We start from the raw sequence: 46,027 nt of genomic DNA, 5'->3' as shown, positions 1-46,027 counted from the left end.
CCAGAACCAGCGCAGCCGCTTCTCCATCTCCGGGGCGTAGCACTGGACCCAGCGATAGATCGTCGTATGGTCGACCGAAATGCCGCGTTCCGCCAGCATTTCCTCAAGGTCGCGATAGCTGATCGGATAGCGACAATACCAGCGCACCGCCCACAGGATCACATCACCCTGGAAATGGCGCCACTTGAAATCCGTCATCGTTCCGTCCGTCCAATCTCCGCCAAGCATGCTCAAGCTTCACGATTTTTGCAACAGAGCCATGAATGGTAAGTTTCCGTTGCACACCATGATTAACAGCCTGCCGACGATAAAGGCTGGGCATATCGCGCGGGCGCAGCTCCTTCGCCTTGCCAGCGCCGTGCCTGCCCGATACGGTTCTGCAACAACTCTGCTTTCGGGTCGCGCACAACCCGCCGTTGTGTCCGAAAGTGCGAAAGCCCGGCCCTGTGTCGGGCTTTCTTATATTCGTGCTAGACCACGCTCCAACAAATAGTTCTGGTTCTCATAGACGCCTACGTCTATGCCGGATCTGACAGAGGAAGCGGGATGGCATTGGAACCTATCAGGGTATTGGAGTTCGCGGACGCCGATCGCGCGGACGTGCAACGGCGCGTGGTCGATGCCGTGCAAGCTGCGCCCGAACGGTTCCTGACGGACTATGCGGCCCGACCCGGCACTTTCGGGGGGCGCTACGTCTGTGCGGACGCCATGAAAGAGCTGCTTCCCGAATATACCGCCTCAAGAGAGGCCCGCGGCCGATACAACGCGCCCGTCCACAATGCCGCGGCCGTTCTGGCGGCCGAACAATACCGGCGCGTAGTGGCCGATAGCTCCGATCCGGCCCGCAACCTGGTGCTGTTCGTAACCGGGATGCCGGGGGCCGGGAAAACCTCTGAAATCCAGTATGCGGCGCTGCATGAAGGAAACCGGCTCGGCCGTGACGTGCGCGCGATCTTTGAGGGCCAGCTTGTCGATCCGCAAGCGAGCATCGCCAAGGTCGAACAGGCATTGAGCGCCGGATGCAGGGTCGGGGTAATAGCGGTGCTGCCTCGGCCAGAGGAGGCGCTTGCGCACACGTTCCAACGCTTTGAGGAGCTGGGCCGGGGTGCGAGCGCGGCCGTGATGGTGCGTATTCAGGAGGGCACGCCTGACGGCCTAGAGGCCCTTCTAGGTCGCTTTGGCGATCAGATTTCGGTTGCGGTCCATGACGTGCGCGATCGTGCGAATGTTCATCGCCTAGAAGGCATGGACGGTGTAAATATCTGGCGGAAGGAATTGGAAAATGGACCTGTCCAAGAAAGGCTTGAAAGAGAGTTCGACCGGCTCAACCAACTCGGCCGCGTCAGCGCAGATTGCGCCCTCCAATTCAAAGGACAGTCTCCCCACGGGCAACTTTACGCGATTGGAGGCCCTGATGTTGGTGGGAGCCTCGCACATGGCGACGGACGAAAAGCTACGCCGGAAAGTGGCCGAACGTCTCTCCTGAACGCGGCACGGGGAAGCTCGCTCGCCGGACTCTCCGACGCCCTCAAGACAGGCCAGAGCGAAAGCGACGGCAAAACCAAATCCAACGAAATCGGCCACGGCCTGCCTAAGCCGCCGTCGCCTCGGCGTTCCAGATGAACGCCCCCAGCCCTAACCTTCCGCTTGGTGTTAGCCGGGGAGCGTTGCGAGGGGCTGGCCCCTTGCTGTGGGGGTCGATCGGGACGCTGGGCGGCCCGATCGCAGGGGGACGCTTCCCCCGCCTGCCCCTTCTTTTCCAGTAGGTGCCATGACCGGCTATCTCGGCTCGAAACAGGTTTCGGGCGCATATCAGGCTGTGATTGCCAATATGCCGCCGCACGATACCTACATTGAGACGCATCTAGGCTCCGGCATCGTCCTCCGGCGCAAGCCTCCCGCTGCCCGCTCGATCGGCCTCGAAATTGATCCGGCTACCTTTGAGTGCTTCGGCTCGATCGCGGCAGAGGAATCGAGCGCGTTCGATGGCGCGGCCGTCGAAACCTACAACGTCGATTGCCTCGCCTTCCTGCGCGATTTCGACTTTTCGGCCGCTGGGCGCGTGCTGATCTATGCTGATCCGCCCTATGTCCTCGCCACGCGCTCCCATCCGGGCACGCGCTACCGCTATGACTATACGGAAGCGGACCATAGGGAACTGCTGGCCGTCCTCGATGCGCTGCCCGCCTCGGTGATGATTTCAGGCTATCCCTCGTCCCTGTATAGCGAACTGCTGCCCGCGCCGCGCTGGCGCGTCCTGTCCTATCAGGCCATGACGCGAGGCGGGCCGCGCACCGAATGTCTATGGATGAACTATGCGCCCGACGCGGCGCATTGGGCCACCCATGCCGGGGTGGATTTCACCGATCGCCAGAGGATCAAGCGCAAGGCGGCACGTTGGAAACGCATGTTTAGCGAGCTGCCTGCGGGCGAGCGAATTGCGATCCTCGCCGCGCTGCTGGAAGTGGACTCATAGCAGGCCAGCGCCGCACTCGTTGCCGTTGTGAAATGATTAACCAAAGCATCCTAGATCAGCCCTGCGACCCGAAGAACCTTTCTCGATCATTTAGGTTCTTTCACTGGACCCGGCTGCATTAGCTGTCGGGTCCATCTTTCTGCGCCGCCAGCTCGTCCACCAACATTTAACCAAGGCGGGCAAGGGTCCGATTACCGCTCCTGTGTCAAAAGAGGCGATGAACGGCGATAACAACAGGCCCTTTTCGCGCGGCGATTTGTCGGCGCTTCTGCTGCTGCTGTTCACGCTCGCCATGATGGCCTATAACTATCGGCATCCAGAGTGGGCGAGCCAAGGCGGCATATGGGCCTACATTGTTCCCCGCCACGGGACAGCATCATAGGCGTGCGCGCCTATCCGATGACTGAACGGACAAAGCGGACGATCGGCGGCCCAACGCCCGCGAGGAAGGCAAGCCCGGTAAGCGCCAGCAATCCCCAAAACTCGATGTGGATAAGCAAGTCGCTGCCGGAATCGTCGTTCGGATCGGGCCAGTCCTTCATGGCACCGGATGATTACGGCTCCGGCTCGATGCTGCAACCTCCTAAGCCAGCAAGGGGCTTCACCGGCCAGCATCATAGACGGGAACGTCTATGCCACCGGCGACATAGACGCGGGCGGCTATGCTGCAGCGCATAGACAGCGGCGACTATGCTTCAGCGGCCAACATTTCCGAGACAGGGCAACCGATCGCGTCCGCGAGCTGCGCCATAACATCCAAGGTCGGATTGGCCTTCCCGTTCTCGATAAACGAAATGTAGGAGGCCGTGACGCCGGTTTGCTCATGCAGCATCGCTTGCGACATTTTGAGGGCCTGCCTCCGCGCCCTCAACCGCTTCCCGAATAATTTGCTCAACGGGTGCGCCATATCGTCCAAACGTAGGTATATTGCCATTCTGGAACCTGCTTCGGAGTCGGGTGATGATGGACTTGAACGACGAACAATATCACCGCCTCCAACATGCTATAGCCCTCACGCGCGAAAGCCTCGCTATCGCGGCGGAGCTGGGCGACGATCTATCAGCCTTTCAACTGAAACACGCGCTCCATTCGCTGCATTACATTAGCGAGCTAGAGGCCGAAGGCCATGACGATCGGGAGCCTGTCACCCTGACCGTGGATGAAGCGGAGGCCCCGCGAACTGCGAGAACAATGCGAGACACGGACCTGAGCGATGAACAATATCGCGGCCTCCTCCACGCTATAGACCTCGCGCGGGAAAGCCTCGTTATCGCGGTGGAGATGGACGACGACATAACCGCCTTCCATCTCAAAACCGCGCTCCGTTCCCTCGACTATTCTAGGAAGCTGGTTTCCGCTTGATCTAGCGTCGAACGCTGCGGCGCTGGGCCGGTCGATCGTCTCCGATAACCGGCCCGGAACGCTTCCTTTCGCGTTCGTCGTCCAGCTCGATCCGGGGAGCCTCCCGCTCCTGCTGACGCGGGTTCTCGATCGCCGCCCTGATCTGGCGCACCACGCCTTCACGGCCCAAGCGGCTGTTCTGCTGCAAGTCGTTGAAGTCGGTGAAGCGTGCCGGGTCGGCCTGCTGCTCGCCGGGAGCGAAGGTCGGGAAGACCGGAACGCCGTTCACGGCCTGCGCCGCTTGGGTCGCCTTCTCCTTGCCGGGATTGTAGCCGAATTTCTCCAAGACGCGCTGATCGTCCTCGCCCATGATGAAAATCGGCTTGTCGGGGTAACGCTCGCGCAACGCGGCTGCGACGGCGGGAAGGTTGCCGGAATCGAACGCCGCGACGGTCGCATGGTCCACCACGCTAGAGACGGTCGCCATCGTCGCGTAGCCTTCGCCAATCATAATGCGCGGGGCCTTGTCGAGCGCGGCTAGTGCGGCCTGCGGCGTCACGCCCCCGTTGACCACATGGAAACAGCTTTCCTTGTGGCTCTCCTTCGCAAAACGCTTCGTGCCGTCTTCCTGAATATATTGCGTCGTCCAGTGCTTGCCGCTGGTGTCGATCGCCGGAAGGTGGATTGTATTATCGCTGGCGCTGGCGAGCGCGCCGATCGTCGGCGCAATGCCCTTCCTCTCCATGTAGGGCGTTGCCTGCTCGATCTGACGGCATTGCGCGGCGCGCTGCTGCACGCGCTCGGCCGTCGCGTCATATGTCGCCGTCCGTTCCCGATCGCGCTCCTCGCGCTTGGTGGCCGCCTCGGCGTTCAAGCGGGCCTTCTCCTCCTCGCTCAAGGTGTAGCCGGTGCTTTTCCAGCGCATATCCAGCCCTGAACGGTTGTTCTTGATATAGCCTGCGGGGTGGCCATCGGTGAACGCGACGTAGAAGCCCGCCGCCTCGCCTTTGCCGTCCCCCGCTGCGGGAACGCGGTGGGTCTTCCCGTCCATCATCGGGTGCCCTGCGGGAACCTCAAGGCCAAGGGATTTCATGGCGTCGGCAAACTCGACCTCCGGGCTTTTCGCCTCCTGCTGGCGCGGCTGATTGTCTATTTTCCAGCGCGCCAGCTTCTCCGGGTCTGCGCCCTCCGGCGCATACCAGCTCTTGCGCGCGGCATCCCATTTCGCGCCGTTGGCTTTGGCAAGGGTTCGTTCGCCATAAGGCACCGCCAGATATTCGCGCGTCTGTCGCGGGGTTTCCTTCATCGTATGCCCTTCCTGCGGCTGCTCCGGGGCCGTGGGGCGCTGCGCGCGCTCGCCGGGGAGCGATTGGCCTATATCTTCTGCGGGTGCCTCTACGGCGCTTGAAAGCCATTTCTGGAACGGCTCGACATTAGCGCCTGCCGGGACATACCATGATTTTTCGGCCTTATCCCACTTTGCGCCCAAGGCTTTCGCCTCGTCCTTCTCCCGATAGGGGACCGCAAGATATGTGCGGGTGGAAGGCGCTGGCGCGGCGTCCCGGTGGTCAGTCGCGTCAATGTCCAAGGATGGCGAATTGACCGCATAAAGCGGGGCCAAGCCCTGCCGCTCGCGGCGCTCATCGGCATATTGCTCCGCCTTCAAATTGATAAGGCGGGCAATCTCCTCCGGGTTCTGGTCGCGGCCATCAAAATCGCTGATCTGGTTCGGCCCAAGGGACAAGGCGATATAGCGGCGGCGCTCGCTATCGGCGGAATAGCCCGCCATAAGGTTTCGCTCGCCGTTCGGGGTTATCATCGTGCCGATCGGCCCGACGCCCTCAAATTGCCGTCGAACGGTGTGCATCGGCCCGCCACTATCAACCGGCTCCCAACCGTGCTTGTCGATCAGCGCGTGCAAAGTGCGGTCGGAATAGTGCTGCTGCGGGTCCGGTATAGAATCGCCTATGGCGGCAACGGCCCCGGCTGCGGCGGCCCATCTGTCGCCGCTATGGTCTGTCAGCCGCTCGACCGTAAACCCGGAATCATTAAGCGCCGCTGCAAGCGCCGGTCTGGCGAAGGCGGCCTTGATACGATCGTCCAGCTCCATGTTGAGGTCATCGGATATTACTAGGTCCGCTTCCTCGTTCCCATCGAAATGGGGGCCGTTCTGCCACTCCTCATAGGCTTGAACCGTCTCGGCCACGGCCGCGACCGCAAGCCGATCGCCCTCATCAAGATCATTCTGGCGCTGCTCCGGTGCCTGCTGGAAGTCTGGCGGCAAAGTCACGCGGAACCTATCAAAATCCTCGCGCGTAGCAGGCCGGATTTGATCTAGCGGACTGGCATAGAATGGCCCGTTAATCGGGTTGCGCCCGTCTATATTGCTGGCGAGGACGCCAAGCATCGTCATGCCCGGCTGCTGATAGCAAAGCGTATTCTCATTGCTGACGAAATATCGCGTATGGTCCTGCGCCTGCTCGACCTGCTGAATCAGCTTTTGTTCCAGCGCCAGAACATAGGTGTGAATCTTCTCGGCGTCCGATGCGGCGCGGACAATCTCAAGCGGGTCTTCCTCAAGGACTTTGATCCATGATCCGACATAGGCCGCGTGCTGCTCCGGGTCGTGGCCGATCTGCAATTCCTGCCCGGTTATGAGGCTCGCAATCTCGGCTCGCAATTCTTCGCGGGCATAGCCTTCCGAACCGAACGGGTGCGCCAAATCCCGGTCAAGGCGGTTGGGGTGGCCGGTCCAGTGCCCCAGCTCGTGCAGCGCCGTGGCGTAGAAGCGATCCGCGCTCGGAAACTGGCTGCGCAACGGCAAGGTGATGCTGTCGGTCGAAGGCCGGTAAAAGGCGCGGTCGCCCGCTTCTTCGGTGATTTTCGCGCCCGACGCCTGCAAGATGGCCTCGGCCCGGTCCACCGGATTCCACTCATGCGTAGTGGTGGCGATAGGTGGAAGCCCGTCGATCTGCTCGGCGTTGAACACCACGGCATAAAATGCGCGGGGCCGCTCAAGCTCGACCTTCTCTTTCCTCTGGCGGCCCTCGGCGTCCAGCACGGGCTTACCGCTCTCGTCCCGAACTACCCGTTCCTCCTCGAACTGCCAGTATTGGACAAGGGAGCCTTTCTCGCCCTTCCGCACCTGTGCGCCTTGGGCGGCGGCCTGCTTGTAGGTCAGCCAGCGATTATCAACCCGGCCCTCGGACATGAGATTGAGGACATTGACGCCGCGATAGCGTTTCCCGGTCGTTGGATTGAACGGCAATCCGCTGCTGCCGGTTGTCTCCCAAGGCTTCTGCCAAGGGGCGGTGCCCTGCTTCAACTGCTCTATCAGCTTGTCGGCAACCCGCTGGTGAAAGGGCTTCTTCTCCTCGGCCATGTCCTCGCCCTCCCCTAGATCAATTCGCGTTGCGCGCTGCCGCGATCAATTCGCCGCGTTCCGTGGCGATCGGTGCCGCGTCACCATCAAGCCCTTCCTCGGCCTCGCGCGCGTCGGCCTCGCTCATGGCGTCCTCGACAAAGGCCCCTGCCCGCTCTGCTTCCTCCGGGTCGAACTCGACAACCGCGCCGGGAATCTCGGCGTCGGCAAGTTTGCGCGCCACCAGCTCGTCAAGGGTGGGCGCGTCCTGCGCCTTGGGCTGATCCGTCATGCTCGTTCTCCTTTGCTGAAATCGGGCTGTCCCTTGTTGTCGAAATAGGTCTGCTTGCAGCCGGGATAGGCGCTGCAACTCCACCAGAAGGCCCCCTTCTTTTTCGCGGAAGGACGCCGCACTAGGCCAGCGCCGCACGCTTGGCATTTGTGCTGCTGCGACGGCACGGGCGCGGGAGCCTTCGCCAGCTCCGGCTTGCCCGCCTTGTCGTTGGCGGTGAATTTGCAGCCGTCGGCATAGCCGGTGCAGGACCAAAAATAGCCCTTGCTCCCTTTGATCCGGCGCAGCGGCTTGGAACATGACGGGCAAGGCGGCGCGTCGATCGCTATGGCAAGGCCCTGCTCTTTCACCCGTGCGACCTCGCGGCCGACATAATCGGCCAGTCCGCGAACGAATGTCATGGTATCGCTCTTGCCCTCGGCAATCGCGCGCTGCTGTTCGTGCCAAATGGCGGTCATGTCAGGGAACTTCGCCTGATCGGGCAAGGCGTCATAGAAGGCACGCGCCTGCGGGGAACTGACGATATTCTTGCCCTTCTCGACCAAAAACCCGCGATCGAAAAGCGTGGCTATGATGCTGTCGCGGGTCGCCGGGGTTCCAATTCCGCCATGCTCACCCGCCTTCCCCTTGTCCTTCTCGATCAGGAGTTTCCTAAGCCGCTCGTCCCGAACATATTTCGCCACCCGCGTTAGGTCGGTCAAAAGCGTGGCCATCGTATAGAGCGGCTTGGGCTTGGTTTCCTGCTGGTCGGCGCTGGCCGAAAGGCATTGCCCGGCCATGCCCGACGCGATCGAACGCAAGTCGGCCGAAAGGGTGTCCTCGTCCTCGGCAATATCCTCATTGCCTACATCGTTCTTATAGAGGACCGTCCAACCCGGCTTGGTCACAACCTTGCCCCGCGCGGAAAAGGCGTGGCCCGCAACCTCTATCTCGATTTCGGTCTGGTCATATTGGTTCGCGGGCCAGAACTGCGCGACATAGGCGCGCGCGATCAGCATATAGATACGCTGCTCCGGCTCTGTCAGCGCGGCAAAGTCGGCCGTGGCTTCGGTCGGAATGATGGCGTGATGCGCGGAAACCTTCTGCGAGTTGAAGGCCCGGCTTTTTATCGACGGGTCCGCGCGCTGCGCGATCGCTGCCAGCATCGGGACCGTCGCGGCGACGGCCGCCAGCACGCCGGGGGCGTCGGCGTGCTGCTCATCGCTCAAATATTCGCTGTCGCTGCGGTTGTAGGTGATAAGGCGATGCTTCTCCCGCAACGCCTGCGTAATGTCCTTCACCTGATTGGGCTTGTAGCCGAATTTCCGCGCGGCATCGGTTTGCAGCTTCAAGAGATTGTAGGGCAGCGGCGGCGCTGCCTCTTTCGCGGTGGTTTTGGCGCTGGCGATGCGAGCCGGTTGCCCCTGCACCGCCCCGGCTACGGCCGTCGCGAAATTGCGGTCGATCAAGCGGCGCTGCTCATCAACAGGGTCGCCCTCCCCGATCTGGTAACGCGCGGGGAAGGTCTGCCCGGCGAAACTGAACTGCCCCGATACCGTGTAGTAATGGCTCTTGGTGTGGGCCTCAAAATCGCGGTCGCGGCGGACGACAAGGCCCAAGATTGGGGTCTGCACGCGACCGACACTAAGAACGCCCTGAAACCCCCGCGCCTGCGCCGCGAGGGTATAGGCGCGGGTCATGTTCACGCCATAGAGCAAATCGCCCACGCTGCGCGCCTCGGCCGACGCGGATAACCCGGCATATTCGCGGTTATCCCGCATGGAGGCCAAGGCCCGCTGCACAACCTTTAGATTGTTGTCATTGATTAGCAGGCGTTGGACCGGCAACCGGCTTCCGGCCCATTGCAGAATCTCGTCAACGATAAGCTGGCCCTCATCGTCGGGGTCGCCCGCGTGAATGACGCTCCGCGCCGATTTGAGGAGTTTGCCGATCGTGCAGAGCTGGGCGCTCGTCTTGGCAACGGGCCGCTTTTCCCACGGGATGAAGCTGATCGGCAGCGCCGCCATGTTCCACGGGTCTTGCGGGTCCACTAGCTCAAGCATGTGGCCAATCGCCCACGTCACATAATGACGGCCGCAATCTATGAAGCCGTCTTGTCGCGCCCCTCCTCCAAGGCCCTCGGCAATGGCCCGCGCGAGTTCGGGCTTTTCGGCAATGACGATGATCTCTCCGCTCATGCCATCACCACGTCACTACGGGTTTGATGGAGGCGGTCACTTGCCGCGCGCTGATCGGCCCGAAATAGCGGCCGTCGAAAGAGGCCGCGCTGTCGCCAAGGACAAGGATTTCCCCATCGCCTAGCGTCCAAGCGGCATTGAGCCGGGGCAAGGCCCGCCCTGCCCCATCGGCAAGCTGCGGGGCGCTGTCGGGGACAAGGCGGCCGTTGATCCGCACGCCCTGCCCGCCAATCTCAACGCGGTCGCCTTTAGCGGCTAAAATCCGCTTCATCATTTCATAGCTTCCGCTGGGGCAGTCGCCGGGTTCGATGTAGCGCCTACGCAACGCCTCCAAAAAGGGCGGCGCTGCGGGCGGACAGAACGCCACAAGATCGCCCTTTTGCGCGGTCCCGCCCGTCGCCCGATAGACGCCTACCGGGATGCTCGGCGTAGCGTTGAAGCGAAGGCCCGCCGCCTTCGCGCCAAGCATGGCGATCATGGCCCCCGCCACGCCACAAACCGCATAGCGGCTGACCTTGGCGAAGCTCGGCCGCTTCATAGTTTGATCCTCCGGCCCCCTTCGGGCGGCTTCGGCGCGTGATTGCCCCTGATCGTGTCGCTCCGATCCGGCGCGGGAATCTTGGCGCGGGCACTAAAGGTCGGGTCTTGGAAATAGAGGGGCTGACGGCCATAGATCATGGGATAGCCTGCGACATAAATCAGCATGTCGCCCGCTTCGGAAATATCTCCGTCCGGGGTCTTCTTCGGCCCCGGCATCCTCATACACTCATCAGGCGTCAAAAGCGGGCGCTGGGTTTCCTGCACGGTCTTGGACACGGTGCCACCAAAGAAACCCCCGCCCCCGCGTCCGGTGCTTTTGGTGATTTGCTCTTTAAGAACGGTGGTCTGCCCGGTGAGTTTGGAAAGATGCTCGGCCGTCTCAACACGGTTGGGCGGATAGGCGTTCTGGATATGAGCGTTGGAGGTTATCAGCTCATCCGGCCCATAGCCGGTTTCCCGGCTCCTAAGCTGGTTGGTGTCCTGACAAATGAGATAGAATTTCAGGCCGTAGCCTGCGGCGAACGCCAAGGACTCCTGAATGATTCCAAGTTTCCCAAGGCTGGGAAACTCATCAATCATAAACAGGGCGCGGTGCTTGTAGCTCTGAACTACCCGGCCCTCCTCGAACTCCTGCTTGGGCGCAAGGATACGCACCATCATGTTGAGCATGACGCGGACAAGCGGGCGGAGCCGGTCCTTATCGGTGGGCTGGGTGATGATGTAGAGGCTAACCGGCCTCTCGCTGTTCATCAGGTCACGAATGAGGAAATCGGAAGTCGCGGTATTGGAGGCCACAACCGGGTCTTGATATAATTCTAGATAGCTCTGCGCGGTCGATAGAACCGATCCGCCCTCATCATCGGGGCGATTGAGCTGGGCGCGCGCGGCTTTGCCGACAACGGGATGATTTTTGCCGCCCGGCAAATGGCCGAACGTAAGCATTTCCTCCCAAACCTCCTGCGCGGGCCGAACCGGATCGGCCAATACGGCATCCACTTCGGCCAAGGTCGCCGCGTTGCCGCCATGCTTGGCTTTGTAGATGACATGCAGGATCACGCCTACCAGAAGCGCCCGCGAGGTCTTTTGCCAATGGCTTTCGACCCCCTTCCCGTCCGGGTCCACTATCAGCGTAGCGAGATTCTGAACGTCTGCGACTTCGTTGTCAGTCCCTACCCTGATTTCGTCCAGCGGGTTCCAGTGGGCGGAGCCGCGGGAGCTGGCCGGTTCAAATCGCATGACGATCTGGTTGGCGTGCTGCTTCCTCCAACCGGCGGTCAACGCCCATAGCTCGCCCTTCAAATCGGTGATGACGGCGCTATGCGGCCACGAAAGCAGCGTCGGGATGACAAGGCCCACGCCCTTCCCCGATCGGGTCGGGGCATAGGTTAGGCAATGCTCCGGGCCGGAATGGCGTAGATAGACCGTCTTCCCGTTCTTCTCCTGATATGCGCCAATATAGACCCCATCATTTTCAACGAGGCTGGCCGCGCGAATGTCCTCCATGTCGGCCCAGCGGGCCGATCCATGCAGATAGGCATTGCCCTTCCCGGCGTTCGATTTCGCCAGTTTGACAGCAGCGGTTATCAGGACGCCCACGCCGAAAACCACGGTGCCCACGCCCACGGCTTGCCCGAAGGCGGGTTTCAGCGCCGGAACCTCGCTCCATTTGCTGAACCATTGCAGGAAACGCCACGGGGCATAGATATGGCCCGCGTTCGGCCCCAAGGTAGCCTGATAGGCCATCTGGTGCGCGAACATCTGCGTTGCGCTCCATAAGCCTCCAAGGGCGGAACCGGCCACAAGGGCCGCCAGCAACGGGCGATTATCGCCCTTGCTTCCGCGCTCCCGCACTTGCGGCCCGATGGCTGTATTGCGCTTCTTTGCCATGCTTTGCCCTTCTCGCGGCCGTTACCGGCCGCGCCCCTTGCTTTTGACGGTGCCGTTGCTGGCAATCTCGATCGGCTCGCCAATCGCCAGCTTGCCCGCGCGGGCGGCGCTGCGCGCGTCCACGGGCAGCACAAGCATGTCAGCGCCATCTCTTAGGAGTATCAATTTCTGCCCTTCGATTTGTCGCGTCCCGGCGTAAATCAGCGGCCCATGATCGCCAGTGAACAGCCGATGCGCCGGTATATCCATTCCAATGTGACGCTTCGCATTGCGTTCCGCAATGTATTTATCCGCTGCGCTGGCCTGATCGTCGCTCACTCGCGGCCGATCGTCGTCCCGTCGCACAAGACGATCTGGCCGGGGCTTTTTGGTCGTCCACGTCTGAATGAACATCACGCGGCAATAGCAAGCGACCTCGCTCGGCGTGCTGAACCACACCGAGTTGGGACAGGTCGCGCAAACTACCTCGGCTTTCGGGCGGCGGCTCTCGTCCAACGCGGCCAATGTTGGGCTTAACGGCGCGCTCGCTGGGGGCCTCGGCTCCTCCGGCGCTAGAATGTCCATTTCTGGCGGGCTGTGCGGGGCCAGCTCGAATGGCGGCGCTGCTGGCTCCTCCGCTTGCAAGGCCGGTTCCGGCGTCGGTTCCTCCGGCGCTGACGGCTCCGGGTCGGAATGTCCCGTTTCGACCTGGTGCTGTGGTGCTGGCGTCTCGTCCAGCGTCATTGACGGCGTTTCGCCCAGCAACGCCAGCGCCGCCTCTATCTCCTCGTCCAACGATTTGTCTGTCACGCGCGCGCTCCTCTTGCCTGATATTTTGACGCCGGGCCTCTAGATCGGGGTCCGCAAATGTGATGGGCATGGCCGATCGGGCGGCGGCTTCCACCACAAGGGCCTTGAATTGATCGCTGCCGCTGATCGCCAGCCTGTCGCCATAGCGTTCGTGCGCAAGCCGCAAGGCGGCAACAACGCCCTCGATCTGCGCCCCGCGCGATACATGCAGGCGCTGGCCATCATCGCGCACCGCTGCATTGGCGGTGCGATAGATGATCGTCCCGCGTTTCGTGATGTGGTCTTGCCGGATCGCTGCGGGGTGTGCTGCGCTCGGCATCGCCGCAATGTGCAGCGCATCCTTGGGAGCGGTGCGCCGTCCCTCCCGCGCGCGCAGGGCCTCAAGGGCGGTGCGGTCGCCCGCCTTGGCCTGCTCCTGTAGCCAGTCATTCCACCCGCGCCGGGAATTACGAGACGCGATGCGCTCCCGTTCCCGCCCGTGGGCGGCAACAATCTTCGCAATCGCGGCCTTGGTGGACCGGGCCGCCAGTGCGTAATTGAGGCGCTTAACAGCCGGGCCGCCACCTAGCAGCTTTATCGCCGCCCGCTTCGTCCTCCCGATGCGCTTCACCTGTTCAATGGCCGCGCGGCGCTTGGCTGCGGCCTCGGCCAGCTCGACCTTTCGGCGCGTGGCGCGCGTGCCCTGCTGGGCGCGGTAGGCAGCAAATAGGCCGCTGGTGTCGATACGGGAGGGCACGGGGCGCTTTTCATAGGTCTGTCGGGCTTTCGGTGCCCCCTCCCCTCCCCGCGCGCTCTGGAAGGCTCCCAAGCGTTTCTCTAACGCCCCTTTTGACAGCTCGCGCGCGATGGAACTGGCCTTTACGGTCGTTCCGTCCATCGCAGCGAATATCAGGCCGTTGCCGCGCGCCTGCACGGACAGGCCGAAGTCGGCCGCGATCTGGTGCAACTCGGTCCAGCTCGCGGCGGCCTTCAAGGGTTCGGCGCAATTCCGCTGCGCCCAGCCTATCAGGCTCTCCGTGCCCGCGATCTGCTCCATGTCCTTCGCGCGGTTTTCCCCGCCGCGCTGGTGGGCGTTGTGGTTGACGCGCTCCAAACCGTGACGGACCTCTAGCAGCTCGCATAGCTCGGCAAGCGTCCGATAATCCCGCAAGGGCGTATGGATCGTGTGGCGGGTCGGATGAATCTTGTTGATCGCCAGATGAATATGCGTGTGGTCGGTGTCGTGATGAACGGCGCTGATCCGCTGATGCTCGGCAAAGCCCAGCCCCGCGCAAATCGTCTCCTCAATATCGCGCAAGGCTTCCGCGCTCGGACTCTCGCCGGGAGGAAACGAAATTATGAGGTGATATGTCTTGTCCGAAGCCGCCCGCTGATTGGCCGATTGGACAAGCATAACGTCCTGTGCGGCATCTTCTGGCGTCTCGCCTCGGCAGTTGGTGACAGTCACCACGCCCACGCGCTCATCACGCCCCTGCGCGCTGGTGATGTATCGCACCAACCCGCCGAAATCGCTCTTTGCGGTCGCCTTCATGGGGACGTGTTTTGCAATCATCCGCGCGGCCCTTTTTTAGCCGCTAAAATCTTGCCGGGACCGCAAGACCTTTCGGATGATCCCGGCCAGCTCCTCCTGATTGGCCTCAATCTTGGACAGCACGCCCCGAATGACGACCGGCATCCGTTCGGGGGCCATTTCCTCCAACTTGGCGTCGTCGGTAAGCCATAGCTTCAACAGGCCGCCAAGACGGCCAAGGTCGCCATTGACGCGCACCAACTCACGCCCCTGTTCTATGTCGATTATGGGGCGCGGCTGATGCCCCAACCCAAGCACACGCAAATAGGCCGACGCGCTCAACCCGCTGGCCTGTGCGGCGGCTTCAATCGTCGCCTTGTCCTCGGCGCTGCACCATATCTTGATGTGGTGCCGCTCGCGCTTCGCCTTGGGTCTGTCGTTCAAATCACCTTCCCTTCGCTGCGGTAGCGGCGGCCTCGCAGAGCAAGAATCCCGTTGAGCGCCCCCGGCGCGAATAAGGGGAGTGATGGGGGTGTCCGCGCTTGCGTGGATGCCTCCATCACCTATCTTGCCCCGTCTTCGACGTTTAGACGCCAAATAGAAACTGTTGCTGGAACGATCATATATCGTTCACCCCCGAAAATATCTAGCGCCACACGGCCTAATCTGGCAGAAAAATACGATATAGCGGGAGTTCATCGGTTCGTGGCCGGTTTATGAACGCATTATAGCCGATTATGCGCCGAAAAATATCGTAGGTGGAAATGACAGACAGCGGGAAATCCTTCACGGAGCGATTGCGCGAACGGGCGGCCTCACGGGAGCCGGGGGGCAAAAACCGGAACCTCGCGCAATTCCTCGCCGCTCGATCGGACATAGATGCAGCCCTTGCGGAAGGATGGCCGGTGCGCGGCATATGGGAGCTGCTGACGGAGGAAGGCCGCATTAGCTTCGGCTATGCGTGGTTCGCCAAATACGTTCGCCGGTATCGCGCGCCAGCTACCGGGGAACCGCCCAAGGCATCGCCAGCGCCCCCCTCCCCTTCCCGATCAGCAACGGCCTCGGCCGAAGCTGATCCGCCGCCCCGGCCCAAACCGGCGCGCTTCAATCACCCGGCCACTCCGAACAAAGAGGATTTGGTATGAGCAACGTCCACATAGTTTTGCAGGGCAAGGGAGGTGTGGGCAAGTCGCTCGCCGCCTCGATGCTGGCCCAATATCTGACCAAGCGAGGCGAAAGCCCGCTCTGCATTGATACCGATCCGATCAACGCCACCCTTGCCGGGTTTCAGTCCCTCAACGTGTCCAAGGTCGAGCTGCTGGAAAACGGCGACATAAACCCGCGCAAATTCGACGCCATGATGGAAATGATCGCCGGTTCCAAGGAATCGGTGGTCATTGACAGCGGCGCGAGCAGCTACAGCGCCCTATCCTCCTATATGTTCGACAACGGTGCGCCTGACGTGATTGCCGATCTGGGCCATAAGCTCGTCCTGCATACCATTATCGTAGGCGGGCAATCGCTGATCGACACGCTTCAAGGCTTCGCCTCGGTAGCCGAAGCCTTCCCCGATCCGGCTGCAATCGTCGTGTGGCTCAACCCCTATCATGGGCCTGTCGAGGCAGAGGGTAAGAGTTTTGAACAGCTCAAAGCCTACCGGGAGCTAAAGGATCGGGTCGCCGCGATCGTCACCCTCCCCGATCTGAGAAAGGAAACCTTCGGGGCGGACGTTCGGGACATGCTGGCCGCGCGCAAGACTTTTGAGGAAACGCTTGCCGATGGCGACATAGCCCTGATGCAGCGTCACCGCCTCGGCCGCGTTCGTGATGCGGTCTTTGCTGAACTCGACAAGGCTAAGGTCGTGTAATGGCCGATCACGAAAAAATCGCGGCGCTGATCGCGGAAATCTCGCGCCAGCACGGGGTCACGCTGTCCGCCGATGATCCCTTGATGATCCTGCAAACCATCAACGCGATGTTGCTGGGCGAAAGCGCCGATGCGCAGGAGGAGCAACTAAAGGCGTTCAAAAGCGAGCTGGAAGACATGAGCAATCGTTGGTCGATTGCTATCACCGACAAGGCGGAATCGGTGCTGAACGCCGCGCTGGATGCCTCGGAAGCCGCCATGAATGAACGTATGGAGGCCGCAGCGAAGGCTATCATCAAGGAAGTCGGAGAACATATCGGGACGGGGCTACAAAAGCCCCTGAACGATGGCCGGGCCGTCGCTAACCGCAATCTCCTAGCGTCGGGCCTGACGCTGATCGCGGCGCTGGTAGTGTTGGCCGCTGCCCTGTTCCATCATTGACGCCAGCGAAGGCCCCTCCCCCCCGTGGGTCGCGCTATCCCCCGTCTCTCGCCAATCCGCGCGCGAGCGTGCGGCCTGACGGTTTCCGATCGTCCGCCCCGCGCTCGACCGTCTTTTCCCTGATCTGCTCTTTCTCCCGCTCCGCGCGCATGTGCAGCTCATGCAACCGGCGCGCCTGCATCAGCTCCTCGAAATCATCGACAAGTTTCGGCTCTCGATATTCGAGTTTGGCCGCCGCGATCGTCTCCACGCGCGGGCCGTGAACGGCCATACCGTCGCGGATTTCGCGCACGGCTTCTAGCCTTACCGCGATCCGCTGCACGGCCGCTTGCGCATTGGCAATCCGGGCCTGCCATGCTTGGCGCTTGCCGGGCAGGGACAGGAAGCCGGGGGGCTGCTGCTGGATTTGCTGCAAGCGGGCGGTTTGCTGCTCCATCATGCTTTCTAGGCGGTCCTCGATCTGGTTCGCCTGCTCAACCTTCTCCTCAATGACCGTCTGTAGCTGGGCGTTATAGGTTTCCTCGGTTGGCGCGGTGGCGATAGCTGCCGTTTCCTGACTATCCAGCGTGCGCGCCTCGTCTAGCAGCCGGTCGGCATCGGCCTGTGGGTCGCCCGTTCCCTCGTCCAGTGAGAACTTGTCCGGGTCTGCAATCGGCGTGTCCTGCATGGCCGTTCCTTTAGCGGCTAAAATTTCGAGCTTGCACTATATCCGATTTTCCAGCCTCCCGCGCCACAAAAAAGGCCCCGCTTGCGCGGGGCCATCAACTCGATGCTATGCGTCACTCAACGCATGTCGGGGGGAGGGTGCGGATTTGCCATCCACCAGTTCGGTTGCCCCCACGGCCCGTCTAACCATTCCCCATTTGTCAATTCGCCGCGAGTCCATATCCAATCGCAGCCCTCGCTATATGGCCGCCATGTGTCGCCGGTCGTCCATGCGAGAAGGATTTCAACACCAGATGGGGCTGTCTCGATAGGTTGCCAATCGTCGGTAGCCATAGATACCTCCAAATATTACCCCTCAAGAAGCGCGAGAAGCTGCACTTTCCCAAGATCGACCTCGGTTTCCTCGCCGCTGTCTTCATACTTGATCCACGCCACGCCATCGCGCGAGGGCCGCTTATTCAGGATCAGACGGGCAGGGCGCTTGCTATGGGAAACCTGCACAATGGCCTTTTTCAGCTTTAGCGGGTCTTCCTCTTTCGGTTCCTTCTCCTCCTCGGCCCCGGCGTCGTCACCAGCTCCGCCGTTGCCCTCATCGTCGCCCGCCTCCTCCTCGGCCTCGCCGCTCAAGCCGGACTCAAGGAACTCCTTCAAGAGCCGCACCGATCCGCGCGTAATCTCCTGATCGGCATCGGCCAGCCAGCGCGCCACGCCCTCGCTATGCTTCTTGTGGAGGCCCACAAGGTCATAGATCAACGTCACGTCCTTGCAACGCCCGCTCTGGAACGCCTTGGCGATCGGCTCCGGCAAATCGAGCAATGCCGCGTGCTGGGTGACAAAGGCCGGGGATTTCCCGATGGCCTTGGCAATCTCGCCCTTCTTTTTCCCGTTGGCCAGCTCGCGGCCGATGTAGTCGGCAATCTCGCGGGCCGTGAGAGCGTCACGCTGCAAATTCTCAATGACCTGATCGGCCTCGGTATAATCAGGGTCGATGAAGCCCGGAATTGTCACTTTCTCGGCCAACAGGGACGCGCGATAGCGGCGCGCGCCGTGGTTGATGAGATAGCGCCCCTCCACCTTGGGGTTGGGCCGAACGGAAATAGGCGTCTTCACGCCGCGCGCCCTGATCGTCTCGGCCATTTCCGCCAGCGAATTTTCGTCAAACTGCTTGCGGGGCTGGTGCGGGTCTTCGTCAATCAGCGCCAGCTCCAATTCGAGCGGAGCGCCAGAACCGCCCTCCGGGGCCGCAGGAGAGGCTAGGAGGCTCGAAAGGTCGCCCAACCCCTCCAACCCTAGCCCGGCGTTCTGCGCGGGCTTCTGCGTGGCCTTGGTGGACGATTTGCCCGCCTTCTTGTCCTCGGTGTTGTCGGCCATCGTCAAATCTCCATCTTTTCTTGAATGTGGCGGGCCATCGCTCGCATTTCCTGCGCCGCTTTCCGCGCCGAAGTCCGTTTGATCGACCAAACCGGCAAGCCCGACGCCAGCGCGTCCGCAACGCTGCTCCGGTTTCCGATCGGCGTCGGAATGACCAACTGGGGATAAGCACGGGTCAACTCGTCAAGGTGCTGCCCGTGCCGGGGATTCCGGCCATCAACCTTGCTCGGTATCATGCCAAGGAATTGCAGCGCCGGGTTCGCGCGCCGGATATTGGCGATCGTCGTCACCATCTTCTCAATGCCCTGCAAACTGTAGGCTTCAAGCTCGATGGGCGAGGCCGCAAAGTCGGCCGATAGCAACGCCGCTGCCATTCGGACCCCAAGGGAAGGGGGGGTATCTATCAGGCACACGTCAAAGCCTTCCGCCTCGATCACGGCCAGACTGCGCTTGAACGCGCCAGCAGCCGCACCGAGATCTAGTTTCTCAAGATCGGCCAACCGCGCGTCGGCGGAAAAGACAGCAATCCCCTCGGCGTTAGCCAGGTCGAATTGTGACACGGCATCGAAAAGGCCGCTCGCCAAGGCTCCGCTATCATATTCGCCAAGGGTGAAGCTGGCATTTCCTTGGGTGTCCAAGTCAATAACTGCGACCTTCAACCCCTGTTCTTTGAAGTAATAGGCAAGATGAACGGTCGTTGAAGTTTTACCAACGCCGCCTTTCTGGTTCGCTATGACAAGTGTTTTCATCGTTTGGCGTCCAATCTTTCCACCGCCTCGCGCTGCCATTGCCGCACAAGGAAGGCTTTATGTTTCGGTAAAATCGCCGTCACACGCTCGAAACCTTCGGGAACCTCGCTATGCGCGTTCCAAATCCGGTTGACCGCCAGACAAACGGCATTGCGGGACACGCCTTCGCGCTTCGCCACGGCCGATTGGGCCTCGCCGTCCACCAGAACGGCGCGCGCCATGTCGAGCGGACGCGCCGCGATATTGAGCCGTCCAGCAGCTTGCTCAAAGGCCGACGCGCTCAAGCGTTTATCCATTGCGCCTGCCGCGATTCTTCTCGCGGTATAGCTTCGGCTCATAGACGCCAAGGAAGATGTAGAGGGCGATATAGACCGCATAATAGGCGAGGAACTGCCAACCGGCATGAACATCCGGCGTGTTCCAATACCAGAGCATCCGGCAGAACTGCCAGAATACGACAAGCGGGATGATGAAGCGCGCGACGGTCCAGATCAGGACTCCGAACGTCCAGACGGCCGCAATGACGTAATCCACGCGGTTGCCCTCCCATGCGGGTGGAGGATTGGGAAGCCGCATGACCGCAAAACGTGCGGGCAGCGGGGGAATTTTCGCCTTCATCGGAATACTCCGGTTTCGACCTTGGCGGGTTGCCCGGTCACAACCGATATAATGACAGCATCCCGAACCGTGTCAAGCCCCCGTAAAGTCTGAACGGCAATAATTTTAGCCGCTAAAATCGTCGTTCTGGTGTTCCCAAATATTTCCCAAGCCCGCAGCCGCGCACAACAGCGCCCATGCCGAATAGGGAATCTGATCGTCGCCGCCCGTCCAGCGCCGAATAACGCGGGTATTGCTCAAGCCTAGAAACTTGGACGCGCTGCCCCCTGTCATGTCCGCTGCTTTGAGGACCGCCCTTACCTCATCCGGCGTCGGCTGCTGCCACCCCTGATCGGCGGGCAATAGGCAATCTGGCCGAACATCAATCATGCGCGCGTCTGTTCCTTCGCTGGCGTTGCTCCTCATGGCGGCCGAATGAGGAATATGCCCGATAGGCAGGGAAGGGAAGGGGGGCACGCTGCCCCCCTGTGGCGCTAGTCGAGCGCGGCACCGATCGGCCCCGCTTCCGAATGTTGGGCGGCATAGGCAGATGCCCACGCATAGAGCTGGGCAAATTGATCCTCGCCGTATTTTTCGTGCATATGCCCCAGCATGAACAGGGTGGCTATAAGGCCCGCCGCGTCGGCCGAAACGTCGCCAGAGAAGCCGTTGCCGTCCCATTCCAGACGATATTGGGGCTGATCGCCGGGGGCCATGTAGAACCCGCCGTTCGATAGGGTGTAGAAATGCCAATATGCGCCCGTGTAGTCGGCGGATAGCTTGGACATATAGCCATAGGTGACGGCCTCGACCTCGATCATGCGCGCCAGCCCGAACAGCCGGGGCAGGCACATAATCCGGTCTTCTTCGCCAACCAGCACGGCGGCAATTCTCTCTCTGTTGCTCATCGGACTTCTCCGGTTTCGACCTTGGCACCATAGCCCGGCCATATCCGATATATTGGAAGTTTCCCGGTTGCTGTCAAGTTACGCTCGCCCGCCATGAAAATCTTTTAGCCGCTAAAATGGCCTCCATCGCAAGGCATATTTGGTCGCTGCCCCGCAGTTTTACAGAGTGCCGCTATCCGCGCCCCGAATGGACACGCATGTCAGCTCCCCAAATCGGAGCCTTACCCCCTTTTTGGTGTTCAAACAGTCTCAATTAAGTGTTGCGCGACTAGCGCAACTCCGCATCACCTTAGATAAATAAACTCAAGGGGAGGTTCAGAACCATTATGAGACTCACGGCTAGGCAACAACGCCATCACGGGCGCAAATGCCGTTCCATAGGCTGATTAGGGCCTCCGCTGTGGCCTTGCATGTCGTCGTCTCCCGTATGTAATCGGCCTTGCTCAACCGGGAGAGCATCCAAGCCTCATCTTCAAGCCGGTCCTGTAGGCGCTGGGCCTCGTCGTCGGGCACCGGGGCAGGGCGCTTGCGCCGGTCGAGCAATTCGAGAAGCATCCTCGGCAATTCCACCCGATAGGCATTGGAGGTCTGCTCTGATCGCGCCCCGTCCTCTGTGACGGTGTGGACGTAGCGCCGCAGGCGCGCCAGCAAGCCGATGCTGGTAAGGGCGTTCAAGGCCCTTGCGACGGTGGCCCTAGAGACGGTCGCCCATTCGGCTATCATTTCATAGCTGGGCACCACGTTGCCCCTGAAACGCTCCTCCATCCGCAACAGGGCTTGATACACCCGGATCGTGGAATTGGTGATGCTCATGCAATAGTGCTCGAACTGCGTTATCTCGCGCGGCTCGCGCCGCAGCTCCGCGCGCAGGGCGCGGCCCTTTTCAAACGCCAGATTGATCGCACGCCAGCATCCCTTGCGCGTCTTGGTGTCTCGCGCCGCGAGGAAGCCCTTTTCTACGTCGCTCCCGGCTTCCTTGCTGCCGCCGCGCACGCGGGCCTTGGTGATGTGCTTCCCGCCCCGGCTACGGTCGCCATAGGCTCGGCCGAAAAGCTGCTGGGTCAGCTCCCCGATCGCCAGCGGCCCTTTTCTTCTGGTGTCACTCATCGTCGTCCCTCCTTTGCGAAGGGCCGGGAGACAGGCAAAAAAATCCCGTTGCGCGAATCAAGCGCCCTTGAACCGAAGTCCGAAAACCGCTAAGTGGGAAATTGTCTGTAGGTTCAGTGTTGGCGCACTGTCCCACTAAGCGGTTTTGAGGGTGCCCGGCTTCGAGCCGGGCATTTTCTTATCCACTCACGGCCAGAAACTCCTGTTGCAGAAACATATCGTCCCCGATCCGCTCTAGGATCGCGTTGATTGCAGCCTCGCGGGACGTGAATCCCTTGCTGGCTTTCACCCTCTCCACGATCTCGACGGCTTTAGGGGACAAGGCCAAACTCATGCGCTTAAAGCCCTGCTCGCTCTGTGCCTTGGCGCGTTTGCGCTGGGACAGCGTGGAGGGTTTGAGTTGCGTATGATTCGCCATAATGCCCCGGCTTAAAGGACATTAAAGGTTCTGGCAATTCAGTGCTGAAAAAATATGCTGGCGACTGAAAGACATATATAGAAAAGCGGTCTGCGTTTACGTCGAAGTCCGCAGTTCAAGAGCATCAACGAGTGGCTTCTTGGGCCTACCAACTGAAAGAATCGAAGCTATAGCCTTACATTATCGAGCTACGCGCTACAGCCGTAATTTTCAAAATTGGTCGCCGCGATCTGATCGGCAATTAGCATCTTGGGGCCTGCGCTCGATCCTGCGAGCATTTACGGAATGGACGCCAAAGAGAATTACGCGGAAGCCTGATCTTGTCTCTCGCGCGTCACTTTCTTCTTTCAATCCGTTCGCTGCCACCCGTTATGCGCGCTCGCGCGCTCGGCCCGGCTCGTCCAAAAATGATGCTATAAACAATCATATTCGGCGTCATACCGCTTCCTTTCTCGCGCGCTCCGGCATATCCTCCGCAGCTACCCGGAATTTTAGCGGCTAAAACCAACCCCCTTGCGGAAGAAAGAAACCGAACCTGTGTATCGGAAGGTTCTCGCGATTAACATTAACCGCTTCTTGGCCTTAAGACGGCTCAAGAAAAAAGACCTCGCGGAGAACGCGGGGCTGTCTGTGTCCTTCGTATCTGACGTTACAGCCGGTAAGGGAAACCCGTCGCTCGAAACAATCGCCGCCATCGCAAATGCTCTGGAAGTCCCGCTCGTCGCGCTACTGGAACCGCCGCCTATCGGCACCGATGGCTGGGACGCCAGCCTAGCCGATACCTTATCAAAAGAAGATAAAAAGCTGGGGCTTCCTCCCGGTTATAAGCGCGTTTCCGCTATCGTCACGGATCATCAAGCGTTTCAGATAGCACAATGGCACAAGGCTGCCCACGCTAAGTTGCGTCGGTCCTGACAATCCCCCCAATCTGAACCTAATTCTTTGCAATCGTTCTGGTTGCCTCCATGAAAATTCCGGTATATCCCTTGCGTCCATTTTGTTTTGGCAGGGACGGTGCTTCATGGAGGCCAAGGGGGAACCCGCTCAAGATACGGTAAAAGAGCGTGCGAAGGAGATGCTTCGCCGCTCCATGCAACCGCTTATGTTGGATGCGCTTGCCGACCCCAAGACCGTTGAGCTGATCCTGAACGCCGATGGCAAGCTATGGCTGGAACGCCTTGGCGAACGCATGATCTGCATCGGTAAGGTCGCCCCAAGCCGGGCCGAGGCGATCATCAAGGCGGTCGCTGGCTATCATAACAAGGAAGTGACGCGGGCCTCCCCGGTTCTGGAAGGCGAGTTTCCTATAGATGGCTCGCGCTTCGCCGGACAGATGCCCCCGGTCGTGCCCGCGCCGACCTTCGCCATCCGAAAACGCGCCGTGGCGATCTTTACCCTCGAACAATATGTGGAGGGCGGGATTATGACGGCGGAGCAATGCAGCCTCATCCATGAGGCTATCCGCGCGCACCGCAACATTCTGGTGATTGGCGGCACCGGCAGCGGCAAAACAACGCTAGTGAATGCCATTATCAACGGGATGGTGGACGCGGACCCGACCGAACGGCTCGTAATCATTGAAGATACCGGCGAGATTCAATGCGCCGCTGAAAACTACGTCCAGTTCCACACGTCCCCGCAAATCACCATGACGGCGCTGCTCAAAACCACGCTGCGGATGCGGCCCGATCGTATCCTAGTGGGCGAGGTGCGCGGCCCGGAAGCCCTCGACCTGCTCATGGCGTGGAACACCGGCCACGAGGGCGGAGCGGCCACGCTGCACGCCAACAACGCCGAAGCGGGCCTTAGCAGGCTCCAAATGCTCATCAGTATGCACCCCGATTCACCACGGCCGATTGAGCCGCTGATTGGTGATGCGGTGCATTTGATCGTCCACATCGCGCGCACGCCAGAGGGTCGCCGCATTGAAAGCCTGCTGGAAGTCGGGGGCTTCGTGGATGGGAAATACATTTTGCGCAAACTGTGAAGGAGCATGACATATGACGTTGTTTTGGAATGACGCCGCCGCCCGCCGTAAGGCGCTCATATGGGGTATGCTGGGGCTGGCGCTCGTCATGCTCCTGCTCTGGCCTCACGCGGCTTGGGCCTCGGATACCACGGGCGGCCTGCCTTACGAATCCTATCTGACCAAGGTGCGCCAGTCGATGACCGGCACCGTCGGTTATACCTTCGCCCTCGTCGGCATCGTCGTTGCCGGTGGTGTCCTGATCTTCGGCGGCGATCTCAACGGCTTTGTGCGAACGCTGTTGCTGATCGTCCTCGTCGCCTCGATGCTCGTCGGCGCTAACTCGGTCCTGTCCTCCATCACGGGCGGCGGTGCGGTGATTACCGGCACCGCTTCGCCCGCGCTGGCAGGCTAAAGGGGAGGGCCGGTCAACATGGCTCTGCGATCAGTGCCTATTCGCCGCTCTGGCGTCCGCAACAATCTGTTTTTGGGTGGGGACCGCGAGCTGGTCATGCTCACGGGCCTAGCGTCGATGGCGCTGATCGTTCCGGCCATCAATTCCTTGAAGGCGTGGGCCGCTGGCCTGCTGATCTGGTTTGCAGGCGTGTGGGCCTGTCGTCTCATGGCGAAATCGGACCCGCTGATGCGGTTCGTTTACATGCGGCACCGCACCTATCGCCCCTACTACCCGGCTCACTCCACGCCCTTCCGCAAGAACGGCCGCCTGCAATTCCGCCGCTACCGGCAACCGGGGAAGAAAAAATGATCCAGACAATCGCTGTCGTCATAGCGATCTTCGGGGCGGCCCTGCTCGCGGTCCTCGCCTTTGCGTCCTTCGCCAACGCGGCCGAACGCAAGCTGGCCCGGTATCGCTCCAAGGATGAAGGGCTTGCCGATCTGCTCAACTATGGGGCGATGGTCGATGATGGCGTAATCGTCGGCAAGAACGGCTCGTTCATGGCCGCGTGGATTTATGAGGGCGACGATAACGCCAGCTCCACCGACCGCCAGCGCGATATGGTCAGCTTTCGGATCAACCAAGCTCTCGCCGGGCTGGGCAATGGCTGGATGATCCACGTTGACGCGCCGCGCCGCCCTGCTGCCGCCTACTCGGCTGCGGGTCTGTCGCATTTTCCTGACCCGGTGACGGACGCCATAGATCAGGAAAGGCGCGAATTATTCCAGTCCCTCGGCACCATGTATGAGGGCTATTTCGTCATTACCGCGACCTATTTCCCTCCGGTCATAGCGGAGCAAAAGTTTGTCGAGCTGATGTTTGACGACGATCGGGAGCGGCCGAACAACAAGCAACGCACGGCCGACCTGGTTGAACGCTTCAAGCGCGAAATCACCACATTTGAAAGCCGTCTGTCCTCGGCCGTGAAGCTGACCCGCCTTCGCGCTCACAAGGTCGAAAATGAGGACGGCTCGACCGTGACGCACGACGACTTTTTGCGGTGGCTGCAATTCTGCGTCACCGGCAAAAATCAGCCGGTCGTGCTGCCCTCGAACCCGATGTATCTCGATTCCATCATCGGCGGTGTCGAAATGTGGACGGGCGTAATCCCGCGCATCGGCAACAAGTTCGTCCAGACGGTAGCGATCGAAGGTTTCCCGATGGAATCGACGCCGGGCATCCTCTCGGCGCTGGGCGAGCTGCCGATTGAATATCGCTGGTCCACGCGGTTCATATTTATGGACCTCCATGAAGCTGTGAAACACCTTGAGGATTTCCGCAAAAAGTGGCGGCAAAAGGTTCGCGGCTTCTTCGATCAGGTTTTCCAGACCAACAGCGGCAAGATAGATCAGGACGCCCTTTCGATGGTGGCCGATGCCGATAATGCGCTGGAGGAAGTCAACTCCGGCCTTATTGCACAAGGATACTATACCGGCGTCGTCGTCCTGACGGACGAAAGCCGCGATAAGGTAGAACAGGCCGCGCGCCAGCTTGAAAAGGCTATCAACGCACTCGGTTTCGCGGCCCGTATCGAGACGGTGAACAACCTAGAGGCGTTCTTGGGCACGCTGCCGGGGCATGGCGTCGAAAACGTCCGCCGCCCGATCATCAACACCATGAACCTAGCCGACCTGATGCCGACCAGCTCGATATGGACCGGCCTCGATCATGCGCCGTGCCCGATGTATCCGCCCAGCTCGCCCCCGCTCATGTCTGGCGTCACCAACGGCTCCACGCCGTTCCGGCTCAATCTCCACGTCCGCGACGTGGGGCATAGCTTCATCTTCGGCCCCACGGGCGCAGGCAAGTCAACGCTGCTCGGCCTGCTCGCCGCCCAGCTCCGCCGCTATCCCGGCATGTCCATTTTCGCGTTCGACAAGGGCCTGTCGCTCTACCCGCTGGCGAAGGCGGTGGGCGGGGCGCATTTCACTGTCGCCGGGGATGACGAAAAACTCGCCTTCTGCCCGCTCCAATTCCTCGAAACCAAGTCCGATCGCGCATGGGCAATGGATTGGATCGACACAATCCTAGCCCTCAACGGCGTGGCGACCACGCCCGCGCAACGCAACGAAATCGGCAACGCCATCGTCAACATGCACGCCAGCGGGGGCAAAACCCTCTCTGAATTTGTGGTCACGATTCAGGATGAAACGGTGCGCGAGGCGATCCGCACCTACACGGTGGACGGCTCTATGGGCCATCTTCTCGATGCGGAACATGACGGCCTGAGCCTGTCGGAATTTACCGTGTTTGAAGTCGAGGAGCTGATGAACCTCGGTGAAAAATACGCGCTGCCGGTCCTCCTCTATCTTTTCCGGCGTATCGAGCGATCTTTGAAGGGCCAGCCTGCCGCGATCATCCTTGATGAAGCATGGATTATGCTGGGGCATCCCGCCTTCCGGGCCAAAATCCGCGAATGGCTCCGGGTGCTGCGCAAGTCCAACTGCCTTGTTCTCATGGCAACGCAAAGCCTGTCTGACGCCGCAAATTCGGGCATCCTTGACGTTATCGTGGAGTCCACCGCGACCAAGATTTTCCTGCCGAACGTCTATGCGCGCGATGACGATACCGCCCAACTCTACAGACGCATGGGCCTCAATACACGCCAGATTGAAATCTTGGCGACGGCCATCCCCAAGCGCCAATATTACTATCTCTCGGAACAGGGGCGGCGGCTCTTTGAGCTGGCGCTAGGCCCCGTGGCCCTGTCCTTCGTCGGCGCGACCGACAAGGAATCCATCGCCACCATTAAGGCCCTTGAAGCGGCCTATGGCCCGGCATGGGTCAACGAGTGGCTGGCCATCCGTGGCGTCGAATCCACCATCAATATCGGCCGCGCGGCGGCGGCCCCCTATACCTCGGAGAAGCTGCATGAGTCTGTTTGACAAGCTGCGGGGGCGGCGAGCTGCGGAAAGCGCCCCGGTTGATCCCAACCCCTACCTGAACGCGCGGCGGCAATGGAATGAGCATGTGGGCGGCATCGCTGCCTCGCGGCGCTTGTGGCAGACTATGGCAATCCTTTCGATGCTGATCGTCCTCGCCGCTGTCGGCGGCATCATAGCGATTGGCAGTCAATCGAAATTCATCCCTTACGTGGTCCGCGTGGACTCGCTGGGGGACGCGATAGCGACCCAGCGGGCCGATGTGGCTTCGCCGGTCGATGCGCGCGTGGTGCAAGCGCAAGTCGGCTCCTTCATCCAGTCGGCCCGCATGGTGACGGCTGACGTTGAACTCCAAAAGCAAGCCATTTTCCGGGTCTATGGGATGCTCGCGCCGAACGATCCGGCGTTGGCAAAGATGACCGACTATCTCAACGGCAATCCCGACAATACGCCTTTCGCCCGCGCGGCGCGGGAAACCGTGTCGGTCGAAATCGCCTCGGTAATTCAGCAAACCAAGACCTCTTGGCAGGTCGATTGGACCGAGACGGAGCGCGATCGGCAAGGCCAGCCTATCCAGCCTCCGGCGAAAATGCGCGCGCTCGTCACGATCCGCGTTGCGCCGCCCAGCTCGGCCACCACGGAGGAACAAATTAAGCAAAACCCCTTGGGCGTGTTCGTCCAAGATTTCTCTTGGTCGCGCACACTCTGATGGGAGGGACAATCAACATGAAGAAGATCGCCTATTTCGCCGCCGCCCTCGCGGCGCTGCCTTCGATCGCGTCCGCGCAGGACGGCCCGCCGCTTCCCGACGACATGCCGCCCGCGAACGCGCCCATGCCTGCCGGGGGAGGGGCGCAAGTAGATCCCAATGCCTATATCAGCCCGCGCAATCCGAACCTGACGCGCACCCAGCGCGAGGGTCTGTCGATCGCGCGGCGCTGGCAGGCGGAAAGCGCCGAAGGCATCAAGCCGGTGCCGGGCACCGAAGGCGCGGTATTGTTCGCCTTCGGCACCTCCGAACCCTCCGTGGTCTGTGCTGTGCTGCAAATCTGCGATGTGCAGTTGCAGCCGGGCGAGAACATCAATTCGGTCAACGTGGGCGATAGCGCCCGCTGGCTGATCGAACCGGCCGTTTCCAATTCCGGGCCGAACGAAACCCAGCATCTTATCATCAAGCCGCTCGATGCGAACTTGAATACAACGCTGATCGTGACGACCGATCGCCGCACCTACCATATCCGGTTGGTGTCGCACCGGACGCAATTCATGTCGCGGGTGGCGTTCACCTATCCCGATGAAGCGCAAGCCAAATGGGCCGCTTTCCGCGCTCGATCGGACACGGCGCGCGCCGAAAACACGATGGCGGTGCCCGATGGCGCGCGCGGGACGGGCAGGGGAGGGAGCGAATATCTCTCCAATCTCGATTTCCACTATAGCGTTGACGGCCGCGCACGCTGGAAGCCCGTCCGGGTTTACAATGATGGCGTCAAAACCATCATCGAAATGCCGCACGCGATGGAGCAGACGGAAGCGCCATCGCTGCTGATCGTCCGGGCCGGGGGCAGCGTCTCCAAGGCGGCTGATACCTCCATCGTCAATTACCGGCTCCAAGATGGCCGCTACATTGTCGATCAGATTTTTGACCAAGCGGTCCTCATCTCCGGTGTCGGCAAGCGCCAAGAGCGCGTCACCATCACAAGGGGGGGCTGATCGTGCGCGGTGCGATTTTTGTATCAGTGGCTTTCCTGCTTACGAGCTGCGCGGGCGTTTCGCACCGGGACAGCTTCGCCGTTCCGGCTCCTCCCGATCAGGCCCAAGCCCTCGTTGACGATTCCGTGGCGGAGCTGGTGAAACTCTACCCGCCTGCGATTAGCCGGGTGCTGATCCCGACTACCGGGGGCGGGGCCTATGGTGACGGCTTGCGCTCCTCGATGCGCCAAGCAGGCTATGCGGTGATTGAGGCGGGCAAGGGCGTGAAGCCCGATCCTGCGGCCACGCCGTTGCGCTATTACGTCGATCAGCCAATTGCCGATTCCTACCGCGTGACGCTGCGGGTCGGCGCGCAAACTTTCTCCCGCATCTATGGCGTGGATGAAAAGGGTATCTACCCGTCTGCCGGGTGGGCGCTCGATCTGACCGGCGCAACGCCGGAGCTGATCGAACGGGCGAACCGGCCCGTAGCGCCTGCCGCACCTCCTCCCGTTCCGTCGCCCGTCGCCAGCACGCAACCCGGCTTCGGCGGCAATGGAACAGAGGCCGGAACGTGGTCTGTCAGCCTGACGGGCTTCTCCTCCGAAAGCGCAGCACGCGCCTATTGGCGCGCGACGGCGCGCCTTCGCCCTTCGTGGGCGAGCGTGACGCCGCGCTTTGTCCAAAACGGACGCTCTCACGGCATCCAATTCGGACAGTTTCAATCCAGCGCGACGGCGCGCGCCAAGTGCAAGGGCATCCGTGCCGCGCGCTGTGGCGTCGTCAAGGCCGGGTAAGGGGGTAGGTTTATGTCTGATGCTGATAGCATGTCGCCGGAAGCCTCGCCGGGCGGTGCAGCGGACGGGAACAGCGGGCGCTTGGTGACGGGAGTTCGCAGGGTCAATAATGCGCCGCTGCTGATCGTCCTCGGCATTGTGGCGCTGTTCATCGCCATCGTGGTGTCGATTATGATTGATCGCTCCTCGGACAATGCGGCGACCAAGGTTCAACCGGCTGTCGGTCAAAGCTCGGCCGATGTTGCGAACAAGGTTGCGGGGACCGCTCCAAGCGGTGCTGCGGAAGTGATGGCGAACGCGCCCCCGCTGCCGCCTGCCGATGGCATCCCGGTCGCGCCGGTCGATCCCAATGCGCCGCCAACCGTCACCGCCTCGCCAGCGCAACCCAACGGCCCCACGGCGGCCGATCTGCGCCGGGCACGCATGGAAGCGATACGCGAAGCACGCCTTGCCCAATTTGGCAGCGCCGTGCGCTCTCCTACCGCCCTGAAATGGCAGGACGGCCGCAATGGGGCATCCTCTGGCGCTGGCGGCATGAGTGGCGGCGCTGATCCGGCAACCCAGCTCGTCGCCCTGCAACAGCAAATGGCCGCTGCAATGGCGCAGGGCCGCCAGCCCTCGGCCTCCGACATTGCCACCCTTACGGCCCTGTCAAACCAAGTGGCCGGGGGAGGAGCCGGAGCCGGGCAGGGTGCCGCCAATGCCCGCCCGCCTGCCAACTATGGCCAGTTCGCCAACAATGCGGGTGGCAATCGCTGGGCCTCGAACAGCCAAGTAGAAGCGCCCTCCCGCTACCAGCTCCGCGCGGGCTTCGTAATTCCCGGCACGCTGATCTCCGGCATCAACTCGCAAATACCGGGGCAGATTGTCGCGCAAGTTTCCCAAAACGTGTTCGATACCGCGACGGGCCGCTATCTCCTGATCCCGCAAGGCTCCCGCCTTGTCGGCGCGTATGATTCCAACCCGGTCTTTGGGCAGACGCGCGCGCTCATCGCGTGGCAACGGATCATCTTTCCTGACGGCAAGGCGATCGACCTTGGCGCTATGCCGGGGTCAGACAGCGCGGGCTATGCCGGGTTCCATGACCAAGTGAACGCGCATTGGTTCCGTATCTTCGGCTCCGCTCTGCTCATGTCTGGTGTGACCGCTGGCGTAACCCTTAGTCAGCCGCAAACCGGCCTCAACGCCAATGGCACCATGTCCGCCAGCCAAGCCCTTAGCCAAGCTCTCGGCCAGCAGCTCGGACAGACCACGGCGATGATGATTGAGCGCAATCTGAACATATCGCCCACGCTGATTATCCGGCCCGGCTTCCGCTTCAATGTGGTCGTCGTGAAAGACCTCACATTTTCAAAGCCTTACCGCTCATTCGATTATTGACGCCAGATGAAAGGGAGCAAGCAAAATGAAGTCTCGAATTTTAGCCGCTAAAATTTCTTTGGCGATCACTCTCGCGCTGGCGGCCCCGTCCGCCAATGCGCAAATCTCGGTTATCGACGTTGCGAACGTCCGCCAGACAACCGTTTCCGCGCTGCAAAACGTCGCCACGGTGGCGAAGCAAATCCAGCAGTATCAGACGCAGCTACAGCAATACCAAAATATGATTCAGAACACGGTCGGCGCGCCGGTCCAGCTCTGGCAGCAGGCTACGCAAACGATCGACAGCCTCCAAGGGCAGGTCAATCAAATCAGCTCGTTCGCTCGTCAAGCTGGCGACGTGAACACCTACATGAATCAATTCAAAAATCCGTCTTACTATCAGACCAATGCTTGCACGTTCGGGAACTGCACGGCGGCGCAGCGCGCGGCGGCTCTGTCCGCTACTCGCGCCCGCACGACAAGCCAGATGGCCGCAAATGCCGACGCTATGAACGGCATCAACAGCGCCATGACAACGCTTGCGTCTGACGGCCAGCGCCTCGACCAGTTGCAGGCCAATGCCACGGGTGCGAGCGGGCAAATGCAAGCCCTGTCCTACGCCAATCAATTTGCGGCCCAACAAGCCAGTGAGTTGCAGAAAATTCGCGGCGTCCTGCTCGCGCAAAGCGCCGCGCTGACGGCTCAATCGCAATATCAGCTCGATCGCGATGCTGCGGCAACAGAGGCATCGGCCGCAATGCGGAAAACCAAACCGACGCCGATCGGAACCTATCAGAATTAAGGAAAGCCCATGCCGAAATTGCGTCAACTTATCGCCGCGTCCTGCTGCACCGCTACACTTCTTCTCGCGGCCTGCGGCAAGTCCGAGTCCGAACCGAAAACGATGCTCTATTACTCTCAACACCTAGACGAAGCCCGCGAGAAGGTCGCCCGATGCAAATCCGGCGTCGAAACCGACGCGGAGTGCCAAGAAGCGGGCAGCGCACTAGCGCACGAAACCAAGCCGACGCCGATCGGAACCTATCAGAATTGAGGATAGCACTATGAAGGCTCTGGCTCGCCTACACCTGTCCGCCTTGGGGGTGGCGCTCACGCTCGCCGCGACTCCCGCCTATGCGCAATCGCAAGGTATGCTCGATAATGTTCTGAACAAATATAAGAGCATGGCGGCGGCGTGGGCGAGCGTCTTCACAACGCACGCGACAATTCTATTCGGCACACTAGCGGCGGTCAGCCTCATTTGGACGTTCGGGGTAATGGCGTTGCGCCGCGCCGATCTTGGCGAATTTGCTTCGGAAGCAATTCGCTTCGCCATCTTCTGCGGCTTCTTCTGGTGGCTGCTCATCAACGGCCCGGCGATCGGCTTGGCGATCATTGAAGGGCTGCGCTCGTTGGGTGCGCAGGCATCCGGCCTGCCTAACAATCTCGCGCCATCGGGTATTGTGGACATTGGTTTCGACATTTTCCGCCAAGCTGTCGAAGCGTCCAGCGTCCTAACTCCGGTCGATTCCGCTCTTTCTATCTTGGTTTCGCTGGGCATCCTGATTGTTTTGGCTCTCGTCGGCGTGAATATGCTGCTGCTGTTGGCCTCCGGCTATGTCCTCGCCTATGCCGGGGTTATCTTTTTGGGCTTCGGCGGCGCGCGGTGGACCAGCGATATTGCGCTGAACTATTTCAAAACGGTGGTCGCGGTGGGCGCGTCCCTGATGACGATGGTTCTTATCGTCGGCGTCGGCAAAACCTTCCTTGACCAATATTATGCCGCAACGGGCGAGGGTTCGTCTCTCCAAGATTTAGGGACCATGCTTGTCTTCGCGGTCGTCCTTCTGGCGCTCGTAAACAAGGTTCCCGCGATGGTCGGGGGCGTTATAAGCGGCGGCTCGATCCACGCGGCGGGCGGTATCGGAGCCTTTGGGGCAGGGGCCGCGCTGGGTGCTGCCGGGATGGCCGCTGGGGCGGCGGCCACGGGTGGAGCTATGATCGCTGCTGGCGCGATGAACGCTGCGGGTGGAGCCAGCGCGATCAAGGCCGCCTTCGCTGCCGCTGGTGGGAGCGGTGGTGAAGGCGGCCAAACCGGCATGGGAGGCGGGCAACCGCTTTCGTCGGCGGGCGACATGCCGGGAGGCGGCGATAACGGCGGCGGCGGTGGCGGTGGGGGCGGCGGCACGCCCCTTAGCGTCGCTATGGGCGGCGATGGCGGTTCCCCCCCGGCCAATGACAACAGCGGCCTTCAAGGCGGCTCGGAAGCCGCCAGCGCGGGCGGTGGCACGGCTGCAAGCGCCGCTGCGGGTAGCGAGGCGGCCGATCGTGAAGACGGCAACGGCGGCGGCGCTGCCGGTGGCTCGCCTGCGGGGGAGGGGGAGGCCAGCTCCGCCAGCTCGCAAGGTGAAGGCGCGCCCGAAAGTGGCGACACTGGCGGCACGCAACGCACCGGCCTTAGCCGTGCGGCGAAAACCGCAAGCATCCTCGGCGGCGCTGCCGCTGGTATGGCGGTGGGCGCTTTGAAAGAGCGGGTGGGAAATACGGTGGGCGGCCGACTGGCGGCCAATATCCGCGCGTCGGCCGCCTCGGCATCGTCGGGAAGTGAAACGCTCGCTCCCGCGACCGGCGCGGGCAGTCCCGCCAGCTCGTCCGATTCATCGCCACCCCCCACGGCGCAATTCGCGGGCGATACCATTTCGGCCGCCCGTGATGCGGGCGACATGGAGACGCCAGAGGATGAAGTTGCGGCCTTCGTCCAGAGAAGGGGGGACAGCTAATCATGGCCGCTGATCTGCCTCCGGTTGTCATAGAAGAACGGGTGCAATGCTCGATCGCGGCGGCGCTGCGCTATAACATTCCGGCGAACGTCATGCTGGCGGTCGCGGAACAAGAGAACGGTCGGCCCGGCGCGCGCGTCCAGAACACCAATAACACCGCCGATCTTGGCTCGATGCAGCTCAATTCCAGCTATATTCAATCGCTGGCACGCTACGGCATCCGGCCCGAATATGTGCTTGCGGCGGGGTGCTATCCCTACAACCTCGCTGCATGGCGTATCAGAAACCATATCCGGGATGACAAGGGCGACCTGTGGACGCGGGTTGCCAATTATCATTCCCGAACGCCGGTCCATAATGCCCGCTATCGGGCGCTGATTATGGCGAAAGGCGCACGCTGGGAGGCGTGGCTTTCCTCGCGCTATAATACCTACAGCGTGAACGGCGTGCCGGTAAGCGGCGGCGCTCCTGCTGCGCGATCGACCTCGATCCCACTCACGATCACGGCGGCCGACGCGACGGGCGGGGGCCAGCTCGCGGCGCAACCCGCGATCGTCCAGCCCGAAGGCAGCGCCGACGCCTCGGCGGGCTATGTCGCCTCGATCTTGGCCGCTGCGTTCAATGCTCGCATAACCGATACGTGGCGGGCGCTGGAAGCCAATTACGGGGCCGCCAACAGCTTTCACAAATATGGGCAGGCGGTGGATTTCGTGCCGCGTGCCGGGCTGCACACGATCACGCGCGAGCAAATCCGCGCCGTGATGGCGCAACATGGTATTCGCGTGGCGGAGCTGCTGGGGCCGGGGGACCGGGGCCATGCCGATCATTGGCATCTGGCTTTCTATACCGGCGATCAGACTCGGCCGCTCGATCGCGCTCAAATTGTCGTCGCCAGAGCGGAACGCGGGGTAGGGGGCCTAACCTCGGCGGCCGTGCAGCCGATGGCCAGCTATGAGGCTGCGCCAGCTCCACAAGCCCGCGTCATGGCGGCTCGGCCGAACGCCGCGCCTATTTCCGTTGCGGTGAATTTCCGGCGCGACATGCTGCATCCTTCGCCTACCGATCCCACGGCGGACCCGCGATTTATTCCGCGCACAATCACCGCCAGCAATTGAAGCGACGGCGCGCTAGGCGCTCAATTCGGCAAGCCGGTGTGGGCGCTGATCCCCATCCCGGCCAGCTCCTCAATGAGCCAGTCTCGAAAGTCCGAAATGGATTTCGCGCCTTCGGCCCTCAAGGCGGCAACGTCTTCCTCTTTGAAACTCCAATCGTCCTTGCCGATGTGGCGCAAGGCGCGCCAAACGCAATGCTTCTGATAGCTGTAGATCGCGCAACGGAGATACCCGCGAACGATCTTTTCCATAGCCGCATCGTCATTGCGGTGGCGATCTAGCAATGCGTCAAGGTCGGCTACGGACGGATTGGGATCAAGCATGGTCGGCCTCGATCTGTAGGGCGAGCTGGGCGAGGCGATCGGGAGCAAGCAAGTCGTCGGCCGCAAGGTCGATAGCGAAGGGTTCGCCGGGTTCGGGCGGCCGTCGATCGGCGGCGAAAGCGGCAAGATAGGGTTGCGCCGCGTCGGTTTCGATCCAGCGCCAGAAGGCAGGCCCTTGGCCGAATAGCCCGGCCTCGAACATATCGAGCCGGGCTTGCGCGAAATCATCGCACATTAGGCGAAGTGGATCACGGCCGATTCAGTGGTCCGCCCCTGCGGGCGCACGACAATATCGACCTTGCAGCCAAGCCGGGTGAGCATGGCTAGAAGCCGCTCAACCGAGACGCTGCGGAACTGGCCTCGCAGGATGCGCGACAATTCCGGTTGGGTAGATCCCGTAACCTTGGCGGCGGCGATCTGCGTCAACTTCCGCTCCTGCATGGCCTCGGCCACACGGGTAACGAGCTGGGCTTTCAAAAGGTGGGTGTCGGGGTCGGCAAAGCCTAGATCGGCAAAGACATTGCCGCTGCCTTCCTCAATGATTTCGTCCTGTGCGCTCATGCTGTGCCTCGCGGGGTCTGGTGTTGCCGGTGATGCTCCTCGGCGGATTTCAGCCGCGTTCGGATCAAATCCATATCGGCCTGCGGCGTGGCCTTGCCCTGCTTGGATTTCTTCTGGAAGGCGTGCAGGACATAGACCGCCTCCGCGAATTTGACCGTATAGACCGTGCGGAACGTATCGCCTTGGTGGTCGTCTATGATCTCGACCACGCCAGCGCCGCCAAAGCCCTTCAACGGCTTAGTGCTGGCGTGCTGCCCGCCTTGCTGCGCAAGGTGCAGGGCATAGCCCATTACGTCCTGCACATCGTCCGGGAACTCCCGAAAATCGCGCTTTGACGATGCCACCCATCGAACCGGCCGTTCCGTATCCATCGCGGCTATTATGCACAAATATACATAGCCCGCAAGCGGAAATTATGCGCGTATGTGCATATTGCCAGCTCGCTATGCCGATTGAGGCGACCGCGATCGGGGCGGCTCAATCGAGCGCCCTGCGCGACGAATGTATCAACGCCGGGGATGCAGGGCCGTAATTTTATGCTAGAGGCCCGGCGCGGCCCACGCCCCCCAATTTGTGCGGCCGTCCACTTCCGACGATGGCCCGCAAGGACTAGCCATCGTCGGAAGACCAACAAACAATCTAGCCGATGCCACGCGCCGCCCCTGTCCGGGCAGGCGAGGGCTGCTTGCCGTTGTAATAAAATTACTGCTCAATCTGGCCCTAGCCGCTCTTATTCACCGGGGCGGCCAAGAGGGTTGGCGGGAGTAGCGTAAGGCTCTGATCTGAAGTAGGAAATTGGGTGTCTAAGCCGCCCCTACTCCGGGGCAGAAAATGCCACAGGCCACACCCGCCATGATTGAGCTTATCCGAAACGAAATTCGATTCCCAGCGATCGCACACAAGAAAATCACTGCCGCCTTCGATGGTGGACGGTTGACCTCGGACGGCGGTGTTTTGCTGCTGGCCCAGGCAGAGCGGGAACTGGGGATCTGCAGCCAGCTTGCCGCTTGCATTGCCGATCCGCGCGATCCTGGCCGCGTAATCCACAAGTTGGATGATATCCTGCGGGCGAGGGTTCTGGCGATTGCCTGCGGCTATGAGGATGCCGATGATCTCGACGCCCTGCGCGACGACCCTGGCTTTCGCCTGGCGCTGGGCAAGCTGCCCAGTTCAGGCGCGGGCCTGGCGAGCCAACCGACAATGAGCAGGTGGGAGAATGCACCGACCACCCGGGAGTTGGCGCGCATGATGGCCGCAATGGTCGACATCTACTGCGCCAGCTATCCCACTGCGCCCGCGACGGTAACGTTGGACATCGATGATACCTGTGACATCGTGCATGGCTACCAGCAGCTCTCCTTCTGGAACGGCCATCACGGCGAGCGCTGTTTTCTGCCGATTCACGTCTACGATACAGCGACGGGGCGTCCGGTCGCCATGCTGCTGCGTACCGGCAAGACCCCCTCGGGTGCCGAGGCTGCCGGGCACATCCGACGTCTTGTGCGGCATATCCGTCGGCATTGGCCCGCAACGCACATCACCATCCGCGGTGATGGGCACTACGGGCGGCCAGAAGTCATGGCCTTCTGTGAAGCGCACGGCATCGACTATGTTTTTGGCCTGCCCACCAACACTGCCCTGCGCGCCAATTCCGATATCGTCGCTGCCGCCGATGCCTGCGCCGTCAAGCGCGCCCGGGAAGACCGGGTGGTCCTGCGCAGCTATGCCGAGATCCGCTATGGGGCGAAAAGCTGGAAATGCCAGCGCCGCGTCGTTGCCCGGATCGAGGCCAGCACGCTCGGCATGGACATTCGCTACGTCGTCACGTCGCTGACAGAAGGCTCCGCCGAGCATATTTATGACAGCCTCTACTGTGCCCGTGGCCAGGCCGAAAACCTCATCAAGCTGCACAAGACGCAGCTCGCCAGCGATCGCACCTCGTGCCGCTCGGCGAACGCCAATCAGATGCGGCTCATTCTACACACCGCCGCATTCTGGCTCATGTGGCGCATCCAGCAGGCCATCCCCAAGGCCACCGCGCTCGCCACCGCCGAGTTCGCGACCCTGCGCCTCCGGCTTCTCAAGGTCGCCGCCCGCGTCATCGAAACCGCCTCCCGTATCCGGGTCGCCTTCGCTTCGGCCTGTCCCGACGCCGCCGTGTTCCGGACCATCGCCATCGCGCTCAGGCCCGCCCCGACATAGCCCGCGCGGCAGTGCCGCAGAACGCTCGAATCCCGCCCTTCAACCCAGAAAGCCTCTCATTCTTCCGCGCTGAAACAGGCGCAGCAGAGACGCTTGTCCCGGTCTACAGGTCCGCAGCCCCAATCACAGGTGAGCATCGGCACCAACACCATCACGAATAAGAGCGGCTAGTTGCGCGTGCAATTTCCCTATTGTTGAGTCATCGTCCTCCCTACAGCGACCGAAAGGAGGACTAGGCTATGGTTGATTCTTCCAATATCTATCGAGAGCAACAGAAAGCGGTTGCCCTAGAGTTCATGGAAAAAGCTCTTGCGATACTCGTTGAGATCGATGATTCAGCCGCAGATTGTTATCTGCAACAATCAATAGATACGTGCATGGCGTCACCGCGCATGACATTTCCCGAAGATGAATTTTGGGATTGTGTTGATGAATTGCCACATTTGACCGATCGCGTCTTGTTCCTGCATCGGCAGAACGGGCTTTCGATCGAGCAAATCGCCAAACGACTAGGCATCGAGCAGAAAGAGGCGGCCGAACGGCTTTCCGTGGGGCTTGCCCTTGTTCGCGGCTCATTCAGCCTGATGGAGCATTAATCGCCGGAATCGGGGTGAGGAAGCATCTTGCCGAGCGTGGCGACCAATTCACCGGGCATGTAGGGCTTGGCGATATAGGCAGCGCCGTTCGGCAATTCGCCTGCACCTGGTCGCACGCGGCCAGAGGTAACGAGGACCGGCATGGACGGCCATCGGTCGCGGACGGCAGCGGCCAAGGCAAGGCCGGTCATCCCTCCGGGCATTTCAATATCGGTGAACACCGCGCCAATGTCATCGCGGCCGTCAAGGATCGCCAGAGCGTCCGCCGCCTCGCACGCCTCAAAGACGCGATAGCCCGCGTCCATAAGAATGTCGGCCGCCATCGTCCTCACTAGGGGTTCATCCTCCACAACCAGCACGGCCGCGCTGCCCGATCCTAATCCCATTTTCCCGGCTCCCCGTCCTTTTCGGCCTTCTCCTGTGCCGCATCACGCAACATTCCCGCCCAGCAAGGCGTCACCTCAAGGTTTGTGCGCCAGACAACGATTTGGCAGACATAATGCGAACATCGGCTAATTAGCGAGCTTGAGGCGCGACATGGGATCGTTGAGCTGGCGGAATTCACCGCCAGGCGGACGCTCCGCCTGCCCTCAAAGGCAGCCGCCGGGCAGGCTACGCCGCGGGGTACGATGCTACTGACATGGCCAAGCCTTCGCTAACGAGCGTTCAGCTCCGGCCACCATATGAACACTCATAAAATAGCTATTCTGCTCCGCCCAGCGTAAATATGCCGCGCGCAGCGCCGATCGGTCATAGCGTGGAGCGCGGCATTCCGCTTTTCGCGCGACGATCATCATGTCGAGCACGCCTTGGAGGTAAGCGCCGCATCGCGGCTCATTCGCTTGACAGCTTACGAACAACGCCGAGCCCGTCGCCGACGCGGGTTCGGTTTGGCCGATCGCACTATCAGGCAGGGCGGCCAAAGCGGCGCATAACAATATCCATCGCCTTGGCCGCATTTTCGTCTCCTATTCCGCAGTATCATTTCGGAAGGGGCGCACGGCCCTCGACGGCCGGCGCCCCGTGCTGATCCATCATTCGCGGCCGAGCACCTGGCCTTCGGGCGTGACGAACAGTTCGATCGTCTTTCCGTCGCTGTTCTTGCCCTTGATTTCATAGAGCGTGCTTCCGTCCGCCTTTCGGGTGACTTGCTCCGCTTTGCTTATTGACGCGAGTTGCGCGCGTGCCGCGTTCATCGCGGCCTCGGGCACCTGAGCAAGCGGGATGTCTCGTTCGCTGTGCTTGCCGATTATCCGGTTTTCGTTCGCCTCGTGGTTTTGCGCGATCGCCACGCCCGCGATCGCCAGCGCGGCCGCGCCCACGCCTGCGACAACAGTGAGAGTTCGTTTGCTAGCCATGTTCCATTCCACTTCCTGCATAAGGGCCGTGGGGTCGGGCGGGCGGCGGTTACGGCCCAATGAGCCGTCGTCCGAGTTCAACTCCTCTGATTGTTCATCCTGTCGAGCGCCGCGCGCAGCCCACGGGCGAGCTTGGCTGCGTCGTCGTTGGCCCAGAAGTGCATGAAGAACAGCCGCGGCTCGTCGTTTAGCATATGATTATGCAGCGCCGTGACCTCGATCCCGTTCGTCCGCAGCACGCGCAGGACCGGATCGACCTCGTTTGCGACAAGTACGAAATCGCCGGTGATGGCGGCTCGGCCGTCCCCGGTTGGCTGAAAGTTGATCGCGGTCGCCGTGCCCATCGTCGGCGGAGTCTCCATATCGCCGTCCATCAGCCGCTCGGCGCGCGGAAAGCTGTATTGGAGGATGCCACCGGCCGTCTTGCCCTCACCGCCCATCAACCGGTTGAGCGCGGCCACATCGAGGTCGAGCCGCGATGCGGCTGCGCTGGCCGAAGGCGATTGCGGCGCGGCGAGCGGGGTCCGACTGGCTGATAGCGCTTGCCGGAGCGCGGCCGCGAGCTTCACCGGGTCGCCGTGGCCGGCAATGTGCATGTACATGGTCGCAGGCGAAGAGCGGAGCAGGTGATTGTGGAGCGCGGTGATCGTAAAACCGCTTGCGAGCAGGCGGCTCAAAACGGGGTTCACCTCGTCGTGGGTCAGCACGAGATCGCCCATCACCATCGCCTCGTCGCCCATCGGCTGAAACGCCGCCCAAGAGCCGAGCGCGAGGGAGGGCTTGATCGTCACCCCATCCAGCGTGACGCTCAGGTCCGAACGCGGGAAGCTGTAGCGGTGAACGCCCCCCGGCTGTTCGGCCCCCGCTCGTCCTATCGCCCGGTCGACAGCCGACCAGTCCGGCGCTGCCCAAGCCGGGCTTGCCAGCAGGAGGCTGGCGAATCCCAAGGCGATGGTCTTTTTCAGCATAATTGATCCTTCATCAGCGCACTCGACACGGAAAGCCTCACGTCATGCGAGCGCGCCGCCGGCGAGCCGCGACATTACGCTCCGGTTTCTTTCTTCGGGATAAGCAGTCCTATGCTCATGAGGCTTGTGATGCAACCCTTACACTTGTAGGCTAGTGACGATACAACTATGACAAACACACAAGCTTCCCCTTGGTTGCTCCTGATCCCGCAGCTTCCGGCTAAGCCTGCCTATTTGCGGGTGAAGGTCTGGCGGCGTTTGCAGGCGATCGGGGCCGCGCCGCTCAAGAACGCCGTCCATGCGCTCCCCAATCGCGAGGACACGCGCGCGCTGTTCGAAGAACTGCATCGCGAGATCACCGAAAATGGCGGCGAGGCGCTGATCCTCGAAGCGCGCCTTGTCGGCGGCATGGGCGATGCGGAGCTGCGCGGAGTGTTCGACGCTGCGCGTGACGCCGACTATGAGGAGTTGGCACGCGAGGCGCGCGCGCTGTGTGAGGGCGAGTATGTCGCGGCGGCGGATGTGGGCCGCCTGCGCAAACGCCTGAACGAGGTCGCCGCGATCGACTTTTTCGGTGCGCATGGTCGGCAGGCGGCACAGGCCGCCATCACCGAGGCGGACCGCCGCTCTCACCAACATCCCGATGTGAGCGGCCCCGGTGCGCCCGAGCTGACCCCGGCGGAGCTAAAGCGCCGCGTTTGGGTGACGCGCCGCCATGTCCATGTCGATCGCATCGCGTCCGCCTGGCTCATTCGCCGCTTCATCGACCCCGAGGCGAGCTTCAAGTTCGTCGAGGGCAAAGGATATGTGCCGGAGCCTGACGAACTGAGGTTCGACATGGCGGACGCTGAGTTCACCCACGAAGGCGACCGCTGCTCCTTCGAGACCTTGGTGTTCCTCACCGGTCTCGAGACCGACCCCGCGCTGCGGGCGCTCGGCGAAATTGTTCACGACCTTGATATTGCCGATGCTCGGTTCGAGCGCCCGGAAACTCCGGGAGTGAGCGCGCTTATCGCCGGCATCTGTGCCGGCACCGACGACGACGAGGAGCGGATCGCGCGCGGATCGACCGCGCTCGACGGATTCTATGCTCACTTCACCCGGCGAAAAGAGGACTAAAGATGGAGGCCAGCGCACGCGCTGAAATCGCAGTCGAGACGCTGCACGAGCACGGCATCAGCTTTGGCGAGGCGGTGCGCGTCTGGATCAGGGTCGCGCTGCTCAGCTTCGGCGGACCGGCGGGCCAGATAGCGGTGATGCATCGCATCCTGGTCGAGGAGAAGCGCTGGATCGGCGAGGAGCGGTTCCTCCACGCGCTCAACTATTGCATGCTGCTGCCCGGCCCTGAAGCGCAACAGCTAGCTGTCTATATTGGCTGGTTGCTCCATAAGACCAAGGGCGGCCTGGTCGCGGGCGCGCTATTCGTGCTGCCCGGCTTCCTCGCGATTTTAGGGCTCAGCTATGTCTATGTGCTGCTCGGCGAAGTGGCGCTGGTCGAGGGATTGTTCTTCGGATTGAAGGCCGCCGTGCTGGCGGTGGTGCTACAGGCGGTGGTCCGGGTGGGTTCGCGTGCCTTGAAGAACAACGTCATGCGCGGTTTTGCCGCGCTGGCGTTCGTCGCGATCTTCGTGCTCGACGTGCCCTTCCCGCTGATCGTGCTTGCCGCCGCGCTGATCGGCTTCTTCGGTGGCCGCGCTGGTTACGCCGCATTCAAGGGCGGCGGCGGACATGGTCCCGCCGGCGCTGAGATAATCCACGACCGCGACACCGCTCTTGGCGAGGGCCTTCCCGACCATGCCCGGCCGAACCTCTCTTGGTCGCTGCGCATCTCCGGCGTCCTGCTGCTGCTCTGGCTCGGGCCGGTCGCAGCGCTGCTGTTCGCGTTCGGCCCCGACGACGTGTTCAGCCGCATCGCCACCTTCTTCAGCCAGATGGCGGTGGTGACCTTCGGCGGCGCCTATGCGGTGCTCGCCTATGTCGCGCAGGAGGCAGTCGAGACCTATGGCTGGCTCCAGCCCGGCGAGATGCTCGACGGGCTCGGCATGGCCGAGACCACGCCCGGGCCGCTGATCATGGTGACGCAGTTCGTCGGCTTCCTCGCGGCCTTCCGCGAAGCGACCGGGCTGCCGCCGCTCGTCGCCGCGACCTTCGGCGCAATCCTCACCACCTGGGTTACCTTCCTGCCATGCTTCCTGTGGATCTTCGCCGGCGCGCCATTCATCGAGCGGCTGCGCGGCAACCGCGCATTGTCGGCCGCGCTTTCGGCGATCACCGCCGCAGTGGTCGGCGTGATCCTCAATCTGGCGGTCTGGTTTGGTATCCACACTCTGTTCGAGCAAGTCCGCGAAGTGCCGTTCGCAGCCGGCACCATCGATCTCCCAGTCCTAACGTCCGTCAACTGGCCGGCGCTGGCGCTCGCGGTGGGTGCGATACTCGCCATGTTCCGGTTCAAGGCCGGCATGCTGCCGGTGCTCGGCGTCTGCTCGGTCCTCGGGGCCGCATATGTAATGATCATCTGAAGGAGTGACGCGTGACGATCGACCATCTTTCCCGACGCAGTGCAATCGCAACTCTTGGCATCGGAGCCGCCGCCATGACTATCAACGAAGCCTCTGCGCAGACGCCGGCCGCAGCGCCGGCGGCTGTCCCCGCCTTTGCCGGAAATCATCAGGTCAAGCCGCTCAGGTTCAATCCCGCCAGGCTTCACGGCCTCTCCGAAAGGCTGATCACATCGCACCACGAGAACAATTATGCGGGCTCGGTCAAGGCCCTGAATATGATCGAGACACGACTTGCCGCCGCGCTCGCTGACACGGACCTGCCGCCGGTGGTCTATGGCGGATTGAAGCGCGAGGAGCTGCACCGCACCGGCTCGGTCGTGCTCCATGAGGTCTATTTCGACGGGCTCGGCGGCAACGGCCAGGCAGCCGGTTCCATCCGCGACGCGCTGGGCGCGGCGTTCGGCTCGTTCGACCGCTGGGAAGCCGACTTCCGCCGTACCGGGATGAGCCTTGCCGGCGGATCGGGCTGGTGCGTGCTCGTCTACAATCTCCACACGCGCTCGCTGCACAACCATTGGGCGTGGGATCATATGCACGGTGCGATTGCCGGCGTGCCGCTGCTCGCGCTCGATATGTACGAGCACAGTTTCCACATGGATTACGGCACCGCCGCCGCCAAATATGTCGACGCCTTCTTCCGCAACATCGACTGGGAAGTGGTCGACCGGCGCTATGCCGCGGCTTTGCGCGGCGGCGGCTGAACCCGACCGCCGTGGCTTAACACCCACTGCTGCGCGACACCTGAGTTCGCGACCACAAAGGGGACAGGTCCGATGGGGAGATGCAACAATGACATCCGGCCCGAACATCGCTCTTCTTTGGCGTGGGCAAGCAGCCGAGTGGACGCATCGCTTTCATGAAGCCCGGCAGTGGCCGATAATGCAGGCCTTGCGGGCGCTCGGGGCGACCGCAAGGCCTGTACTGTACAGGGACGAGGCGGTTCGCGAGATTCGGGACGAGCTGCTGTCGTGCGACGCAGTGCTGGTCTGGGTGAATCCGTTGGACATTTCAGGCGACCGCTCGCAGCTCGATCCAATGCTGCGCGAAGTCGCGGGGTGCGGCGTTGTCGTCAGCGCGCATCCTGACGTGATCGCCAAAATCGGCGTCAAGGAAGTGCTCTACACAACGCGATCCATGGAATGGGGCAGCGATGTCGATCGATACGTGGACGCTGAAGGCCTTCGCGCTCGTTTCCCCGAACATCTTGCCGCAGGCCCGCGCGTGCTGAAGCCGAACTACGGCAACGGCGGCAGGAATGTATGGCGTGTCCAACTAGACGAAGCGGGAAACGCTCCGGCTTTGAAAACGTCGGTGAAAGTTCAAGAGGCCCGCCAAGGAAGCAAATCGGAGCGCATCAGCCTAGCCGAGTGCTTGGAAAGGTGGGTGCCGTTTCTAAACGACGGCGGCGTGCTGATCGATCAGGCTTATCAGCCGCAGTCGTCCGAGGGCATGGTCCGCTGCTACGTGTGCGGGCACCGAGTGGTTGGCTTTGGGCACAACCTGATCACTGCGCTGATGACGCCAACGGCCATTGATACAACGTCGTCAACCCCACAGCCGATGGGCCGCGCCATGTTCGGACCGGAGGTGACGCGCTTCGCAGCCTTACGGAAAGCGATGGAGGATCGCTGGATTCCAGAGATGCAAAGGTTGCTGTCGATCGCCGACCACGATCTTCCGCTTCTTTGGGACGCCGACTTCCTATTTCGCCCTGGTGAAGCCATCAGCGATGGCTCCTATGCGCTTTGCGAGATCAATGCTAGTTCGGTTGCACCATTTCCGCCAAGCGCCGTCCAGCCAGTCGCCGCAGCGGCAATCGGTCGCGCTCTTGCCATTCGTTTGAGGGACTGTCAGGATTTCCGTGTGTGGCCGGGCATAATGGGCAACAAGGAGTCCCACTATGTCACGACGCAAAGAACC

General features: G+C 61.7%; 53 protein-coding genes and 1 pseudogene. 26 read left to right on the top strand and 28 right to left on the bottom strand.

Annotated elements, in window-relative coordinates:
* Nucleotides 1-198, bottom strand: a pseudogene (locus AC0KVN_RS24580) (IS6 family transposase); the annotation flags it as partial.
* Between the two features lie 348 nt (nucleotides 199-546).
* On the opposite strand from AC0KVN_RS24580, the gene AC0KVN_RS24575 reads away from it, so the two are divergent.
* The 3 genes from AC0KVN_RS24575 to AC0KVN_RS24565 all read left to right on the top strand — a co-directional run bounded on the left by AC0KVN_RS24575 (nucleotide 547) and on the right by AC0KVN_RS24565 (nucleotide 2,858).
* A complete protein-coding gene (locus AC0KVN_RS24575) occupies nucleotides 547-1,623 on the top strand; it encodes a hypothetical protein (protein WP_044663217.1) in 1,077 nt (358 codons plus the stop codon).
* 148 nt (nucleotides 1,624-1,771) lie between these two features.
* A complete protein-coding gene (locus AC0KVN_RS24570; protein WP_006954176.1) occupies nucleotides 1,772-2,476 on the top strand; it encodes a DNA adenine methylase in 705 nt (234 codons plus the stop codon).
* A gap of 217 nt (nucleotides 2,477-2,693) precedes the next feature.
* On the top strand, nucleotides 2,694-2,858 hold the full coding sequence (locus AC0KVN_RS24565) for a hypothetical protein (protein WP_021223002.1): 165 nt from the start codon (nucleotides 2,694-2,696) through the stop codon (nucleotides 2,856-2,858).
* Nucleotides 2,859-2,868: 10 nt separating this feature from the next.
* Here the strand turns inward: AC0KVN_RS24565 and AC0KVN_RS24560 are convergent, their stop codons facing one another.
* Nucleotides 2,869-3,018, bottom strand: coding sequence for a hypothetical protein (locus tag AC0KVN_RS24560; RefSeq protein WP_172668332.1), 150 nt, complete (start codon nucleotides 3,016-3,018; stop codon nucleotides 2,869-2,871).
* A gap of 146 nt (nucleotides 3,019-3,164) precedes the next feature.
* Entirely contained in the window at nucleotides 3,165-3,383 is a 219-nt protein-coding gene (locus AC0KVN_RS24555; protein WP_226998764.1) for a helix-turn-helix domain-containing protein, read from the bottom strand.
* Between the two features lie 53 nt (nucleotides 3,384-3,436).
* On the opposite strand from AC0KVN_RS24555, the gene AC0KVN_RS24550 reads away from it, so the two are divergent.
* On the top strand, nucleotides 3,437-3,838 hold the full coding sequence (locus tag AC0KVN_RS24550; RefSeq protein WP_044663218.1) for a hypothetical protein: 402 nt from the start codon (nucleotides 3,437-3,439) through the stop codon (nucleotides 3,836-3,838).
* Nucleotide 3,839: 1 nt separating this feature from the next.
* Here AC0KVN_RS24550 and AC0KVN_RS24545 read toward each other — a convergent pair whose 3' ends face one another.
* Genes AC0KVN_RS24545 through AC0KVN_RS24510 form a run of 8 tightly spaced genes read right to left on the bottom strand, consistent with a single transcriptional unit; the run spans nucleotide 3,840 to nucleotide 14,817 of the window.
* The gene (locus AC0KVN_RS24545) at nucleotides 3,840-7,199 is read right to left on the bottom strand and encodes a zincin-like metallopeptidase domain-containing protein (RefSeq protein WP_086485398.1); all 3,360 of its coding nucleotides are present in this window, start codon (nucleotides 7,197-7,199) and stop codon (nucleotides 3,840-3,842) included.
* 19 nt (nucleotides 7,200-7,218) lie between these two features.
* Entirely contained in the window at nucleotides 7,219-7,470 is a 252-nt protein-coding gene (locus AC0KVN_RS24540; RefSeq protein WP_054944723.1) for a conjugal transfer protein, read from the bottom strand.
* Entirely contained in the window at nucleotides 7,467-9,647 is a 2,181-nt protein-coding gene (locus tag AC0KVN_RS24535; RefSeq protein ID WP_086485397.1) for a DNA topoisomerase 3, read from the bottom strand. The genes AC0KVN_RS24540 and AC0KVN_RS24535 overlap by 4 nt, the downstream gene beginning before the upstream one ends.
* A gap of 4 nt (nucleotides 9,648-9,651) precedes the next feature.
* On the bottom strand, nucleotides 9,652-10,185 hold the full coding sequence (gene traF, locus AC0KVN_RS24530) for a conjugative transfer signal peptidase TraF (RefSeq protein ID WP_054944722.1): 534 nt from the start codon (nucleotides 10,183-10,185) through the stop codon (nucleotides 9,652-9,654).
* Nucleotides 10,182-12,074 (bottom strand): type IV secretory system conjugative DNA transfer family protein, encoded by a 1,893-nt coding sequence (locus tag AC0KVN_RS24525; RefSeq protein WP_086485396.1) that lies wholly within the window; start codon nucleotides 12,072-12,074, stop codon nucleotides 10,182-10,184. Before AC0KVN_RS24525 ends, traF begins: the two co-directional genes overlap by 4 nt.
* A 21-nt stretch (nucleotides 12,075-12,095) precedes the next feature.
* Complete coding sequence (locus AC0KVN_RS24520) at nucleotides 12,096-12,392, bottom strand: hypothetical protein (protein WP_483656447.1); 297 nt, start codon at nucleotides 12,390-12,392, stop codon at nucleotides 12,096-12,098.
* Nucleotides 12,361-14,394: a TraI/MobA(P) family conjugative relaxase gene (gene traI, locus AC0KVN_RS24515; RefSeq protein ID WP_483656446.1), complete on the bottom strand. Its 2,034-nt coding sequence runs from the start codon at nucleotides 14,392-14,394 to the stop codon at nucleotides 12,361-12,363. Before traI ends, AC0KVN_RS24520 begins: the two co-directional genes overlap by 32 nt.
* A gap of 36 nt (nucleotides 14,395-14,430) precedes the next feature.
* Nucleotides 14,431-14,817 (bottom strand): plasmid mobilization protein, encoded by a 387-nt coding sequence (locus tag AC0KVN_RS24510; protein WP_086485394.1) that lies wholly within the window; start codon nucleotides 14,815-14,817, stop codon nucleotides 14,431-14,433.
* 320 nt (nucleotides 14,818-15,137) lie between these two features.
* Here AC0KVN_RS24510 and AC0KVN_RS24505 point away from each other — a divergent pair, with 320 nt between their 5' ends.
* Genes AC0KVN_RS24505 through AC0KVN_RS24495 form a run of 3 tightly spaced genes read left to right on the top strand, consistent with a single transcriptional unit; the run spans nucleotide 15,138 to nucleotide 16,680 of the window.
* Nucleotides 15,138-15,518 (top strand): TraK family protein, encoded by a 381-nt coding sequence (locus AC0KVN_RS24505; RefSeq protein ID WP_158636722.1) that lies wholly within the window; start codon nucleotides 15,138-15,140, stop codon nucleotides 15,516-15,518.
* On the top strand, nucleotides 15,515-16,240 hold the full coding sequence (locus AC0KVN_RS24500) for a nucleotide-binding protein (RefSeq protein ID WP_006954191.1): 726 nt from the start codon (nucleotides 15,515-15,517) through the stop codon (nucleotides 16,238-16,240). Before AC0KVN_RS24505 ends, AC0KVN_RS24500 begins: the two co-directional genes overlap by 4 nt.
* On the top strand, nucleotides 16,240-16,680 hold the full coding sequence (locus AC0KVN_RS24495; RefSeq protein ID WP_019053940.1) for a hypothetical protein: 441 nt from the start codon (nucleotides 16,240-16,242) through the stop codon (nucleotides 16,678-16,680). The genes AC0KVN_RS24500 and AC0KVN_RS24495 overlap by 1 nt, the downstream gene beginning before the upstream one ends.
* Nucleotides 16,681-16,714: 34 nt before the next feature.
* Here the strand turns inward: AC0KVN_RS24495 and AC0KVN_RS24490 are convergent, their stop codons facing one another.
* From AC0KVN_RS24490 to AC0KVN_RS24450, 9 genes are all read right to left on the bottom strand, one after another.
* Nucleotides 16,715-17,347 carry an IncP plasmid survival protein KfrC family protein gene (locus tag AC0KVN_RS24490; protein WP_044663213.1) on the bottom strand — a complete coding sequence of 211 codons (633 nt, stop codon included), beginning with the start codon at nucleotides 17,345-17,347 and terminating at the stop codon, nucleotides 16,715-16,717.
* 347 nt (nucleotides 17,348-17,694) lie between these two features.
* Nucleotides 17,695-18,717 carry a ParB/RepB/Spo0J family partition protein gene (locus tag AC0KVN_RS24485; protein WP_044663212.1) on the bottom strand — a complete coding sequence of 341 codons (1,023 nt, stop codon included), beginning with the start codon at nucleotides 18,715-18,717 and terminating at the stop codon, nucleotides 17,695-17,697.
* A gap of 2 nt (nucleotides 18,718-18,719) precedes the next feature.
* Nucleotides 18,720-19,466 carry a ParA family protein gene (locus AC0KVN_RS24480; RefSeq protein WP_006954197.1) on the bottom strand — a complete coding sequence of 249 codons (747 nt, stop codon included), beginning with the start codon at nucleotides 19,464-19,466 and terminating at the stop codon, nucleotides 18,720-18,722.
* Nucleotides 19,463-19,750: a TrfB-related DNA-binding protein gene (locus AC0KVN_RS24475; RefSeq protein WP_006954199.1), complete on the bottom strand. Its 288-nt coding sequence runs from the start codon at nucleotides 19,748-19,750 to the stop codon at nucleotides 19,463-19,465. The genes AC0KVN_RS24480 and AC0KVN_RS24475 overlap by 4 nt, the downstream gene beginning before the upstream one ends.
* A 4-nt stretch (nucleotides 19,751-19,754) precedes the next feature.
* On the bottom strand, nucleotides 19,755-20,084 hold the full coding sequence (gene kleE / locus AC0KVN_RS24470) for a KleE stable inheritance protein (protein ID WP_006954201.1): 330 nt from the start codon (nucleotides 20,082-20,084) through the stop codon (nucleotides 19,755-19,757).
* 105 nt (nucleotides 20,085-20,189) lie between these two features.
* Nucleotides 20,190-20,453, bottom strand: a complete 264-nt coding sequence (locus AC0KVN_RS24465; protein ID WP_006954203.1) for a hypothetical protein — start codon at nucleotides 20,451-20,453, stop codon at nucleotides 20,190-20,192.
* A gap of 104 nt (nucleotides 20,454-20,557) precedes the next feature.
* On the bottom strand, nucleotides 20,558-20,971 hold the full coding sequence (locus AC0KVN_RS24460) for an antirestriction protein (protein WP_006954205.1): 414 nt from the start codon (nucleotides 20,969-20,971) through the stop codon (nucleotides 20,558-20,560).
* Nucleotides 20,972-21,310: 339 nt separating this feature from the next.
* Complete coding sequence (locus AC0KVN_RS24455) at nucleotides 21,311-22,078, bottom strand: GntR family transcriptional regulator (RefSeq protein ID WP_006954207.1); 768 nt, start codon at nucleotides 22,076-22,078, stop codon at nucleotides 21,311-21,313.
* Nucleotides 22,079-22,256: 178 nt separating this feature from the next.
* On the bottom strand, nucleotides 22,257-22,496 hold the full coding sequence (locus AC0KVN_RS24450) for a hypothetical protein (protein WP_019053948.1): 240 nt from the start codon (nucleotides 22,494-22,496) through the stop codon (nucleotides 22,257-22,259).
* Between the two features lie 537 nt (nucleotides 22,497-23,033).
* On the opposite strand from AC0KVN_RS24450, the gene AC0KVN_RS24445 reads away from it, so the two are divergent.
* The 13 genes from AC0KVN_RS24445 to AC0KVN_RS24385 all read left to right on the top strand — a co-directional run bounded on the left by AC0KVN_RS24445 (nucleotide 23,034) and on the right by AC0KVN_RS24385 (nucleotide 35,541).
* A complete protein-coding gene (locus AC0KVN_RS24445; protein ID WP_026149852.1) occupies nucleotides 23,034-23,411 on the top strand; it encodes a helix-turn-helix domain-containing protein in 378 nt (125 codons plus the stop codon).
* 106 nt (nucleotides 23,412-23,517) lie between these two features.
* The gene (gene trbB / locus AC0KVN_RS24440) at nucleotides 23,518-24,483 is read left to right on the top strand and encodes a P-type conjugative transfer ATPase TrbB (RefSeq protein WP_026149853.1); all 966 of its coding nucleotides are present in this window, start codon (nucleotides 23,518-23,520) and stop codon (nucleotides 24,481-24,483) included.
* Nucleotides 24,484-24,496: 13 nt separating this feature from the next.
* The gene (locus AC0KVN_RS24435; RefSeq protein ID WP_006964400.1) at nucleotides 24,497-24,877 is read left to right on the top strand and encodes a TrbC/VirB2 family protein; all 381 of its coding nucleotides are present in this window, start codon (nucleotides 24,497-24,499) and stop codon (nucleotides 24,875-24,877) included.
* 18 nt (nucleotides 24,878-24,895) lie between these two features.
* Nucleotides 24,896-25,228, top strand: coding sequence for a conjugal transfer protein TrbD (locus tag AC0KVN_RS24430; RefSeq protein ID WP_026149854.1), 333 nt, complete (start codon nucleotides 24,896-24,898; stop codon nucleotides 25,226-25,228).
* The gene (locus AC0KVN_RS24425) at nucleotides 25,225-27,804 is read left to right on the top strand and encodes a VirB4 family type IV secretion/conjugal transfer ATPase (RefSeq protein ID WP_006964396.1); all 2,580 of its coding nucleotides are present in this window, start codon (nucleotides 25,225-25,227) and stop codon (nucleotides 27,802-27,804) included. Before AC0KVN_RS24430 ends, AC0KVN_RS24425 begins: the two co-directional genes overlap by 4 nt.
* Nucleotides 27,791-28,510, top strand: coding sequence for a VirB8/TrbF family protein (locus tag AC0KVN_RS24420; protein WP_006964394.1), 720 nt, complete (start codon nucleotides 27,791-27,793; stop codon nucleotides 28,508-28,510). The genes AC0KVN_RS24425 and AC0KVN_RS24420 overlap by 14 nt, the downstream gene beginning before the upstream one ends.
* Nucleotides 28,511-28,527: 17 nt before the next feature.
* The gene (gene trbG / locus AC0KVN_RS24415) at nucleotides 28,528-29,511 is read left to right on the top strand and encodes a P-type conjugative transfer protein TrbG (protein ID WP_006964392.1); all 984 of its coding nucleotides are present in this window, start codon (nucleotides 28,528-28,530) and stop codon (nucleotides 29,509-29,511) included.
* 2 nt (nucleotides 29,512-29,513) lie between these two features.
* Nucleotides 29,514-30,287, top strand: coding sequence for an SPOR domain-containing protein (locus tag AC0KVN_RS24410; protein ID WP_019053953.1), 774 nt, complete (start codon nucleotides 29,514-29,516; stop codon nucleotides 30,285-30,287).
* 12 nt (nucleotides 30,288-30,299) lie between these two features.
* Nucleotides 30,300-31,667 (top strand): TrbI/VirB10 family protein, encoded by a 1,368-nt coding sequence (locus tag AC0KVN_RS24405; protein WP_026149855.1) that lies wholly within the window; start codon nucleotides 30,300-30,302, stop codon nucleotides 31,665-31,667.
* 25 nt (nucleotides 31,668-31,692) lie between these two features.
* Nucleotides 31,693-32,448: a P-type conjugative transfer protein TrbJ gene (gene trbJ, locus AC0KVN_RS24400; RefSeq protein ID WP_022675885.1), complete on the top strand. Its 756-nt coding sequence runs from the start codon at nucleotides 31,693-31,695 to the stop codon at nucleotides 32,446-32,448.
* Nucleotides 32,449-32,457: 9 nt separating this feature from the next.
* Nucleotides 32,458-32,700, top strand: a complete 243-nt coding sequence (locus tag AC0KVN_RS24395; RefSeq protein ID WP_019053956.1) for an EexN family lipoprotein — start codon at nucleotides 32,458-32,460, stop codon at nucleotides 32,698-32,700.
* A 10-nt stretch (nucleotides 32,701-32,710) separates the two neighbouring features.
* Nucleotides 32,711-34,426, top strand: coding sequence for a P-type conjugative transfer protein TrbL (trbL, locus tag AC0KVN_RS24390; RefSeq protein ID WP_030092735.1), 1,716 nt, complete (start codon nucleotides 32,711-32,713; stop codon nucleotides 34,424-34,426).
* A gap of 2 nt (nucleotides 34,427-34,428) precedes the next feature.
* Nucleotides 34,429-35,541 (top strand): transglycosylase SLT domain-containing protein, encoded by a 1,113-nt coding sequence (locus AC0KVN_RS24385; RefSeq protein WP_030092736.1) that lies wholly within the window; start codon nucleotides 34,429-34,431, stop codon nucleotides 35,539-35,541.
* A gap of 20 nt (nucleotides 35,542-35,561) precedes the next feature.
* On the opposite strand, the gene AC0KVN_RS24380 is transcribed toward AC0KVN_RS24385, so the two are convergent.
* The 4 genes from AC0KVN_RS24380 to AC0KVN_RS24365 are packed head-to-tail and all read right to left on the bottom strand — an operon-like array spanning nucleotide 35,562 to nucleotide 36,793.
* Complete coding sequence (locus AC0KVN_RS24380) at nucleotides 35,562-35,861, bottom strand: hypothetical protein (protein WP_013041567.1); 300 nt, start codon at nucleotides 35,859-35,861, stop codon at nucleotides 35,562-35,564.
* Nucleotides 35,854-36,096: a hypothetical protein gene (locus AC0KVN_RS24375; RefSeq protein ID WP_013041566.1), complete on the bottom strand. Its 243-nt coding sequence runs from the start codon at nucleotides 36,094-36,096 to the stop codon at nucleotides 35,854-35,856. Before AC0KVN_RS24375 ends, AC0KVN_RS24380 begins: the two co-directional genes overlap by 8 nt.
* Nucleotides 36,096-36,422, bottom strand: a complete 327-nt coding sequence (locus AC0KVN_RS24370) for a helix-turn-helix domain-containing protein (protein WP_006964370.1) — start codon at nucleotides 36,420-36,422, stop codon at nucleotides 36,096-36,098. The genes AC0KVN_RS24375 and AC0KVN_RS24370 overlap by 1 nt, the downstream gene beginning before the upstream one ends.
* Entirely contained in the window at nucleotides 36,419-36,793 is a 375-nt protein-coding gene (locus AC0KVN_RS24365) for a type II toxin-antitoxin system RelE/ParE family toxin (protein WP_013041565.1), read from the bottom strand. Before AC0KVN_RS24365 ends, AC0KVN_RS24370 begins: the two co-directional genes overlap by 4 nt.
* Before the next feature lie 460 nt (nucleotides 36,794-37,253).
* On the opposite strand from AC0KVN_RS24365, the gene AC0KVN_RS24360 reads away from it, so the two are divergent.
* Both AC0KVN_RS24360 and AC0KVN_RS24355 read left to right on the top strand, forming a co-directional pair.
* Nucleotides 37,254-38,624 carry an IS1380 family transposase gene (locus AC0KVN_RS24360; RefSeq protein ID WP_025772875.1) on the top strand — a complete coding sequence of 457 codons (1,371 nt, stop codon included), beginning with the start codon at nucleotides 37,254-37,256 and terminating at the stop codon, nucleotides 38,622-38,624.
* Between the two features lie 239 nt (nucleotides 38,625-38,863).
* Nucleotides 38,864-39,220 carry a sigma factor-like helix-turn-helix DNA-binding protein gene (locus tag AC0KVN_RS24355; RefSeq protein ID WP_083434665.1) on the top strand — a complete coding sequence of 119 codons (357 nt, stop codon included), beginning with the start codon at nucleotides 38,864-38,866 and terminating at the stop codon, nucleotides 39,218-39,220.
* On the opposite strand, the gene AC0KVN_RS24350 is transcribed toward AC0KVN_RS24355, so the two are convergent.
* The 4 genes from AC0KVN_RS24350 to AC0KVN_RS24335 form a co-directional block, all read right to left on the bottom strand.
* The gene (locus tag AC0KVN_RS24350; RefSeq protein WP_014194371.1) at nucleotides 39,217-39,606 is read right to left on the bottom strand and encodes a response regulator; all 390 of its coding nucleotides are present in this window, start codon (nucleotides 39,604-39,606) and stop codon (nucleotides 39,217-39,219) included. The two genes, AC0KVN_RS24355 and AC0KVN_RS24350, sit on opposite strands and share 4 nt — an antisense overlap.
* Before the next feature lie 246 nt (nucleotides 39,607-39,852).
* Nucleotides 39,853-40,179, bottom strand: a complete 327-nt coding sequence (locus AC0KVN_RS24345; protein ID WP_223178489.1) for a Rap1a/Tai family immunity protein — start codon at nucleotides 40,177-40,179, stop codon at nucleotides 39,853-39,855.
* A 75-nt stretch (nucleotides 40,180-40,254) separates the two neighbouring features.
* Entirely contained in the window at nucleotides 40,255-40,578 is a 324-nt protein-coding gene (locus AC0KVN_RS24340) for a PepSY domain-containing protein (protein ID WP_202408384.1), read from the bottom strand.
* 77 nt (nucleotides 40,579-40,655) lie between these two features.
* Complete coding sequence (locus tag AC0KVN_RS24335; RefSeq protein ID WP_008603797.1) at nucleotides 40,656-41,546, bottom strand: DUF1259 domain-containing protein; 891 nt, start codon at nucleotides 41,544-41,546, stop codon at nucleotides 40,656-40,658.
* A 195-nt stretch (nucleotides 41,547-41,741) separates the two neighbouring features.
* Here AC0KVN_RS24335 and AC0KVN_RS24330 point away from each other — a divergent pair, with 195 nt between their 5' ends.
* The 4 genes from AC0KVN_RS24330 to AC0KVN_RS24315 form a co-directional block, all read left to right on the top strand.
* Nucleotides 41,742-42,665, top strand: coding sequence for a chromate resistance protein ChrB domain-containing protein (locus tag AC0KVN_RS24330; RefSeq protein WP_008603798.1), 924 nt, complete (start codon nucleotides 41,742-41,744; stop codon nucleotides 42,663-42,665).
* A gap of 2 nt (nucleotides 42,666-42,667) precedes the next feature.
* Nucleotides 42,668-44,065: a chromate efflux transporter gene (gene chrA, locus AC0KVN_RS24325; RefSeq protein ID WP_008603799.1), complete on the top strand. Its 1,398-nt coding sequence runs from the start codon at nucleotides 42,668-42,670 to the stop codon at nucleotides 44,063-44,065.
* Nucleotides 44,066-44,139: 74 nt separating this feature from the next.
* Entirely contained in the window at nucleotides 44,140-44,808 is a 669-nt protein-coding gene (locus AC0KVN_RS24320; protein WP_017184236.1) for a superoxide dismutase, read from the top strand.
* Between the two features lie 88 nt (nucleotides 44,809-44,896).
* Nucleotides 44,897-46,027, top strand: a 1,131-nt coding sequence (locus tag AC0KVN_RS24315) for a Cj0069 family protein (protein ID WP_483656445.1), incomplete at its 3' end; no start/stop codon positions are given.

Source organism: Sphingobium sp. SG1 (assembly GCF_057063145.1).
Note: the sequence above shows the minus strand (reverse complement) of the source record. Positions and strands in the feature narration are given on the sequence as shown.

What these genes read in the sequence shown, in the direction of transcription:
- AC0KVN_RS24575 (WP_044663217.1), top strand. Translation starts at nt 547, where the DNA reads ATGGCATTGGAACCTATCAGGGTATTGGAGTTCGCGGACGCCGATCGC.
- AC0KVN_RS24570 (WP_006954176.1), top strand. Translation starts at nt 1,772, where the DNA reads ATGACCGGCTATCTCGGCTCGAAACAGGTTTCGGGCGCATATCAGGCT.
- AC0KVN_RS24565 (WP_021223002.1), top strand. Translation starts at nt 2,694, where the DNA reads ATGAACGGCGATAACAACAGGCCCTTTTCGCGCGGCGATTTGTCGGCG.
- AC0KVN_RS24560 (WP_172668332.1), bottom strand. Translation starts at nt 3,018, where the DNA reads ATGAAGGACTGGCCCGATCCGAACGACGATTCCGGCAGCGACTTGCTT.
- AC0KVN_RS24555 (WP_226998764.1), bottom strand. Translation starts at nt 3,383, where the DNA reads ATGGCGCACCCGTTGAGCAAATTATTCGGGAAGCGGTTGAGGGCGCGG.
- AC0KVN_RS24550 (WP_044663218.1), top strand. Translation starts at nt 3,437, where the DNA reads ATGATGGACTTGAACGACGAACAATATCACCGCCTCCAACATGCTATA.
- AC0KVN_RS24545 (WP_086485398.1), bottom strand. Translation starts at nt 7,199, where the DNA reads ATGGCCGAGGAGAAGAAGCCCTTTCACCAGCGGGTTGCCGACAAGCTG.
- AC0KVN_RS24540 (WP_054944723.1), bottom strand. Translation starts at nt 7,470, where the DNA reads ATGACGGATCAGCCCAAGGCGCAGGACGCGCCCACCCTTGACGAGCTG.
- AC0KVN_RS24535 (WP_086485397.1), bottom strand. Translation starts at nt 9,647, where the DNA reads ATGAGCGGAGAGATCATCGTCATTGCCGAAAAGCCCGAACTCGCGCGG.
- traF (WP_054944722.1), bottom strand. Translation starts at nt 10,185, where the DNA reads ATGAAGCGGCCGAGCTTCGCCAAGGTCAGCCGCTATGCGGTTTGTGGC.
- AC0KVN_RS24525 (WP_086485396.1), bottom strand. Translation starts at nt 12,074, where the DNA reads ATGGCAAAGAAGCGCAATACAGCCATCGGGCCGCAAGTGCGGGAGCGC.
- traI (WP_483656446.1), bottom strand. Translation starts at nt 14,394, where the DNA reads ATGAAGGCGACCGCAAAGAGCGATTTCGGCGGGTTGGTGCGATACATC.
- AC0KVN_RS24505 (WP_158636722.1), top strand. Translation starts at nt 15,138, where the DNA reads ATGACAGACAGCGGGAAATCCTTCACGGAGCGATTGCGCGAACGGGCG.
- AC0KVN_RS24500 (WP_006954191.1), top strand. Translation starts at nt 15,515, where the DNA reads ATGAGCAACGTCCACATAGTTTTGCAGGGCAAGGGAGGTGTGGGCAAG.
- AC0KVN_RS24495 (WP_019053940.1), top strand. Translation starts at nt 16,240, where the DNA reads ATGGCCGATCACGAAAAAATCGCGGCGCTGATCGCGGAAATCTCGCGC.
- AC0KVN_RS24490 (WP_044663213.1), bottom strand. Translation starts at nt 17,347, where the DNA reads ATGCAGGACACGCCGATTGCAGACCCGGACAAGTTCTCACTGGACGAG.
- AC0KVN_RS24485 (WP_044663212.1), bottom strand. Translation starts at nt 18,717, where the DNA reads ATGGCCGACAACACCGAGGACAAGAAGGCGGGCAAATCGTCCACCAAG.
- AC0KVN_RS24480 (WP_006954197.1), bottom strand. Translation starts at nt 19,466, where the DNA reads ATGAAAACACTTGTCATAGCGAACCAGAAAGGCGGCGTTGGTAAAACT.
- kleE (WP_006954201.1), bottom strand. Translation starts at nt 20,084, where the DNA reads ATGAAGGCGAAAATTCCCCCGCTGCCCGCACGTTTTGCGGTCATGCGG.
- AC0KVN_RS24465 (WP_006954203.1), bottom strand. Translation starts at nt 20,453, where the DNA reads ATGATTGATGTTCGGCCAGATTGCCTATTGCCCGCCGATCAGGGGTGG.
- AC0KVN_RS24460 (WP_006954205.1), bottom strand. Translation starts at nt 20,971, where the DNA reads ATGAGCAACAGAGAGAGAATTGCCGCCGTGCTGGTTGGCGAAGAAGAC.
- AC0KVN_RS24455 (WP_006954207.1), bottom strand. Translation starts at nt 22,078, where the DNA reads ATGAGTGACACCAGAAGAAAAGGGCCGCTGGCGATCGGGGAGCTGACC.
- AC0KVN_RS24450 (WP_019053948.1), bottom strand. Translation starts at nt 22,496, where the DNA reads ATGGCGAATCATACGCAACTCAAACCCTCCACGCTGTCCCAGCGCAAA.
- trbB (WP_026149853.1), top strand. Translation starts at nt 23,518, where the DNA reads ATGGAGGCCAAGGGGGAACCCGCTCAAGATACGGTAAAAGAGCGTGCG.
- AC0KVN_RS24435 (WP_006964400.1), top strand. Translation starts at nt 24,497, where the DNA reads ATGACGTTGTTTTGGAATGACGCCGCCGCCCGCCGTAAGGCGCTCATA.
- AC0KVN_RS24430 (WP_026149854.1), top strand. Translation starts at nt 24,896, where the DNA reads ATGGCTCTGCGATCAGTGCCTATTCGCCGCTCTGGCGTCCGCAACAAT.
- AC0KVN_RS24425 (WP_006964396.1), top strand. Translation starts at nt 25,225, where the DNA reads ATGATCCAGACAATCGCTGTCGTCATAGCGATCTTCGGGGCGGCCCTG.
- AC0KVN_RS24420 (WP_006964394.1), top strand. Translation starts at nt 27,791, where the DNA reads ATGAGTCTGTTTGACAAGCTGCGGGGGCGGCGAGCTGCGGAAAGCGCC.
- trbG (WP_006964392.1), top strand. Translation starts at nt 28,528, where the DNA reads ATGAAGAAGATCGCCTATTTCGCCGCCGCCCTCGCGGCGCTGCCTTCG.
- AC0KVN_RS24405 (WP_026149855.1), top strand. Translation starts at nt 30,300, where the DNA reads ATGTCTGATGCTGATAGCATGTCGCCGGAAGCCTCGCCGGGCGGTGCA.
- trbJ (WP_022675885.1), top strand. Translation starts at nt 31,693, where the DNA reads ATGAAGTCTCGAATTTTAGCCGCTAAAATTTCTTTGGCGATCACTCTC.
- AC0KVN_RS24395 (WP_019053956.1), top strand. Translation starts at nt 32,458, where the DNA reads ATGCCGAAATTGCGTCAACTTATCGCCGCGTCCTGCTGCACCGCTACA.
- trbL (WP_030092735.1), top strand. Translation starts at nt 32,711, where the DNA reads ATGAAGGCTCTGGCTCGCCTACACCTGTCCGCCTTGGGGGTGGCGCTC.
- AC0KVN_RS24385 (WP_030092736.1), top strand. Translation starts at nt 34,429, where the DNA reads ATGGCCGCTGATCTGCCTCCGGTTGTCATAGAAGAACGGGTGCAATGC.
- AC0KVN_RS24380 (WP_013041567.1), bottom strand. Translation starts at nt 35,861, where the DNA reads ATGCTTGATCCCAATCCGTCCGTAGCCGACCTTGACGCATTGCTAGAT.
- AC0KVN_RS24375 (WP_013041566.1), bottom strand. Translation starts at nt 36,096, where the DNA reads ATGTGCGATGATTTCGCGCAAGCCCGGCTCGATATGTTCGAGGCCGGG.
- AC0KVN_RS24370 (WP_006964370.1), bottom strand. Translation starts at nt 36,422, where the DNA reads ATGAGCGCACAGGACGAAATCATTGAGGAAGGCAGCGGCAATGTCTTT.
- AC0KVN_RS24365 (WP_013041565.1), bottom strand. Translation starts at nt 36,793, where the DNA reads ATGGATACGGAACGGCCGGTTCGATGGGTGGCATCGTCAAAGCGCGAT.
- AC0KVN_RS24360 (WP_025772875.1), top strand. Translation starts at nt 37,254, where the DNA reads ATGCCACAGGCCACACCCGCCATGATTGAGCTTATCCGAAACGAAATT.
- AC0KVN_RS24355 (WP_083434665.1), top strand. Translation starts at nt 38,864, where the DNA reads ATGGTTGATTCTTCCAATATCTATCGAGAGCAACAGAAAGCGGTTGCC.
- AC0KVN_RS24350 (WP_014194371.1), bottom strand. Translation starts at nt 39,606, where the DNA reads ATGGGATTAGGATCGGGCAGCGCGGCCGTGCTGGTTGTGGAGGATGAA.
- AC0KVN_RS24345 (WP_223178489.1), bottom strand. Translation starts at nt 40,179, where the DNA reads ATGCGGCCAAGGCGATGGATATTGTTATGCGCCGCTTTGGCCGCCCTG.
- AC0KVN_RS24340 (WP_202408384.1), bottom strand. Translation starts at nt 40,578, where the DNA reads ATGGCTAGCAAACGAACTCTCACTGTTGTCGCAGGCGTGGGCGCGGCC.
- AC0KVN_RS24335 (WP_008603797.1), bottom strand. Translation starts at nt 41,546, where the DNA reads ATGCTGAAAAAGACCATCGCCTTGGGATTCGCCAGCCTCCTGCTGGCA.
- chrA (WP_008603799.1), top strand. Translation starts at nt 42,668, where the DNA reads ATGGAGGCCAGCGCACGCGCTGAAATCGCAGTCGAGACGCTGCACGAG.
- AC0KVN_RS24320 (WP_017184236.1), top strand. Translation starts at nt 44,140, where the DNA reads ATGACTATCAACGAAGCCTCTGCGCAGACGCCGGCCGCAGCGCCGGCG.